Below are 55826 nucleotides of genomic sequence, written 5' to 3'. Positions count from 1 at the left end.
AACAGTTCTACTTCAATTATCTGGAGAGAATCGCTTGAATCTAGATGACTCCGTCGAAAAATGGTTACCTGGCGTCATTCAAGGAAACGGATATGATGGTAACCAGATTACGATTCGGCAGTTATTGAATCATACAAGTGGGATTGCTGACTATGTAAATTCAAAAGACTTTGATATTATGGATAAAAAAAAATCGTATACGGCTGAAGAATTTGTAAAGATGGGGGTTTCACTTCCCCCAGACTTTGCACCAGGAAAGGGTTGGTCTTATTCAAACACAGGATACGTATTACTGGGAATCCTTATTGAAAAAGTAACTGGCAACAGTTATGCCGAAGAGGTTGAAAATCGGATTATTGAACCGCTTGATTTGTCAAATACATTCCTACCTGGCAATTCAAGCGTGATTCCAGGCACCAAGCATGCCCGTGGCTATTTCCAACTAGACGGAGCAAGTGAGCTAAAAGACGTTACTTATATTAACCCAGGTAGCTCGGATGGAGATATGATTTCTACTGCTGACGACTTAAACAAATTCTTCTCTTACTTACTAGGTGGCAAATTACTGAAGGAACAGCAATTAAAACAAATGCTTACTACAGTTCCTACAAATAAAGAGGGAACCAGATATGGTCTTGGAATCTATGAAACTAAGCTTCCGAACGGTGTCTCGGTATGGGGACACAGGGGGGGCGTTCCAGGGTTTACCACTTTTGCTGGTGGCACACTTGGAGGTAAGCATACATTGGCCGTCAATTTGAACAGTTTTAAAGCTGATAGTCCTGATCCATTTAAAAGTATTTTACTTGCTGAATTTAGCAAGTAGGTAAAAAGGAAAACCAGATAAAAAGTGAGTTTTAGGAATTAGAATAAATGTATCTTAACAGTAATAGGGGGGTTAATAGTTTAAACTGGGATCCTTAGAGCATGTCAAAAAACTAATAAGTAAGTATTTCAGGAGGGTTTTATGAAAAAGAAAATGATTATTGCAATTGTTGCTTCTGCTATAACAATGACTCATTTTGTAGGAAATACTTATGCAGATTCGAAAACAGAGGTTTCTGTTACAGCTCCCTACAATACAAATCAAATAGCGAAATGGTTAGAAGCACATGCAAAGCCTTTAAAAACAACTAATCCAACTGCATCTCTTAATGATTTGAAACCACTTAAGAATATGGTAGGTTCAGCTTCAATTGTAGGTTTAGGTGAAGCTACGCATGGGGCTCATGAAATTTTAACAATGAAACACCGCATTGTTAAGTATTTAGTATCTGAAAAGGGCTTTACCAACTTAGTTTTAGAAGAGGGATGGGACAGAGCTTTGGAACTTGATCGATATGTTCTTACTGGTAAGGGAAACCCAAGCCAACATCTATCACCTACATTTAAGACGAAAGAAATGCTAGCTTTACTTGATTGGATTCGGCAATATAATGCTAATCCAAAACATAAATCTAAAGTACGTATCATCGGGATGGACATTCAATCAGTAAACGAGAATGTTTATAATAATATAACAGAATATATTAAAGCGAACAATTCAAAACTGTTGCCTAGAGTAGAAGCGAAGATAAAAGGTCTTATTCCTGTAACAAAGGATATGAATACTTTTGAAAGCCTTACGAAAGAAGAAAAAGAAAAGTATGTTTTAGATGCTAAACAAATTAGTGATTTATTAGAGGAAAATAAAAGTTATTTAAATGGGAAATCTAAAGAGTTTTCATGGATAAAACAAAATGCTCGTATTATTGAACAGTTTACTACAATGTTAGCGTCACCACCTGATAAACCATCGGATTTTTATTTGAAACATGATATTGCAATGTATGAAAATGCGAAGTGGACTGAAGAACATTTAGGAAAAACCATTGTATGGGGACATAATGGACACGTTTCGAAAACAAATATGCTTCCTTTTATATATCCTAAAGTAGCTGGGCAGCATTTAGCAAAATATTATGGAAAACGGTACGTATCTATTGGAACGTCAGTTTATGAAGGACAATATAATGTCAAGAATAGCGATGGTGAATTTGGCCCTTATGGAACATTAAAATCGGATGATTCAAACAGTTATAACTACATCTTTGGACAAGTTAAAAAAGATCAATTTTTTATTGATTTACGTAAGGCAAACGGCGTGACAAAAACTTGGTTAAACGAACAACATCCAATTTTCGCTGGAATAACTACCGAAGGGCCTGATATACCAAAAACTGTTGATATATCATTAGGTAAAGCGTTTGATATACTTGTTCAAATTCAAAAAGTGAGTCCATCTCAACTACATCAATAAATTTGTAATAATGTGGCTCAACGAAGTGTAGTATTGATGATAGTGTTAAGTGTCAATAGAGTTATTTAGAAATGTCAGTTAGGTTATTTCATTAAAGGATTATTAGATGAAATAAATGTTTTCAAATTAGAGACGATGTGGGATAGAAGCACATTATCATTAAGTTAACAAAATAAAATTCTCCCTAAGTAGATAAAATGAGGAACTAAGGAATTTATCCCACATTAACGGACAATAAGGGCTCAACCTCAAAATGTAGCGAAAACAAAGAAGTTAGGTTGGGTGGGTTGCCCCTAAAAAACTGATTGGTGAGGGCTGATTAAAGTTTACTTTATACGTGTGATGGACTAAATCAAGAAATTGATTAGGGTACGTCGTTTCTTTTAGGAATCCTTATTATAAGGATTCCTTTTTTGTACCAAAAAATTTTCAAAGAAAAAAGATAAGATCGGGAACAAAATCTTATCTTTAACATAAAGAATTAGCGTATGAACAGAGTATCACAAGCGGCGAGTCATAGTCGATAGTGAACTTCTGTCATGTTTATAAAGAACAACAAAAATTGAGTAAATAAGGCTGTATTGATAGTTATGTCATACAAACCGTGACATTTTGACACTAACGTATGTGACAGAAAAATACTTAGAATTAAAAAAGTAGTTTTTAACACATTAGCAATGAATGAGGAGGAGAAATTTTAATGACGAAAGCATCAGCTCAAAAAACTTTGCAAGATTTTTATTTCTTATTATTTACCTTTGTATCCGGATTTTTTTACTTTTGTTTCTATCTAGTCAGTATTACATTTGCATTAGTAATGACGATTATCTTTTTGGGTATTCCCTTGTTGGCGTGGGTGCTGCAAACAACTCACACGTTTGTTCAGTATGAACGCATTCAAACGAAGATTTATACAGATATATCGATAGATTTATTCGAACCAAGAAAAAAAGAGGAAGGAGATAAATGGATTAAAGCGATAGATACAATCCTCAATAATAGCAACTGGAGGGCTATTTTTTGGCTCATGCAGAAATTTTTTGTCGGAATAATGAGTCTTATATGTGTTGTTTTACTGTATGTAATACCACTAGTATGTATCGTTACCCCCTTACTTTTTCAATATTTTAATATATACTTATTGGGCATTGCAGTGAATTCATGGGAGACAGCAATTTTTGTCATGATTGTTGGTTTCATTCTCATCTGGATACATAATCTTATTGGAAACGACTTAGTTCGAATTATTGGAATGTACACGCGTTTCATGTTTAAAGCTATAAAGGAGTGATAATTTGTTTAAGACTTTAAAACTATGGTTTTGGTATGATTGGGCCTTGCTTTGTATACGCTTTATTGTTTGGCTATCATTGATATCAACGACTATCCAACAACAAGATCATTTGACAGTACCACTTTGGATCATAATCCTTTGGGAAGTCGTTTCATTTTCAGTACCTTGGATTTGTTTAATGTTCAGTTATCGCTATTATTTATTTACTGAAATAATATTATTTGGCGGAGTTTGTTTCTATTTAACTTTATTATTTCCGTTAGCGTATCTTGCTTTTTTAATGCCAACTTTTATGATTGCGGCAAATAGCGTTCATAAATCTTACCGCTGGTCGGGTCCTATCACAATTATTTTGTTCCCGTTGCTCATTGCGATATTTTCTAAAGTGACAGATTTATGGGTAATCATCCTACAACTCAGTTTAGCTTTTGCTATGGGCTCTTTCTTTCGTTTACTGGCTATTAATTACCGTCAAAGTGAAATTATTCGGAACCAGAAACATGTATTGGAACAGTACGTATCCCAAGTTGAGCGGATTACATTACTGGAGGAACGTGATAGGCTCTCAAAAGACTTACACGATACGATGGGACATTCCTATACTTCAATTATTATGGGGATGGAAACATTGCGTATGGAATTAAAGTCTAAAGAAGGAGAGCAGCAGCTAGATTCATTATTACAATTGGCCCGTAACAGTATGGAAGAAGTAAGACTGTATTTACACCAATTAGATTTATCACAAGAGTCGCTTCCCTTAGCTACCACACTACAACAATTGACAGAGGAATTTAAGAAACATGCAAAAGTAAATGTACGTACTCGAATAATAGGGGAAGAGTATATGGTCTCCAAACAATCAAAAATGACACTATATCGGAGCTTGCAGGAATCACTAACAAATGCTGTTCGCCATGGGCATTCCACAGAAATCATTGTATCACTTCATTTTGAACCACAACAGATAAGATTGGATGTAGAGGATAATGGCTGTGGGGTAGAAGAGTGGAAGGATGGCTTTGGATTAACTGCAATGAAAGAGCGTGTAAGTCAGTCACAAGGAAGAGTCATTGTTTATTCCAAAAAAGGGGAAGGGACATTAATTTCATGTGTCTTACCGAAACAAGTACAATTGGCTAACGAACAAATTCGCCTGTGTATTGTCGATGATCATTCTTTTATCCGAGAAAGTCTTCATACAATTTTGAGTGGACTGGAGGATTTACAAGTAGTGGGAATGGCTGAAGATGGAGAACAGGCTTTGGAATTGTGCGGGAGACTAAAACCAGATGTAGTATTAATGGATTTAGAGATGCCAAATCTGGATGGGATTCATGCAACTAAAATGATTAAGAAAAAATGGCCAGACATTCGTGTACTTATTCTGTCAACCTTCCAGAATACAGAAAGGGCAAAAGAAATCATACGAAATGGTGCGGATGGATATGTATTGAAATCCATAGATTCGCGTGAACTAGCTGAATCAATTCGTCTAGTCTATCGAGGAGGCACGATGATTACTCATGACTTGTTCCATAGGATGTGGGAAGAAAATGAAGAAACAGGATTATTTGAATCACGATCAGCTGGAATAGAGTATGGATTGACGAAACGAGAATTAGAGATTTTGAAACTATTATCACAAGGAAGCCGTTATAAAACAATAGCTTCGACACTTTATTTGTCAAACGGAACAGTAAGAAATTACGCCTCCAATCTCTATGAGAAGCTAGAAGTTAAAAATCGAGAAGAAGCAGTACAAAAGGCAAAAGATATAGGACTACTTTCATGACTCTCCCACTTGAACTAGTTAGCTGAAGTTAATGGGGAACTTACAGATGATGCAGAACATCACTACCCAATCCCACATTTGAAACTACAATGAAAAATAAAGATTTGGAACGCTTCTGCTTTTTTGTGAACAAAGTTGTTTAAAAAGGTTATTTGGATTCTCATATCGAAAAAGTAAAACACTATAGACGAAGACTATAAAATGTGTAGACTATAACTAAATTTGAAACAAGGTTTAAGGTAGATAAATGTTTTATTGAAACCTATCTTTATAGAGGACTGGTAAATAGTTTTCATATTCGTTAGTACATCGGTCCTAAATCTAAAAGTAAAATAGGTATTTTTGGGTCAATAACATCTTTGATTTAGATGTTATTGACCCAATTTAGAAAATATCTATTAAGTTGCCACGAGTAATTTTAGAATTGAAAGAGGGAATTTCGTAAATTCGGGGATAATAATACTCACTAAATTAAAGCTCTCTATAAAGAGAAGAATTTAGAAACTAAAGAAATCAGTGTGACGGTGCTTGATTGTAGTCAAATATAAAATATGTTGTTTTGAGTTGAAGTAAGATGTGTAATTGAAAAAGATAACAGGATAATATATTTCTAATCATTTAAAGGGAAGGGGATGTGATTGAGGTGAATAATACATATAATGAAAAGACGCATACATTGATTAAACAATTATTAAAAAAGTTTTCACCAAAAGTTCCAGGCTTTTCATATATTGCTAGTTTTGATAGCGGAGTAACTTATAAAGGTGCAGTTGGCTTAGCTTCTATAGAGAAAAATCTACCCATAACTACCAAAACCGTTTTTAATATAGCCTCAGTTTCTAAACAATTCACAGCATTTTCTATATTACTCTTAGAACAAGAGAGGAAATTGAGTTTAGATGATTCAATTGTAAAATTTGTCCCTTCTATAGGTGCATATGCTGAACCTGTAACATTGAGACATCTAATTCATCACACTGGTGGACTAGTTGATTATATGGAATTGGCTCAAGCAGAAAATATTAAATTTACTGATATATTAACTGTGGAAGAATCGCTAAAGCACCTTAAAAATCATCAAATTGCAAGATTCCCAGTTGGCACAAAATTTGAGTATAGCAATACAGGATATTTTTTATTGTCACTAGTGGTAGAGAAGGTAAGTGGCAAATCCCTATGTCAGTTTGCAAAGGAACGTATTTTTGATCCTTTACACATGAAAGACACAACAATTGTGGATTGCTACCCAACTACTATATCAGTTGCTAATGGATATTCGAGGAATGAGCAAGGAACATATAAAATCTATGAAAGCCCTTGGGAACATACAGGGGATGGGGCAGTTCATACAACAGTTGAAGACCTGGTAAAATGGGGAGAAAATTTAGCCACAGGTACCGTTGGTGGAAAAAATCTTGTTAAAAGAATGAGCGAAATAGGCCCGGAAATTTCTCCAACTGGGGATGCAATTATTGACAATGAATATTATGCTTTTGGGCTAAGGCTTGCTGAAGGTTTTAACTATCGGTACTTGGAACATTCAGGAAGTTGGGCGGGTTATCGTTCACACTTTATGCGGTTTCCAAAAGAATATTTGTCCGTTGTAATTCTAAGTAATTATGATGGATTTGACTCTAAAAAATATGCTAATAAAATAGCAGAAATTGTTTTAGAAAAGTAAAAAATAGAGAGTAGAATACAGTATTGGGATTTAGTTTATCTCACGTTGTTTTATATTGTTTTAACGGTATTTGCCTTACACTTCCTCCAAATCTAATCAAACAAATGGAAATAACCTCAGAATCAGAGTTGGATTTTTTATGTTTTTATTTCTCTTTTTACATTTATCTTTTAATGAGATGAATGCTTTTTTAGTTCATAATAAAAAATAACCAGAAAAACTGTCACAAAATCCGTTTTTCTGGTTTCTCTATAATACAGGTATCAAATAGAGAGTAAGATTTAAACTAACATGTTAACCATAGAAAATGAAGAAAGTCATGCGTCTGCTATGACCTTTGAAGATTTATTTAAGCAGTAATGTGCTTTTGCTGTGAAACAAATCATATGGATTGTTATAGATAAATCTATCGCTGAAGAGTTAGCATAAGAAGTATTTTTACAATTATATCGTAGCGATTGGGTAAGTTTCATTACCAAATGAAACTTACCCAATCGACCGCTATCAAGACAAAATGTATGCAACCATGATACTTAATTTAACTCAAATACCTTTTGTTCCAGAAGTAGTAAAAAATATGAAAGCCATCGCAGTATTTCTTTCTCCAAACTTTGCTAAAGACTTGTCCAACTTATCAGGAAATTTTTGTATTAGAGAATATGGTTCTTTAGAGGAACTAGTACCAAATGAGATGTCACTTACGTTTCCAAATCTAAAACTTTTTTCCTTAATACCTAGATTACTTTTTGGGAATATAGAAAAGCAAACAAAACAACACTTCAAAAAGTTCATTTTTTCATTTTGGGGTAATTCTAAATTCTTAAGTTGATGGATATAGATTATTACCTTAAAACATCATAATTTCAATTATCTAGAGAGAACGGTCTTTCATTAATATAATAAATGGAAGGTTATTAAATTCCCTATTTTTGGATATGTAAAATTACATAAAAAAACATGTTTAAATAAGACGCGCTTTTATATATAACTAGAGGTAGAGAAGAAAAATTATTGTTTAGGGTTAATTTAAAATTTTTAATTTAATCGATGTGTGTTGGTATTCCATTTAGAGAGAAATTAAGCAATTAGCCTTTGCTAATCGCTCTTTTATTAGAGCTATTTAACTTTCGTTAATAAGATGAATATCCGCATAAGAATTTTTATATTTAGAAAGGGATAAAAAATGAAAAAAATCGTATCAACACTATGTATAGCTGGAGTGACCTTAACTATTTTAGGAGTATGTCCTCAAAGTAGTTATGCTCATCTCGATCAAATTGATTTAAATGAGAATGATCCTATTACTGCAAGATGGTCTGCAGAAGCTCCGTATCATTCTGATAAAAGTACACATTTATGGATTGCAAAACAAGCTATTGAAATTATGAAAACAGAATCTAATATTGAAGCAAATAAGCAGGCTGTGGACTTTTTAAATTATCCACAATATAAAGATTTATTTTCTAAAGGATTATATGATGCAGATTATAATGCAGAGTTTAACGATGGTGGTACAGGAATAGGTGGCGTTTTTAAAGGCGGATGGAAATCTCATTTTTATGATCCTGATACTAAAGAAAATTATAGAGGAGAAAAAAATCCAACCGCTCTTACACAAGGTAAGAAATACTTTTATGAATCTGGAGAACATTTACGAAATAAGGACTATGAAAAAGCTTTCTATTACTTAGGAGTGGCCACGCACTACTTTACAGATGCTACTCAACCTATGCATGCAGCAAATTTTACTGCAATTGATACGAGAGCTATAAAATATCATAGCTACTTTGAAAATTATGTTACAACCATTCAAAAGCAATTTGCAGTCAATACTGGAGGGAACTATAATAATTCTCTATCCACACCTGAAGAATGGATTGATTATGCAGCTCGAGTAGCTAAACCTGAAATCCAAAATATTACTAATGATAAAACATTTAAGTATTATAATAGTGGTAAGGCACAATTGTGGCAAGAAATGGTTACCCCAGCTGTGCAGCGAAGCTTAGGAGAAGCTCAGCGCAATACAGCAGGTTTCTTAAATCTGTGGTTTAAAACTTTTACTGAAAATGTGAAAGCTCCAAGTATAGAGACTGCATTAATCTATGATATTGAAGGAAACGTCATAGAAGCAGGGAAAAACTATTATATCGTACCAAGTGAATCTCCTTATCAAGGTCTAACATTTGAATGGTATATAGCAAATCGTTACGATTATGTCACACTTGCAAATAAAGAAAACAATGGTTTATCTGGTACACCTATGGAATTTGAATTCTACAAAGAAAATGATGCAAAGCTACACCACGGGGAGAGTATATATCTTCGTATGAAGCACTCAAATTACGACCAATTGCAATATTTAAATTGGTCTAATTATTCTAGTTGGATTCACCTTGCTCAAAAATCTGATAGTTTAGCTGATTTTAAAATTAAAATTAACCTGGATAATCCTACAGAATATAATATTTTTACAGATGACTATCCATTAAATTATGAGAATATAAATGCAAAGAAAAATTGGATTGTACTAGGTGAAAAAAAACAAAAACCTAGCTCATGGAAGTTTATCCCTGTTAGATAACCTAAAAAGAAAAACACTCGTCCTTAATCAGAACGGGTGTTTTTCTTTTTAGGAATTATAACCCAGAAATTTAATGTTAAAATTTTATCGTTTTTCGACAGAAGACTCCTTCCTCAAAAATGAGAAGGTGTGAAATACCAATTTTAGGTGAACAAAAATTAGAACATAAAAATGAATTAGTTTATTTTGTAATTGCTGAAAATAAACAAGTATACAATTCATATCAAATGTAAAGCATGTTCCAATCGTATAACTTGTTTGTTTGAAAATTTATTTCATGATTTTACATTTGTAACCATCCACGTTTTTTGAGCTCTTTATACAAATTACTCACGTGGCATCCCATTTTTCTTCTATAGTTTTTACTTTTGTCAATCTCTTTCTAAATTCTTTTTTACCCAGCGTAGTAAGTTTTTTTCCTATTTCGCATTGTTCAATACAATACTGTTCTACATCCGTTTGATATTTACAATTTTTACAATATTAATCCTGCAAACGTATTATTCTTACTTTTTTCGCGACCGCTCTCATATCGTATTCACTCCGATTTGATTTATATATATCATAATTTTACGAGCGTACTCTTGCTATTTACGTTAATCTTATAATTAATTCCAGTAAAAGCTTTACCGGTGGTCTTATTCTCTGTCCTTTCTTAGCAAAATTTACTATTGACAAATATCATTCCACTTTAATTTCCTAAAGGGTAATTTTATTTAGAATTGTTAACTTGGAACTGATAAATATCCAAAAATGAATGCATTAATAATTCTGTATTCCTAGAAGAATGATAGTGGCCATCACTATCTCCAAAATAGAAGAAATTACTAGTACTATAACTAAATAAAAGGAAAATAAATCCACAAAACAGGTTTTATTTGCTTTTGTAGACAGTCTAACAATAGGGGGTGTTTCGTCTGTTACAGGTTACCCACCAATCTGTAGTAAAGCTTTACTTAAATTTTTTTTCTTGAAAATTGTATTTAAAATGTACTCTATACGTAAATTGATCCATTTTTTGCATCCGTATTCTTTGTTTCGTGTATCTTTTGACCTGTCTTTAATGCTTTATATTTTCAATGATTGCTTTTTCTTTTGATTTAATAATTTCTATCTGATATATATTACTATTAACTTCCTAATATTTTTATGCTTATCTATATAATAAAAAGAATTTTAAGAATTGAGACCAGCCAATTATATATATATTTTCTCAGCCATTGTGAATCCTTCATCCCTTGCCACGAATTTTTACAATGTTATTTTTTTTACTGTGTTTATTTCATTTTTTAGCGATAATTCTAATGAAAAAACAACAGATTGATTTACGGAATCAGTCTGTCCAAAATCAGAAAGAATTCATCCATTAAAAATAGAACAACATATGGAAAATCATATATTATAATTAATAAACTTATTTTTATTGAAAATTGAAATATTAAGTAATATTCCTATTGCTATTAAATTAACCATTAAAGAACTTCCACCAAAACTTACAAATGGAAATGGGGTACCCGTAAGAGGAAGTATTCCCGTAATACCGCCTAAATTAACAACAGATTGCAAACCAATCATACACCCTATACCAATTGCTATAAAACTTCCGAATGGATCTTCACATAGCTGTGCAATTTTTAGTGAGCGAAGAACTATAGCTAATACTCCGGCCATTATAATGAATACACCAATGAATCCTAATTCTTCAGAAACGATTGCCATTATAAAATCAGTATGTGGTTCGGGGAGATAACCTGTTTTTTGAATGCTATTTCCAAATCCACGTCGAATAATTCTTCCTGAGCCAATGGCAATAAAAGAATTTACAAGTTGATATCCATTTCCTTGTGCATCAACAAAGGGATTGATAATTGTAGTAATACGTGTCTTTTGAACATCTGACAAACTAAATTGAATCAAAAAATATAAAATAGGTAACCAAAAAATAGCACCTATTATAGTTCTTTTAATTAATAGATTTATATTTATTCCCGAGCAAAGAAATATGCTAAAAACTATACCTAATATTAAAAGTGCAGATCCTAAGTTTGGCTGTTTATAGATTAGGAAAAAAATTGTAGCTAAAAAAAATAAAAGTTTTCCGCCCCCAATCCAAATTTGTTTAGCTGATCCTTGTCGCAATGCAAAAAAACGGGCTGTTACAAGTATTGTTCCTAATTTAAGAAATTCAGCTGGCTGTATTCCAAAGATCCATGATTGAGCATTATTTACCACCTTTCCTTTCCATAAAACCATAATTAACAAAAAATCCCTCCAATCATAATACAGATTGAGACTATTCGTTTTTTCCATATTTCATATGGGAGAATAGCACAAACTATTAGCCCAATTGTTCCTAAAAATAGTTTTGTTAATTGAGAATCAACAAAATGCCTACTGTTATAACCGTAATGTTGAACAGCAACAATGGAGCTAGCGCTATACGTCATGATAATACCTAAAGTACATGTTATGAATAGAGGGAGGAGCAATAGATAATCGAGTTTTATTATTTTTTTCATTTTAAAATCCTCCTGATTTACATTAACACTTAATATTACATTTGCTAATGAATAGAATCTTGTTCTCAACAAGTATTAAATAGTACTTTTGTTTTGAGAGATTCTATCGCTTACACCCTGTTTTCTTACGCAAAAATCCCCCTTAGTTACATACTAGGGAGGATTCAAAATGGCATGACTAAATAAAGCTTTTCTCCCCCTAGTAGAGCTTTGGCACTATACAACGTAAAGTAATGGAAATTCATTACTTAGCTATCTTAAGAAGAGCCTTAATCCGACAATTCCTGTTCTACCCATTGGCGTCTTTCGACATTTTTGGGCAATAGCCTGTGTTTGTATAGGAGCCTCACCTAACAGGTTTAGCAATATAAATTTTATGTGTTTGTTCGTGTAGCCAGCATAAATACTTTTTTTTTGCTTGTCAAGTAAACGTATTGCTAACTTTATATTCTTTATTACTTTATAAATCTTTGAGAAATGATGTGAGAAATTATATTTAATTGTCTCATATAGATACATATTTGCGACTTGGAATGTATAATTTGATTAAGTAGTTTAACCATATAAATTTGATAAACAGTAAAGAAGATATTAATCATAAAATAAGATTTTTTGAAGAATGTTCTTTTGAAGTACGGTATGACTAATGATGTAACTGCTGCTATAAAGTCACGAATTAATCATAAACAATAAGTTTCTTATACGAAATTTCATATGTTTTATAACGTTTTTTTGAACTAATTGTATTTAAATTTTAAATCTTTTATGCTGAATTTCAAATTTGTAATAGAATCTAATTACATTTCTCTAAAAAAGAATTTTTTATGAATCAAATCGAAAGTTAGTTGACAAATATTAAATTCTGGTTTAAATTTTGAAGTAATTCAATAATCTTTGTTAGGTGAGGCTCCTGTATAGAGAAACGCTGCTGCCCAAAAATGTCGAGAGACGCCAATGGGTCAACAGGAACGGTCGGATTAAGGCCCTTTTTAATGTAGCTGGTTATAAAAACCTATGCTATACAGTGCTAAAACTCAACGAGGGAGTGGTATACGATTTGATAGAAAGGCACCTCTGGGATTATTGCAGAGCTGTCTTAATAATCATTTATTTGTATTGTAAAAAAACCTTTACTCCTTTTTGAGTAAGGTTTTTTTTGTTTAATGTTATTTATTTTTATCTTGTCTATATTCAAAAAGGAGGTAGTTCTTAATAAATTGATTGCAATGTAACTATTAATGCTCTAATCAAAATTTTAGACAGATAAAATAATACAAAACCACTCATGAAACTCTAGAGTCTCCCTTAGCAATATGAGGAGGAGTTAACATGAAGAAATTATTAAATGAATTACTTGTAACCCAAAATGATTTGGATGCAGATAAAGTTTTACGTCATCCGTCGTATGATGTTGCGCAAGAAATAAAACGGTTTTCAATAGAAGATCAAGTCATATTACTAGATAAGATTCCTGTATTAAAAAGCTCAAACATTCTACAACATTTGAGTACAGAAGAAAAATATAATATCTTAATTCACTTATCTGAAAACAAAGCTAAAAAGTTACTAAATTTACAACCGATTGATGAAACAGTAGATTTACTTCTAGCGGTTCATCCGGAAAAACAAGCTAAATTAATGGCGTATCTAAATAAAATTACAAAGCATAATGTGAAAAAATTAATGGCTTTCAAACCTGAAACAGCAGGAAGTCTTGTCACAAGTGATTTTGTTGCAGTTAGAGGGAATTGGTCAGTAAAAATGACATTGAAGTACATTAGGGAACATTCTAAAAATGTAGAATCAATTTCTTATATTTATGTTCTTGATAGTCATGGTTATCTTAAGGGAATCGTTTCCATTCATGAGTTATTACTAGCAGCAGATGAAGAGATATTATCCAATATCATGATTCGAGAGGTGATTTCAGTACCTGCTGAGGTTGATCAGCAAGAAGTTGTAAAAAAGCTACTGAATTATAATTTAGCAGCAATACCTGTAACAACAGCAAATAATGAAATGATTGGTATTATAACATTTGATGACGTAATGAATGTTATGGAAGCAGAGGCTACAGAAGATATCCAAAAGTTAGGTGGAAGTGAACCATTAAATCAATCTTACTTTGAATCTAGTATTTGTAGCATTTTCTTTAAACGTCTACCATGGTTATTGCTTCTTTTTGTTGCTGAGGCATATACAGGTACAGTACTAAAGTATTTTGAAGACGAAATTGAAACAGTAGTTGCCCTTGCTTTCTTTGTTCCATTATTAGTGGGTACTGGAGGGAATACAGGAACACAGGTTGTAGCAACAATTACTCGTGCAATCGGTATTGGAGAGGTGAAATTTAAAGACATTTTCCGTGTAATGAAAAAGGAATTTGCAATTGGCATGCTTCTCGGACTTGCACTTGGGGTAGCTGGGCTCATTCGTGCTTATATGTTAGGGGTTGGAACAGAAGTTGCACAAGTTGTAGCAATCACTTTATTATTTATTGTTATTTGGGCTTCGCTTGTCGCAGCTGTTTTACCTTTAATTTTGAGAAAATTTAAATTAGATCCTGCAGTCGTTTCTGGTCCATTTATTACAACATTTGTTGACGGAACAGGATTAGTAATATATTTCTTGGTTGCAAAAACGTTATTAAATCTGTAAATATACACTGAAATAAATAAGAAATGTAGAACAAGTATTTTGCCTTGCGTGCTAAGACATAGTGAGGAACTCGGGAATAAGGGAAACAAACACTTGTGTCTTTTATTTTAAAGGATTCATTGAATGTAATTAATGACGGAGGATATAACTATGAAACATCTAAGAAAAATCTTCAAACGAATTTTGCTTCTTCTTTCTATTTTCATGCTTATTGGCATAGGAATATTATTTGGTACTAACTATGGTCGAGATCTTCGTGTAACAATTGCTGGGAGTATACTAACTTCTCAGCATCCACAATATGCGAAATATACATTCCTATCCCAAAAGGAACTAGATAAATTACAAGATAGAATTAATCATCCCAAATGGTCAAATAGTGATGAGAATATTTATAAAAAAATAGCAGGAAAAAGATTAGAAGAATTAAAAAATCAGCCATTAAAAATTGACGTAGAAACGATTAAAAGTAACAAAGATAGTCGCTTTCTTTTCGAAGGAAAATTAGTCACTATTAGTAACCCTTTCAATGTTAAACTTGTTAGCCATCAAGGAACACAGGGCGATAAAAGAGGAGAAAAAATTAGCGTAATGGCAAAACGTAATCATGCACTTGTTGCTGTGAATGCAAGTGGATTTACTGATGAAACAGGAAGAGGTGGAGGAAATATTGCAACTGGAATAGCAATAGAAAATGGGAAAGCAATTGATACAAATATAGATAAAAATACCCCTACAATTATTACGGGCTTAACAAAGTTTGGACAAATGATAACAGGGAATTATTCTACCCAACAACTTTTGGATAAACAAGTCGTTTCAGCAGCAGGATTTATGCCACAGTTAATTGTAAATGGAGAAAAAATGATTACAGAAGGAGACGGTGGTAGGGGCTCTGCTCCGCGAAGTATTATGGCACAAAAAGAAGATGGCACAATAATGTTTCTAGTGGTTGACGGTAGGCAGACACATAGCATAGGAGCTACGTTAAAAGAGTGTCAAGATATTCTATATGAAAAAGGAGCAATAAATGCGATGGCTATGGATGGAGGTTCTTCTGCTACGCTATATTTAGGAGGAAAGGTTATAAATTCACCTTCTACATTATCCCATGAAGATCGTTATTTACCGAATGCTTGGATGGTAACAGCAAACCAAAAACAAGAAATAAGGGTGACAATAGATGGGGAAAAAATAGATACTAAAAAATCAGATGAATTTGATGCAAATATTGCAACTGATTTATGAATGCTTAAATAAATGAAGGTTTAATTAAAGTTTAAAAACTAACATACAAATAGTGTAATAAAATTGAAAGTTTTATCATTTAAAATTCATTAAAGAAAAGCGTATAGAGATACTCAATCATATGGAAAATCTCCAAGAATTTAAAAGAAGGATAATTAATGTATACAGCTTACACTCATATTCAATTATATGCTTTTAATCTTATAGTATTTGCTACAGCTATGTGAAATGGACAACCTGTAAAAATAATTGTTGTGATCAGATGAGTAAAGATTAATGCGCAGAATGAATTAGTAATCATACCTGAAGACATTTCATCAAACATCAAAGCAACACATTAGTCGCTTTGATGTTTGTAATGAGAAAAGCAGGGCATATTGTGTCACTCTTTTTTACACTTCATAACAAATAAGGATAAAAGAACAAAGTAAGTTATGCTTTAAACCTTTACTGATGAGAAAATGTTTGTATAGACCCACACACTTATTATTGGGTAATGTATGAAAGAAATTAAAATGGCAAGACACAGACTTATAACTACACAATTGAATTAAACGATAATATTTTGAAACAAGAGTAAAGTTAAGGTGGGGATAAATATGAATGCTAACCCAAAAACGTCCTTATTGGCAGCATGGATTAGTGTAATTAGCAATATATTTCTGACTCTCATCAAAATTATAGTCGGTTTACTTTTCAAAAGTCAGGTATTATTAGCCGACGGGATTCATAATGCTGCCGATGTTGTAGCATCCGTAGCCTCATTGGGATCAATGAAAATTTCAAATCAGCCAGCTGATGAAGATCATCCTTATGGACATGGTAAAGCAGAAGTTATATCATCAGGAATTGTAGCTGTGATTTTAATTTTAGCGGCTTTATTTATGGTTTATGAATCAATAAAGTCATTATTTGAACCAGCGACAGAACCCCATATAATTGCTTTTATAGCAGCGATTATTTCATTAATATGGAAGCGAATTTTATATGTATACACAATACGAATTGGTCGAAAAACAAGCAGCAAAGGGCTTATTGCAACTGCTTATGATCATCTTGCTGATGTTTATGCCTCAATTGCAGCTGTAATTGGAATTGGTATTGCTTTGATAAACAATATCTATTCCATTCCATATGCAGCTTATGGGGATCCTTTAGCCGGTATTATTGTTTCTTTTTTCGTATTAAAGTTAGCGATTAGTATGGGGAAAGAAGCAATATATATATTAATGGAAGGTGGTATTCCTACCGAGAAATGTAGTGAATATAAGAGAGTAATTCAGGCCCATCCTTTTGTAAAAAGAATTGATAGAATGCGCGCACGTGATCATGGTCACTATGTATTAATTGATATTAGAATTAGTGTTCCGGCACATTTAAGCATCCAGCAAGGACATGATATTTGTAGGGATATAAAAACTACTATTATAAATCAGAACCCAGAAATATATGAAGTACTAATTCATTTAAACCCATGGTATGAGGAGAAGTAGGTTTATTGAATTATAGATAGATATAAGTAAGTAGTTAAACCGTCCTTTTTAGATATTGGAGAATACATTATTTATAGAAGAAAAAACGTCCTATTAAAATATAGGACGTTTTTATCTATGATTTACTAATTTCCCAACCTTCGCGTGTTTTTCTAATTCAATTACAATTACCTTTTTAGAATCTTTTTTTTACAAAGCATCAACAAAATCTGAAAGATAAATATCATTGAGGGGGAATGAATTAATATATGAGGGTTCATTTTCATTATTTGGCTCTCAAATGAAGCAACTTTAGTATTCACTCAAAAATCCATTGTCTATGAAACAACTAGATTTTTAAACGGTTTTAATAGACATCTGCCAAAAATACAATAGACAGATATCTATTGTATTTTTGGCGGCAAGATTAAATAGCTTTTTTGTTACTTTACAGTAAAGTATACTTAATATCAGTAATTCATGTAATTAGGAGTGATTTCTATATTTAAGGAAAATGTAAAAAGGATACTTCTGTCATTAGTAACAAATCCAATACTAATAATTGTATACGGGATTTTTTGTTATGAGTTAGCCTTATACTGTAAGTACGGAAGGATGAATTATAATATTTATATTTTATTATTATGTATAGTACTTTTTATATCCATCACTACATTTACTACAATGCGGGTGATAAAAAATAGAGAATATGAAACTAACAAATTTTAAATCGAACCATAAGCTTACCGGCAAATTTATGGTTCGATTTTTTTAGTGCAAAGATAGCGTTCTAAACGGGTATCACCACATCGCTATCAACTTAAAAGAGTAAACACCAATTGTAGGAATCTAAAATTTTCATTTATCTAATTCTAACAAGAGACAGTTTTTATATACCAATTAAAGTAGAATTTTAACTATGTATTTTTTATATAATAAAATTAAATATGTAATGAATAATGCATGACATTTAAAACCACTAACTCTAGCAGAGAAAATAATAAAAGTTCAGCAATTTTGCATTGCTGAACTTTTATTATTTATTTTTTCCTATTCTGCCTAAACTATCTTTAATAGTTGTTTCCCCAAGTTGTGTATATAGCAAAGCTGTATCTTGGCTCGTATGCCCGAGTTGCTGCATTACTTGTAACGAGTCTTTTTCTTCCATATATAATTTATTTGCCAATGTGTGTCTTAATTTATGAGGAGACATCTTTTTGCCATAGGCCTTAGTATATTTTTCTACTATATCTTGGATAGCCCTAACGGAAAGTGGCTGTGCAGTATGTTTATACTTTGATAAAAATACATTTTTTAATTCTTTTCCTGGAGCATATTTGTTATCTCTGATTTCCATATACTTTTCAAGGTCATTCAATGCAATTGGGGTAATCCATACAGAATCTTCTTTGTTTCCTTTTCGGATTACATCAATTAGTCTTTCTTTTAAGTTTATATCTTCCATACGAAGATCGGCCAATTCGCTTACTCGAATACCACTACCAAGAAAGAGGGAGAGGATAGCTACATCACGATCTTTATCTCTTAGGAAATAGAACAACTGATGTTTTGTTAACGATTTCTCATGCTCGTACTTCACGTAATTCAAAAAGTCTTGATCGTCATCATTATGGAATATTTTAGATCTCATACGTTTTGCACGAGCATTTAATGTTTCTTTATCTTTATGTATTTCTATTTTAGCCATTACATTTCTATAAAAATAACATTCTCCATCTTCATTTTCTGATAGGGAGGTAAGGTACTTAAATAAAGACTTTAAGGCTGAAATTTTTCTGTTAACAGAGGAATTCTGCATGTTTTGTTGTAGTTTTAGAAACCTCATAAAGTTCTCAACATCTTTTTTCTTTAAATTTTCCAAATCAGAGAAGGATATGTCTTTAATCGGCTTAAATTCAATAATTTGTTCAGATAATAGCCAATTAAAGAAGACTCTAAAATCATATACATAATTCAGTAGGGTGGAGGGAGAGGCATCATGCAATTCTTTGTACTCCACAAATTCTTCTATGTAAAAGGGCATTTCATTTAAATTCTCGTATAATTTCCTACGATGTACGGATTTTTGACGTTGCTTGCTGTATTCCATAAAAATCACCTCATATACACTATAACAGAAAAGAAACACGAACACAAGTTCGCGTTAAATTCAATTTTTACACAAACTTATTTACATAATTAAATTATGAAATACTAAAACATGCTCAAAACTGAATGGTATAGTGTAGTTAGTCAAATGAAAATTATAGCTAACTAAGTGATAAATTTATATAAGACCATAAAAATTTGTGCAAAAACTACATATAAATGTATATAAAATAAAACAATTTATATATATAAATTCATACAAAAAATCAATATATGAAAACAGTTTAAAATTCGTTATCTAACATGAATTGGTTAATTTAATCATAATTATGAGGAGTTAATTAGATCAACATAAGAAAAAATCCTATATAGTAAAAGGTAATTTACTATGAATATTTTCAATGAATAGTTCAGTATTTAATGATTCCTATATAAAATATGAATTATATAGACACATACCAATATACTGAGATTTATGCAATTGAGCTCGAAATCCCTAAATACTGTATTAGATTTTTATTTATACATCCTATTGTTCGTAAAATTGGTATTTCGTGCGAAGTTTGAATGTTTTTTTATACCCACTTTCCTTTTTTATTCATGCAAACAGAATATATTGTTCTCTTTTCATCAGCAAGTAAATTTATAGTGGCAGATACGTTTACGTTTGCCTATTGGCGTGGATTGTGCAGTTACTAGCAAAGGCACAACCATCATAAAAACTCCATTTAAAATCTGGATAGCTTTCCGGATATCACCGAGACTAACTTATAAAATGAGTACAATAGTTGTATATAAAATAGCCTTTGTTATAGATTACTACGGCATAGGCTATTTTATCTTGTTAATATATTTAATACGGAAGTTGACTGGCGCACTCTCCCGATTTAAACTTTGATTTTTTAACTGTCGTCCTCTCATATAGATAAATCTTTTTGAGGATTACTCCAATTATTATTATAAATTTATTGTACTGTTTGATATTTTCCTAATTTGGAACGTTGACGTGTTTTACATACTTAATAAATAGCTAAAAGCAAGTCCGCTGGAGGAAGCTTGCTTTTTGATAAAGCTTTGACAACTCAAAAATCATTTGTCTATATTAATCACTAATAGAAAATTATGAGAATTATTGCGAATACTTAATATTTAATTTAAAACCATAAAACCTTACATATTTCTTTTAACAATTACTATAATCAATCGTAAGTATTAAAACAATGCTAACTCTTATGGTACTTAATCAAAATTTCCCCTTAATTAACGAAGGTTGTATTTTTGACTTTCCAGTCTTCAAGTTTAATGCTAACCCAAAATCCATAGATACCTAGTGTAATAACTGTCAGAATTAGCCATTTAATCCAGTTACCAAACAAACCAACCGCTGAACCGTTAAATTCCATTCTATGCCCATCAACCACCGTATGGTTAATTTTCCAGCCGTAAACCATACATAACGCCCACGGATAGCAAATACCAAACGTGCACACTGTAATAAGTGTTCCCAAGATACTCCAACCAATGAAGCTCAAAAGGCCACCATCAAAGAAAGACTGACGTCCCCATTTTGATTCTGGTCCATAGTTGCTTCTTGCATTAACGTTTATGTTAATATTTTCTGCCATAACACACACTCCTTTACTAGTTTATCGTGATTAGCGCACGTATTTTATTTAATATAACCTTGCATATTTTACCACAAAAATTTAACTTTCTTAAACTTTTTAAACGTTTAGTTATTTCATTCATACCAATAAGCTCAAAAACTTCAATCAATGCTGCTATGTTCTAAGAAAACAGCTAAAATACTAGCTTTAATTCTGTTCCTCTCATTGCCAGATATATTAAGTAATTCATCTATTTCTTCCCACTTAAATTTCATTTCACTATACAGAACGTATGTTTCATGAAAATATATAAAAACGAGTTTGCATTCAATTCCTTTTATTATTAAAACTTCATTTGTTAAATGTAACTATGTATCTCCTATTATCCTCCTTTAAAATAAAAAGCACCCGAATGGATGCCAAGATTAAACATTTCTGATTTCCTTCCTCCCTTTAATATTCTAGCGCTTTGATATGCGTATTGATTAAACCAAAAACAGGGATATAATTGCGGATGCTCGTTACATCCGGTGTGTTATAATCAACCCATAAATCATGAAATCGTTATGCTTACCTAGTGCTGCCTGTAAAATAATCATAATCAAATGTGTTTCATGATTATTTGCTTCTCCAATTGAGTCATCTTCTTTGATACCTGCAACATTAAAATAGCGAAGTACTACATAATTCATGTCACTTGCCTGACTCACCAACAAGTGAAAATGCCGCAAAATGCATTACACCTTCAATTTTCTTTTCTTGAGAGAAGACTTCATACATGAATTTCTTATGACGTCTATCCCCCCCTCGTATAAACGTGCTTTTTCATGTAACGATTCGATATGACCAGTCAATAGATTATCGATTACAGCTACTTCATAGCCATCGATGATTAATTGCATGACGACATGTGAGCCAATATATCCTGCACCACTTAAAATAAATACTGGCATCTAGTCATCACCTATCGATTTATACTTTGTAATTCCTTGATAAAACGATCAAACCCTGCTCTACCCTCTTTATTCACCTTATAAACACCCGCATCTTCTAAGACGCGTTCAAATTTCTTTGCAACTTTAATTTGAAGAAATCTTTTAATGTTCTCTTCTGTATATCCCCCCTGGACTTTTAATTCATCTGCCCATTTTTGATGGATTTTTGGAACATTTCCCCCCTTATCTAACAAATACAGCTCTACTTCATAAAGCTCCATAATCAAACGTGGGGGGAGAATTGCTAGGCCCATGACTTCAATAAGTCCTATATTTTCCTTTTTAATATGTTGTACATCTGGATGTGGATGAAAAATTCCATCAGGGTATACTTCACTCACATTATTATCACGAAGTACAAGATCAATTTCGTACTTTTCTTTACGTCGCCGCACAATTGGTGTAATTGTATGATGTTTTGTACCATCTTTTGATTGCGCACGAATTTGTAAGGATTCATCTGAATAGTTCTTCCAAATTTCATGTATATAGGTACTGGCATTAATGAGTTCTTCTTTATTTAGAGAAGAAAGACGAATCACACTCATTGGCCAGTTGACGATACCACAAGAAGTATTTGGATAGGCAGGCAATTCAAATGTTTTAAGAACGTTAGCCTTTGCCATTGGAAAGTTATGGCGTCCGGCTTGATAATGATCATGGCTTAAGATAGACCCTCCTACAATAGGTAAATCCGCATTTGAACCAATGAAGTAGTGTGGCATTGTTTCTACAAAACTAAACAAACGAGAAAATGCCTCACGAGAAATTTTCATTGGACGATGCTTTTTGGATAATACGATGGAGTGTTCATTAAAGTATGCATATGGTGAATATTGAAACCCCCACCCTTCCCCATCTAGCTCAATATTAATAATTCGGTGATTGCTTCTACCTGGATGGTTCAAGCGACCGAAATACCCTTCATTTTCAATACAAAGTAAACATTTTGGATAATTACCCTTCGGTGTATTTCTAGCTGCCATGATCTCTTTGGGATCTTTCTCTGGCTTGGATAAATTAATAGTAATCTCCAGTTCGCCATATTTTGATTCTGCTACATATTGAATATTTTTTTCAATCGCACGTGTCTTTATATAATCATTTCGTTTACTAAGTTCAAAGAAATAATCCGTTGCTTGTTTAGGACTTTTACGATATGCCCTCTGAAAATTTGCATTAACCTTAGATGGAAGTGGCGTAATCACATCCATTAAAAGCGCTTCAAGCATTTCACAATTAACTGGATTTTTAGAGATTTTTAGATTTTCCATTGCTTTATCTATCAGTGTATTTAACAGCACATGTGGGTCCATTTCGACTACGCTAGTAATCTCCCCCATGTCCGATTCGCCAATCAAACGTAATAGTTGATTGTGCGTATAAATTCGGTCAGTTTCCTCAATGGCTCCATTATTAATTGCAAGAGTAGTAAAATCATAAATTGCTTGGCTTGTTTCCATCTTTTTCACCCCATTCATCATCCGATTGCTGTAGTTCCACTACCAATGTGTGCTACATAAAAGACAGGCGCATATCCTACAAATTTAAGATATTCATCATAAACGTTGTTTTTAAAAGCATGGACTTTACTTTCTTTTACTAATGCGATGGCGCATCCACCAAATCCAGCCCCAGTCATACGTGCCCCAAGTACACCCTCTTGTTTTTGTGCAGTGGCGACTAATGTATCTAATTCCAACCCAGTAACTTCATAATCATCTCTTAAAGATGCATGAGAAGCATTCAATAGCTTTCCGAATTCTTCTAAATCATTTGCAGTAAGAGCTTCTTTTGCTTTTTTTTGCGCTCATTTTCATAAACTGCATGCTTGGCGCGTTTAATTAAGGTTTCATCCCCAATAAGATTTTGATTTTCATCAAATTCTGCTTTGCTTAGTTCTCCAAGTGTCTTAATTTCTAACTTTGTTTGGAGACATGCGAGTGCTTCTTCACATTCAGCACGGCGTTCATTATATTTTGAATCTGCTAATTCTCGGCGCTTATTTGTATTCATAATTACAATAGCATAATCATTCAAAACCACTGGTACCATTTCATACTCTAACGTATTGGTATCTAGGAGAATTGCTTTGTCTTCTTCACCAAATCCAATGGCAAACTGATCCATGATACCAGAGTTCACACCAATAAATTCATTCTCAACTTTTTTACCCATTTTTACTAATTCGAGTCGCGTTACATCTAAGTTGAACAGGTCTTCTAATACTACGCCCACAAGTAATTCAAGTGAAGCACTACTTGAAAGTCCTGCGCCATTTGGAATCGTCCCTTCAACTAATAATTCAAAACCAGAGTCTATTTTATGGCCAGCTTCTTTCAACGTTAAAATTACCCCTTTTACATAATTTGCCCAATTATCATTTCTATCGTAATTTAGTTCATTTACGGTAAAACCAATCACTCCAAGCTTCTCAAAGTTCGTTGAATAAACTAATACTCTATCATCCTCACGACGCCTAGCCACTCCATAAGTTCCATATGTAATAGAAGCTGGGAATACATACCCACCATTGTAGTCTGTATGTTCACCGATTAAGTTGATACGTCCTGGAGAAAAATATTGAGTTGTTTCTTGATCTCCAAATATCTCAGAAAATTTTAAAGCCAGCTCACGTTTCTTTTCCATAAATATAAACCTCCCTTTTGCATCCGTTTTAAATAAGTTTCGATAGCGGTATCTAATCCTTCTATACATGTTTCATATTTTAAGGGACTATCAAAAATATGCTCTCAAATAATATGAAATTCTGTCGCTGTTTGATAAGTTGAATCCGCCCTAAGAACCATATCCCCAAAATCAGAAAACTGTTCAGCACCTGGACAAACCTGTGTTTCAAAAGTAATTCCTCCATGGTTTGCAAGTTGCTTACCATGCATGAGCGGTGTATTCCCACCAAAATTTGCTGTAAAGATGACGACGCTGGGTTCTTCTGTGGCTACTTCAATAGAAACCACTTCATCTGGGCTAGTGAGTTTCACTGAACTATGTGATAGTTCAGGTTGATTCAAGAAGAAAGGATGATCAATTCCACCCACTAATTCTTTTTGAACAAAATTACTACTGAAGGTTTCTTTGAGTTTAACTGGCTTTCTAAAATCAAATGCAGTCCCTTCTACGGGTAACTTCACACCAATTGGAACACCTTCCGAATCTAGTGGTGCAAACCTATCACTATCCACCCATAATGTGTGTTCATTTACGGGTTGCGCTACATCACCAGTTAAGTTGAAGTATACGTGGTTTGTTGGATTGAATAAGGTATCTTTGTCACTTGTCGCTCTAGTTTCCACTTTCCAAACATTGGTGTTAGTCAATGTATAACGTATCTCAATATCAAGGTTCCCCGGAAAGCCATTTTCACCATGTGGGCTCACCATATGAAATATCACTGAGGTCTCATCATTATTCTCGACAACACAATATTGCCACTTTTTACTTTCAAATCCTGGAGTACCGCCATGTAAAGTGTTCCCGTTTTTCTCATCAACTTGTACTTTATAGATTTCCCCGTCAATTTGAAAAGTTCCATTTCGAATTCGTCCAGCTACACGTCCGATTGAGGCACCAATATATAAATCCTTTTCAAGGTATTCCTTTGCTGTATCAAAACCAAGTATAAGCTCACGTAAGCCATTCGATGTCGGTACCTTCAAACTCGTAATACGAGCTCCTAGGTCTGAAACTGTCAATTGCAGGCCGTTCAGATTGGTAATAGTGATACTCGTATAACCAGCACCGAAATCTTTTGTTGTAATGTTCATTTTAGATATCACCTACTCCTTTATTTAGAGTGAGAATGAGCAAGTGCAGCTCTAGAATTGAAATCATCCGCTGCTTTCTTATCATGATTTAGCCTTGCTTCTAATTCTTTGACAATTTGTACATGCTTTTTCTCTGTCAATGTAATCTTCCATGCGAAAATAATAGCGGAAAAAATCATGAGTACTGCTGGAAGATAAAACGCATAAAGATGGAATGTTGAAACACCATTAGCAGTAATATCTGCTGCTGTAGCATTGCCAGTCATCCCAGAAGCAACAGCTACAAACCCAACGATTCCGTTTGATAAAGCTCCCGCAATTTTATCGAGTAATGGACGAATTGATAATGTCACAGCTTCATTTCGGGTACCATTTTTCCATTGTCCATATTCAACTGAGTCAGTAATAGTCATTAAAGCTGAAAGGAAAATTAGTTGCTGAGGAAAATAGAAGAGCACCAATCCCACAATGACTATCGGTAAACTTGTTCCAGCTAAAGCGAAACATACGTATGCCAGAATCATCATTACAATACCGCCAATATATACAAAACGTCTTGAAATTAACTTCGTGAGTGTTGGGAAAAGCGGAACAGCAATTACACCTAGTACAGCTGCAATTAATCCCACAATCCAGAACTCACCTGAATTTCCTAAAATATATTTGAAGTAGAAGAATAACACAGCAGTAGTTGCAACATTTGCAATGGCATATGCAATATATGATAGTGCTAACCACATCAACTGATCATTTTTCCCAATAGCTTTAAAAATGTCTTTAAAGGTTGCTTTTTCTTGTTGCTGACGAATTACACTTTCATTTTCTTTTGTGCCAAACGCTGCAATAATGGCTGTCCCTCCAGAAATAACAGCTGCAATTAAGCCGAACCAAAACCAACCAGAGGCGCCTTGAGAATGTTCTCCAGTTATCAAGAAAGTAAAGAAGGTGACGATCGGTACAACTGCGAGCGTAGTCCCATTCGCACCAAGTGATGAACCAAGTCGTGCAAACGTTGCTAACTTTTCTCTTTCCTTGGTTTCAGTGCTTAGCGCTGGAATCATCGACCAAAAAGCAATATCCTTAAATGAATAAAAACTATCGAGTAAGATATAAACAATTGCAAACAAAATGATGAATAACGTAGTATTATGAATTGCAAGACCAAAGAAATTGGTAAATATGCATACAAGAAGAATAGAACTAACTAAGCCACCAACAACTAACCAAGGCTTAAACTTTCCGAATCTCGTTTTTGTATTGTCAATTATTCCTCCAATAATCGGATCGAAAATAATTTCTACCAATCGGATTACTACGATTAAACTTGTAACAATCCCAATCATTCTTCCAGCCGTTGCTTTATCAGCCCCAGTGAACATCGTACTTGTAACAAAGACCATAAAATATGTACTCAAAGTTACATAAAATATGTCATGACCAAATGCACCTAAGGCATAGGAAACACGTTGTTTTGATTTTCTATCCATTTTCATTCCCCTTTTGTGAAATTCTCCACTTAATTTTAATAAATGAGAGAAAGCGTTTTCAGTGTTGTGCATAAAAAAAGACAAATTACATTAATCTTCCTATGATTTTCTTTTTCATGTATAGTTTAACAAGAAAGCGTTTTCTATTTTATATCATTTTGTGACTTTGATTTAACCTTTTGTTGCATTTCTTTCTTCAAAAGGCATATTGGTTATAGTAATCTCGAAGAAGGGAGAAGCACATGGAACAAGCTGTATTTATAAAAAAAGAACACCATCACTTCTCGAGCGAACTTTATTTTGATTTTTGTGGTTTTTCAAAAACACTACCTTTTCATGCATTTGGTCCTGCTGTACGTAACAGCTACATTATTCATGTCGTGTTGGATGGAAAAGGAAAGTACTATGTAAAAGATAAAAAATATTCATTAAAGAAAGGTGATCTTTTTCTTATTCCTTCAGGAGAGTCTACCTTTTATCGTTCAGACGCAGAGGAACCATGGTTGTATGCATGGCTTTCATTTGGTGGGAAGGTTGCAGAAGAAATTATTAATTTTTCAAATTTAAAAGGTGATAACTACGCTGTTACCTCAACTAATATTCAACAATATTTGGAGATTATCTTGGAGTGTATGAATTGCTCCTACAGTACATATGAAGATGAATTAAAGTTGAATGAGCTAACCTACCGTTTTTTAAGGTTATTCCTTACAGATGGTGGTTCAATCTCAGCAGGAGTAAAACAAAATTTTTCACGACTCGCAATTGAAGCAATGATATATATTGGAGAGCACTATATAGAGGAGATTACCGTAAGTGATGTAGCCAATCACCTTGCGGTCAATCGGAGCCATCTTTCTCGAGTATTTCAAAATCATTTTGGGATGAGCATGAAGGACTGGATTATAAGAGTACGTATTAATCACGCAGCGTATTTACTTTCAATGACTAATGAATCGGTAGAAAATATATCTTATCAGGTGGGTTTTCATAGTTTAGCAGCCTTTAGCCGCATATTTAAAAAGGTGACTAAGGAAACACCTACGCACTACCGAAAACGTATGTCGAAAGATGATTTTCAATCCATTTCTTTATCAAGTTTGAAGTTATTACTTGAGAAACAAGAAATCATTTCACGGGCCACCTAGGAAAAATGAAAATAAATTTTTAAAAATCCCAAACCAGCTATGTATTCTACGAACTGATACTCATTAAATATTCAAGGTATATTTATATTTTTATTTATTTTTTGCTATCATTTAATCTTGCACCAGAAACATTAGTTGCGAACATAAATAAGAGTCAAGGCTATCAAAATAGCTCTTGACTCTTATTTATGTTTTATATGGAAGCCATTACACAATTTACACATCAAAATGTATTTTATAACCTTTACTGTTCAAAATACACTTGAGAACTTTTCCCACTTTTATCCGAACTATCCATTTCTATTATCCAAGAGTTTGCATCTTCCTTAACAGTTATCTCATCGTCCTTTTCTGCTACCTTGTATCCTATTTTTTTAGGTATTGTAAAGATTACTTTAGCTTGCTCTTTCATTGGATCAGCCATCACTACTTTTAGGCCACTATCTTCATATTTTATTCCAATTGCCCCCCTAGTTCTAGCCTCTACTTCATTCACCTTCCCTATCTCATAAAAATTCCCCATCCATATATCATCAGCAGCATCATAAATCACTTGCTGCGTTGGTGTATTAGAAAGTATCGATACATCCATTTCTTTTGCGTAAGTAGATGTCTCTTCTTGATTCTTGCCAGGAAGAATTACATACACATACTCTCCACCTGATGGTGATTTTCCATGAGGTATTGATAGTGTTGCGAACATGTTACTTACTTGATTGCTTGATCCCCCTTTATTTACATCAGACCACTTTCCACTTCGCTCTTTCTTTTCAGCATATATATTTTCAGATTGAGGGAACACATAACCAATATCAGACTGATTGTTTTTTCCTTTAATGTGGGCCCAAGAAGCTCCCTTAAATAGGGTACCTTGATCAAGAACTACTTCTGTACCCTCCACTTCCAGAAGATTTGAACCATCTTTTTCTAATCTTCGATTCTCAACTATTGTCTCTGTATCAGCATTCTCTTTTGAATTGATCCCTGCAGCCATTGCTACAATTTTATCTTTAAGAAAGAACCAAGATTTTTTTGCTTCTAATGAGCTTCCAGTAACATTCTGCATGGTGTAGTACATGCTAGCTGAACCAATCTGTCCATCCGAAACACCACCTGACCACGACTTAGGGTTATTATAATTTTTCCAATCAATTAAATTGCCTAATTTATGGTCTGTTGTTATGCCTGGAAGTCTTGTCATATCTATAGTTGCCCAATAGTCATTATCGTATTGGCCAATATCATTGTTATACAAATATAACATCCCTGTTCCCATGTAAAATCCCTTCATATTTTCCCCATTCCCATATTCAAAAGAACTGATTTGTTTACCAAATAAACTCAATCCAGCTGCAAAGTCTTTCTTTTGATGGGTCATCTGATTCATCGCGCTTAACATATTATTTGCATCTCTCACACCAAAATCCGGTTTAATTGAACTATCACTCATTAAACGTTGAAATGTTTGTGTTTTATGAATGGATAACCCATTATAATAACTTTCCTGACTGTTATGTTGAAATATAGCTTCTTTTACATAACGGGCATATTTTCCTCGATATGATAAGTCTTGATTTTGTGAACTAATTACAAGTATTTCATATAGAATATTTCTCCCTACAATACTAGAGGTAGAATTTTGTCTAGACATGCCTCGGCCACGCGTCATGTCAAATATTTCACCTTGTTTCATAACTGGTAAGTAGGTAGTTTCAATATACGTATAAAGGTTTTTAATTCCTTGTACATTCGTCAGTCTGTCTGTTCCACTAAACAATTCATGAATATCAGCACTTCTCGCAAGTAACACTTCACCATACCCACCAGTATACGGATTATATGTGTGTTGTATAAATGATCCATCTTTATAAAATCCATCACCATTTTGAACTATTTTATACACATCATTTGTCGCATCTATTCCTAATTGAATTTTATCACTATTATTGTTCAGAACACCTCTCACCATGACTATGAAACTTTTATCTAGTAAATTAGCTCCAGTTTCTTTAATTCCATTTAACCTTTTTGTTGGATCCGGTACAAAACGATCAACTGCCATTATATACTTGCTTAGCTCCACTTCAGTTAAATCATCACACATTAATATCAAAATATTATTGAATGACTGTGGTGTTCCAATCTCCCAATCCCACCAATTTCCATATATATTTTTAATTTCTTCATTATACATTTGATCATTGAAGTATTCTATTGCGTACATAATGTCTTTTTGTAATGTACTTTGTTGATAGTATATCGAATTAGGTGTCTGATAAAGTACCGCCATTTTCTCAATATTTTTCACTGTTTCTGTGATTTGTGCAGAATTCTGCTTCCAGTCTTGCAGATTCTTAAATAAATAAGAATTCTCGTTATCTTTGTTTAGATTGCTTAACACATTATCTTGTAAATCCTTTTCTTTATCCAAAACAATGTTTTTTAAAATTTCATCTTCATTAGTAAAAGGTTCACCAACAAGTACCCTTTTCCAATTTGATATCATTTTAGCACTTTCTTCTGTTTCTGCGACTGCATTTAAACTGAAGGACCCCATAACAAAACTTAAAACAAATATACATAATATTATCCTTTTCATGAAACCGTTCTCCTTTATCACTTTAATAATGAATCATCCATTCATTCCGTGCTTAAAGATTTCATTTCAAATAATAACCCTGCAAAAAGTTTGTATATTATGGAAACTAACCCTGTGAATAAGCAAAAACGTAATAATCTACATTAATTTTTTAAACGAATTTACCGAAAGAATTCTCCTTCCCTAAGCGTGTGAAGGCCGATAGCCCAGCGGTAGGTGGGAGATGCATTTCGGTTTGGTATAAACAAAAACTTTTGATACACTAGCTATATAAAGTTCTTTGATAACCTGATATAGAAGGTTGCAGGAAGAAAATAGAGTGCGAAAACCAAGCCATTCCGTTCCTGCGTAAAATATCAACCGTATAAAGAGAACTTCCAATCGTTGGAAATCTTGGGGTGGAAGGCCCCGAAGTAACGCTCAGGGAGATAAAAGGTTACTTTCGTCGTGGAACTGAGCAGCTCTCACTTCAAGCCTTGCTAAGTGGCGAGTAGTTCACATCTAAATAAATTGGATTTTCTCTTAAATAAAGCACTTCCTCATAATTCCCTTCCGTTTCAAAGACAATCAACTTATTTTCTCCCTTTATTAATAAAGGAGCCGGGATATATAAATAACCCGTTGGACCTACATCCCAATACTTTCCTAAATTAAACCCATTTAAAACAACAAATCCTTTTCCCAACTTACTACAGTCTAAAAATGTATCTTTTAATTCTTGTACATTAAATGAGTATTCATAAAAACTAGGTGTATTAGGTGCCCATTGACCGTTGAAATCAATCTCATCAAGATTATCAAATTCTAGTGCATAATGTTCCCAGTTTGATTGTAAATGTATATCAATCATTACACCTGAGGAGATACCTTTTCGTTGCGTTGGAGACAACAACCGTGCCCCATAATTAACACGTCCCATATTTTCTACTAAAATATCCAACGTATTTTCTTCCTTAGTTAAATCTAACGATACCTCTCTACCAATCTCATCCCTATATTGGGTGTCTACTAATTGTTCATTAAGGAACAATTGAACACGATCTCTAGCATCTATTACCTTACATTTTTCTATATTTTTTGGTCCTTTTAAAAATGTTCGATATAAAATATAACCATACTGCTGATCTATATCTTCCATTGTTAATGTATAAGAATTGTCTCTCTTCTTCGCTATTTTCTCTAACGTTGAAAACAGTGATACCTTACGATTTAATTTAATATCCCCATAATTTGCACGTGGTAAAATACGCGGTTCAAATTGGTCTCTATCTGGACAAACTTCTTTAATAGCTCTCTGAACAGCATAATATTTTGGCGTTGGCTCTCCCCATTCTGTCAGTAATGCATCATAATCATATGAAGTAATTTGTGGTAAATCCACATTTTCCCTCGATGAACAACCGTTCATAAATCCAAAATTAGTACCACCTTGAAACATGTAGAAATTAATACTAGACCTTTCCAATAGTTCTTTGACTTCTTCTGCTAATTCACTGCCATCACGTCGAATAATTTCCATACCCCATCGATTAAACCAGCCATCCCAGAATTCCATGCACATTAATGGCCATTCTTTTTTATTTTCTCTAATGAAACTTTCAAGCTCATTTAAATTTTCATTAGAGCGTGAGCCGAAATTACCCGTTACCAAAACATCATCATCAATCAGGCTCCCTGATTCTAAAGCCTCTTTCCATGCACCATCTGAAGTGAAAAGTGGCACCGTTACGCCTAAATCTCTCATTATTTTTTTTATACTTCTTACATACTCTTTGTCATTTCCAAATGAACCATATTCATTTTCTACCTGCATCATAATAATAGGTCCACCATTCTCTACTTGTAATGGGGTTACCATTGGTAGGAGAACTTTATAAAAGTTTTCCACTTTATTTAGAAACAAGTTTGTATTACTTCGAACTCTTATATCTTTATATTTTAGTAACCATGCAGGTAATCCACCGAACTCCCATTCTGCACAAATATAAGGAGTAGGACGTAAAATAACCATTAATCCATATTTTTGAGCCAATTGTATATATTTCACAAGATCTGCTATACCTTCAAAATTAAATACCCCTTCTTTTGGTTCATGCATATTCCATGGAACATACGTCTCTACTGTATTACATCCTAGTGCCTTCAAGTTATAAAGACTATGATCCCAGTATTCTGGAACAATCCTGAAATAGTGAAGAGCACCTGATATAATCTTTATAGGCTCACCATTTAGCATAAAATCTTTCCCAATTTCAAATGATTTCATAGTTTATCCTCCATTATTTCAAATCATGATACCTTAATAACTTTATTAACATTTATATACTTACCAATATGTTGCCCACGTTGGGTTAAACATACGATACAACGCCTCTAAGTAAAAATAATCACCCCATAAATTAGGTTCATCAATTCCTTTCCCTTCTGCATATGCATAAACACCATGTAGTAAGATTCCTTCATTATCCTCATCATTTTTTATCGTGCACTGTTCCCTAAGTACTTGAACCATTCCACGAGCAATGGATGCAGATCCCTCATACATATTACTTGCTTGTGCTTCAAGTAAACCACATGCAGCAATTGCCATTGCAGAACTATCTAACGGGTGATTATCTTCATCTGTAAAAGTAAGATCCCAATATGGAACCAAATCATTCGATAACTTACTTATAAAATAATTGGTAATGTCCTCATATTGTTTTTGGTCAACATGATTAAGCATATAATTAAACCCCATGGGTAAACCTAAAATGGACCATGCTTGCCCACGTGCCCAACAGGAAGAATTAGTATATCCTTGGTGGGTAGCCCCATATGAAGCCTCTCCTGTAACGGGGTCAAAATAAAATGTATGATACGTGGATGCATCTTCCCTTATAATAGTTTTCGTTACTTGTTGAAAATGTTGTTCTGCTATATGTTTATAACATTGATTACCTGTCAATTTCGTTGCCATAAACAATAAAGGTAGGTTTAATAATGAGTCAATAATCAAACGGTACTCATCAGGATCATTAAGATTTCCCCAAGCCTGAATAAAATTCCCTTTGTCATGAAAACGACTTATTAGCTTGTCGGCAGCTTGAATAATAATTGGGATAAAAGATTCATCTGATGTCACCTTATAACCAGCAACAACTGATAAACTATATAAAAATCCTAGGTCATGATGGTCTACAACAAAATTCTTATCTAGTCTATCTTTAAAACTTTCAATGTTTTTTAATGCTATTGATTTAAAAATATCTTTTTTCGAATATTCATAGGCAATCCATAGCATTCCTGTCCAAAATCCATTCGTCCAATCATCATTTCCTTTTATTCTATATTTTCCATTTGTTGCACAGGCGGATGGATAGCTTGTCCCAAAGCGTTCTATGTTCTTTTCTAGCTTTTCACATATCCAATCTAATTCTGCTTTTATACTATTTTGATCTAATGCCTTCCCTTTTTCTTTAAGTAACTCTATATTTTTCGATAGTATAGACATGCTAATCTCCTCCCCAATAATTCACTCTCTACATCTAAGCTCTCTTATCCTTTTAACCTCACTATGTGAAAACATCACTCATTTTTCATAAAACGAGTGATGTTTTTAGTTTTTATTTATCCTTACCTATTATTCAATTTAAAAATTCCTCAATACTGGCATCAGATTCTTCTGGGACCATCTGTGCAGTAACTTTTACACCTTGGCTCAATAACTGTTGCACAGCAACTTTTTCATTCTCCGTCATACTAATTGATTTTTTAATTTGAGTTGTTCCTGGACGATTAGACATATTACCAATGTTTACCTCTTTTAATGCTAATCCACCATTCATTAATTGCGCTAAAATTTCAGGAGTCTTCACAATTAATAGCACTCTTTGCCCTTTATAATTCCCATTTTTCACATTATTAAGGCCTTTTTCAAAGGTTAAAATGGACGTATTAACACCAGCTGGTGCTGCCATTCTTAAAATTGATTTCTCATCATCATTAACAGCAACTTTATCATCAATAATCATAATACGATTTACTCTTAAACCTGTTGCCCATCTTGTTGCAACTTGTCCATGAATAAGTCTATCATCAACTCTAATATGTACGATTCCTTCCATCACTAAACACTCCCCTTAAACGAAAATTTTTAAATTATAAGCAATAATTCCTATAAAAATTAATAAAAAGATAACACGAGTAGAATTCATTTTCTTTCTACCTAATAACCAATAAGTTAAAAAGACTACAAGAGCTGGTGCTAAACCAGGCATAATTTGATTAGCAAGATCTTGTAACTTTAAAGTAACTTCACCTTTGGTAAACTCATAACCAAAAGTTGCCTTAACTACTGAAGGAATCAATGCTCCTACAACGGTGATCCCTAGAATATTTGCTGATTGAGTTATTTTTTTTAAACGATTCCCTAACTCACCAACAAGTTTTGCACCTTCTTTATAGCCTGTCCATACGAAGAATCTCATAAATCCCAATCTGACACATCCAAATAATATCCATAAAATCAGAGCAATTGGGTTTCCCTCCAGTGCTAAATAAGACGCAATGGAGCCAACAATAGTGGTCGGAATTACAAAGAATAAGGTATCGCCAATTCCTGCTAGCGGTCCCATTAATCCAGTTTTAAGCGACGCTACTGTATCAATAGATTCAATCCCCTTTTCTTTTTCTAAGGCTACATCTAGACCTAGAATAACGGGTGCTGTAGAATTATTCGTATTAAAAAACTGCAATTGATTTATTGCTGCTCTCTTTTTTTCTTCTTCCTCACTATAAATGCTTTCTAACAATGGATAAATGCTATAGTAATAGCCTAAGCCTTGCATTTTTTCATAGTTCCATCCTGTTTGACCGAAGAAATACCAACGCCAAAATACCTTGTTTACATCTTTATCTACTATATTTTTACTCATCTCCCATTCCCCCATCATTAGTCGCATAATCGCTATCTTTCATAAAGGTTTGGAAATAAATTATTGCCATGGCTAACCCGATTAAAGCAACGCCTAATACAGGTACTTTTAAATAAGCTGCTAAGAAGAAACCAATAATCAAAAAGGCGATATTTTGTTTTATAGGTAAATATTTTAATAGAATTGCAATACCTAATGCAGGAAGCAATCCCCCAGCTACTTGCAAACCACCCATAAGCCACTTTGGAATATTGTCTACAATTGCTTGGACAAATTTCGCACCAAACACTAAAGCTAGAAACACAGGTATCATTCTTGATAAGGAAGTTGGGACGATTCCCCATAGATTCATATAGGAAGCCTTTTTAAATTTCCCTTCCGCTACTAATTTTTCAGCTTTATGCTGGAAAAAAGTATTTGTAAATCGAGCCAGAACATCTAATTGCACCATTAGTAGTCCAATCGGAATTGCCAGCGTCGCTCCAAATTTAGCATCTTGCCCACTCATAACTGTAAATGCTGTTCCCAATAACGCACCTGTCATATAATCTGGTATAGATGCTCCTCCAAAGTTACCAACACCTAAAACCAATAAGTTTAAAGTTCCCCCTACAATTAACCCAGTTTGAATATCACCTAGAATTAGCCCCGCGAAAAATCCTGCCATTGTTGGCTTTACAAAACCAAACGTTGTATTGTTTCCATCATAAATGGCGAATCCAGAATATAGCGTTATTAAAACAATTTGCCACCATTCAACGCTTACCATTGGCTATTCTCCTCTCTATTCATCTAAAGCATTCACAATATCAGTCTCTGTTTCTGGTATATCAATTCCATTTTTTGCACCTTCTATTAATACTTTTGACAGCTCCGCTAATGATTTCTCCTGATTACAATATATTGCTTCTATTACAATTGGTAAGTTTACACCACTGATTATACTAATACGCTGATTCAACTTTAATTTTGATGTCCAAAATACAGCTTGATTAAAGGGTGTTCCCCCTTTAAGATCGGCAAAAATAAGCAACTTATTTGACTCATTTTCACTCCATCTCCCCAAGAATTCTTGTAGTTGATTACTAAAATAAGTAATCCCATTCTCTTCAGTTAATTCAAGAGCGTATAAGTTTTTTTGCTCCCCTAAAATCATTTGTGTCGCTTTCTTCAACCCACTTGCAACACCAGCGTGTGAAAGAATCAGTATATCCATAAATAACTTCCCTTCTAATCAACTAGTATTTTTTCAACTTCAACACTCGTAATAAAATAATTCTAGCCCTTATACTCATCAATATATTTAATTTACCGGCTCTACCGAACAAAATGTATGCCCTTTCATAAAGGTTCACAACTTATGTTCAGATGTTTCTAACAACCAAAGTGTTCTTGAATCGACAAATAAATATTTGCTATAAGGCTTAAACTAATTAACGCACTAACCATCCACCATCAACAGCTAGAATGTGTCCTGTTACATAATCTGACGCTTTACTTGATAAAAATACGGCCGTACCCATTAGATCGAAAGGTACTCCCCATCTTTCAGCTGGGATACGATCTAAAATTTCTTTATTCCGTTGTTCATCCGCACGAATTGGGGCAGTATTAGCTGTTGCTATATAGCCAGGAGCAATCGCATTTACTTGGATATTATATTTACTTAATTCGTTAGCAAATGCTTTCGTTAATCCCGCCACCCCATGTTTGCTGGCAGTATAAGCCGGTACAAATTTTCCTCCTTGGAAAGACAACATAGAAGCAATATTAATGATTTTCCCACTCTTTTGTTCTGCCATAACACGAGCTACAGCTTGACTTAGTAAATAAACAGTATTCAAGTTAATGCTCATTACGGCATTCCAATCTTCCTTCTTGTATTCAAGCAATGGTGCACGACGAATTGTACCTGCATTATTAATTAAAATATCAATTTTCCCAAAATTGTCTAAACAACCTTGCACCACTTTTTCTGCTGCATCATCTTGTGTTAAATCTACTTGAATGAATTCGACTCGTTGTCCACATTCCTCAATTAATTGACGAGTTTCACCCCAATTTTCACCAGATGCTGCAATATACAGATCTGCCCCAGCTTTCGCTAATGCTACTGCATATCCTTGACCTAATCCTGTATTTCCCCCAGTAACAATAGCTACCTTCCCTTTTAAACTAAAGAAATCCATTGAAAATTCATTTAAGTTCATGTTCTAGTCCTCCTTTAATTGTATCAATCCTACTATTTCAACTGATCCATCTCGACCATGTCCATATCACTATACGTAATGTTTTCTCCACACATTGCCCAAATAAATGTATAGTCACTTGTACCAACACCAGAGTGAATTGACCAACTTGGTGAAATTGTCGCCTGTTCATTTTTCATTACCAAATGTTTAGTTTCATCAGGTTTACCCATAAAATGGAACACTCTTGTATCCGGTTTCATATCAAAATATAAGTAGGTTTCCATACGACGCTCATGGGTATGGCAAGGCATTGTATTCCAACTGCTTCCTGGTTCTAAAATGGTATACCCCATCTGTAATTGACAACTTTCACAAACATTTGGATGAATATATTGATAGATTTTACGCTTATTTAATGTTGCAGAGTCCCCTGTTTCCATAGGTTTAATTTCATCAATGCTTATACGTACATTTCGATATTTATGATGTGCAGGTACTGAAACACAATAGAATTTCGCAGGATTAGACTGATCATCTGACTTAAAGACCACTTCCCTTGTTTCTTTTCCGATATAGTACCCATCTTGTTTTTTCATACTTTCTTCTTTACCGTCAATTATGATAGATCCTGGTCCACCAATATTTATAACACCTAATTCACGACGTTCTAAAAAATAAGAAACTCCCAATTCAGTAGACAACTCAATACTCAAAGGTTGTTCAGTTGGCGTTACTCCCCCGAAAATCATTCGATCATTATGTGTATACGTAAGAATAACTTCTCCCGGTGCAAAGTTTCGCTCTACTAAAAATTCCTGTCTTAGTTGATCTGTAGAATAATGACGAATATCCATTGGACTATGTGTATAACGTGTTTCCATAATATACATTCTCCTATCATTTTTTAGTATTTTATCTAATAATATTTCCTGACTCATTTCTCATAAAATCTTCTACTTCCAAGATAGAAAACTGATTACAATCACCATGAATCGTATGCTTTAAACTAGATGCTGCGGTAGCAAATGAAACTGTATAATCCGGATCCTTTTCTTCCAATAATCCGTGTAAAATTCCAGCAACAAAAGCATCTCCTCCACCAACACGATCCACAATAGGATTAATGTGGTACACCTTCGAGGTATACAGACAATGATTTTTCCATAATGTTCCCTGAAGATCATTCGAACTAGCAGAATGAACATCCCTTAATGTAGAGTAAAAGACTTCAATATTAGGATATTTTTTATGCATTTGCTCATAATAATATTCTAAATCTGATTGTTTCGTCTTATTTTCAGGAATCCCGATTAAATAGAGAGCGTCCATTTTTCCTGCAGAACAGTAATCTACATAAGGTAAAATTTTATTCATTGTTTTCGATGCGCGTTCATAGTTCCATAAATTAGATCGATAATTAATATCAAAACTCACCTTAATTTGACGCTTTTTGGCCTCTTTGATTAATCCTAGAATGAGTTCAATCATTGAATCTGATAAAGCAAGGCTAATTCCCGAAACATGAAATAATGATGCATTTTTGAATAAATGATCTATATTCCACTCCACATTTTTCATCTGTGCAAAACTAGAATATGTTCGGTCATACAAAACAAATGAAGCCCTTTTACCTATACCCCTTTCCAAATAGTACGTTCCTAAACGTAAACCACCTTTCAGTAAGTTACTGGTATCCACCCCATAATTTTGTAAATGTTGTTGAACAGCTTTACCTAATAAATTTGAAGGTACCTTACTAGCAAAAGAAACTTGGTGGTTAAAATTCGCTAAATTAATTGCTACATTAGCTTCACTACCACCATAATGCGCTTTAAAAGAATTAGCTTCATTTATTCTAGTTCCTTCATTAGTAGATAAACGAAGCATAATCTCACCTAGCGTTAAAATTCGCCCCATAATTAGGCACCCTTTCTGATTTCTGCTAACTTATCCACATACTCTCTTGCAAGTTCTGAGACTTTAGCATAATCCCCATTTTGAGCAGGAGCCATTAAATCTCCTCCCACACCTATTGCTACACATCCACGTTCAAACCATTGATGCATATTCTCAATATTTATCCCTCCAGTAGGCATAATATTAACTTGTGGCAGGGGACCTTTCACTGCATTTATAAAGCTTGGATTGTACGAACTTCCTGGAAATAATTTTATAATGTCAACTCCCGCTTTTAATGCTGTACTTATTTCCGTAATTGTCATACATCCAGGTAAGTATGGAACTTGATAAAGATTACAAATCTCTGCTGTTTCTTTATCAAACGCTGGACTGACAATATACTCTGCTCCTGCCAAAATGGCCATACGAGCCGTTATCGCATCAAGAACAGTCCCTGCACCAATCACCAACTCTTCACACTCACTATGTAGTTCCTTTATTTTACGAACGACCTCTTCAGCTTGTGGTACTGAAAAGGTTACTTCAATACCAGTAATCCCTCCATTAATGACTGCCTCAGTAACTTTAAGAGCCTCATCTTTTGTATGCGCTCTCAAAACAGCAATCACACCACTCTTTTTCAATTTATTTAATACAGTAACCCTTTTCATAATGTGCCTCCATTTTTAAGAGCTCACGCTCCTAATTTCTTATTTGGAAATTAGTTTTCCTGAAAAGAAATTTACAAATAAATTATATGAATTATTTAAAAAGATTACAAGATTTTTTTTTATATTTAATGAAAATTTTTTGAACATTATTAAATGTTTTTCTAATATAGAAATCCATTATTCAGCCGTAGTTCTTACTAAATTCACAAGTCAACTCCAAATTTTTTTGCTGCTAAAAATAAAAAAGAGCTCTAACAGTGAAAAATCACCATTAAAGCTCCTAAACATGAAATCCTATATGAACACATGCAATTGTTCAAGTTCTTTGAGAATATTTTGTTTTGTTTCTAATATAAACTGAATCATTTTTTTCTTCAGGTCTTCTGTAACACGATACTTAGGCATACTTACACTAAATGCACCATATGTTTGCCCTTTTAAAGTTAATGAGACTCCTATACAATATACTTCCTCTTCATATTCAGCATCATCAATTGCAAAACCAATTTGCTTTATCTCTTTTAAAGCTTCCTTTAAAACATGAGGATCAATTATAGTATTTTCATTAACCGGATTTAATTCTACCCTTGTTAAATAGCTTTCTAAATCTTGTTGAGAGAACTCTGCAAGCACAGCTTTCCCCATTGCCGAACAATACAGAGGAATACTCATGCCAATTCGTGAACTCATACGAATTATCGGTCTCTCTGGCTCTAATTTATTAATATAAAAAATTTTATCTTCTTCTAATATTCCTAAATGAACAGTTTCATCTAAATTACTTTGCAATTTTTGCAAATATGGAAATGTGATTTTGGTAATATCTAAATTCGCAAGATACTGATTTGCATAGTAAATTAAAGAGGTTCCCAAACCAAATCTTTTAGTTTCAGGATATTTTTTTGCATAACCTATTATAACTAACGTTTCTAATATCTTTAATGTTGTTGAACTTGTCATTCCTGTTTCCTGAGCTATCACATTTAAAGGTTGTGGTTTTTTGCTTTCAGATAAAAAATCTAAGATTTTTGCAGCTTTTATTAAAACTGTACCATATGGTTGTTTTTCTTTTGTCATACCGACTCATCCTTTAACAATCATAATAAACGATTTTATTTTCGAAATAAAAAGTACCATCTAAAAAATTGTACTATAAAACAATTATACAAGAAAGCGAGGTTCAGTCCACATTAATCAATTAAAGGGGCGAAAATTAAATTCTAGTATGTATTCTGTTTCTTTCAATTACATTCATCTATTCAGACGTTTTTCCAATAAAGTAAGAGCCCTCCCATTAAGGACGACTCTTATATTTGTTATAAATGCATTCAATTTTATGAATTTCATGTCCTGGATTTTGAATCTATAACTGTGCAAAATATTTATTTAATATAGATTGAAGTTCGCATTGTATTAAATGGAGCATTAATAGATGTTTTTTGGTATTCAAATGTTCCTTGCTGATGCCCAGAAGCATCCCACTTATAATACCAGCCAACAATTGGTTTTCCACCAATTATAGTAGAGCCAATACTTTTTACATTAGAACCATTCATTTTCGCAAATGGATTTTGGCCATATCCCATTTCCTTCGTAGTAATATATAAATATTTTCCCCCGTGGTCACGTGTTGTGCTAAAACTGTTTGGATTAATCGTTTCTACTCCGCCCTGCTCAGACTCTACTTGTACGACATTTAGTGAAGTAAGAGGTGCTGCAGGTCCAGCAGAAGCTTCTGTTGCCATTCCTAATCCGACAAACGCAGTGATTGCTAACGATGAAATACCAAGTGCTGCTTTTTTAAACATAAAAACATCCCCTTCCATCTATTGTTTTCTCTTTCATTGCCAATATAATCCTATTACTTCTATAAGTATATAGTTTGAAACTATAGAAATATTAGTGGGAATATTCTATCTTATGTTTCTGCAGTTATATGATCTATTCAGATACACTTCTAACCTATGAACCTAGTTGGTTTTTGTTTTGATTCATCCGTCCATGCCTTAGTATGACTATTATCACTAGGGGCATACTACAAGATGAAGAAAGAAACGCGAGAAAAAGAAATTTCATGGATGTATTGGATCAGAAAAGGATTAATGATGCAAAATTGCATTTTTTCATTTAGATGCATTGATGTGAAATTAAATAGAACTGCTCAACATTTTTCGTTAAAGATAGTCTGTCAACCTCTAACTACCTAGTGAGCTCAAGTAAACGCATCTTAAGTCATTTTAAGAGGTATAAAAAACACCTTATTTGTTATAAGGTGTTTTTTATATTTGGGATACCGTCACATGCCTATCAACATAAGAATTCAGAATTAACCCAAAATGAGAAAATGAGCTTTTTTGTTGCAATTTAGCACAAAATTTCGTTTTGGGGGTGCTATAAAATTTTAGCTTGATGCAATGTGACGCTACCCCAAAATACAAAAATCTCTTTCAAAAAAAGAAAGGCGCCTATGCACCTTTCTTTTTTAATTCACTTGTACTCTCTTCAGCATCCAAAATTCCTTCTGAATCACTTTAACGCATCATTGTACGGACCTAATTGCTTTTTAGAAAAGTAATGAATTGTCTCCTTACTTTTCAGTAACATATTTCCTTTTATAATTAAAAAATAGGTAGCTACTAGAAAATAGATTAGCCCTAATATCCAATCCAAATTTGTAGCTAAATTGTGTAAAAGAACATATCTCATATATGCATAACCAATTGGTACATGTAGTAATACAACCGCACCTAATCCTGGGTTGTATATTGTTTTAGCTTTTATATTCGCCAAAATACCATGCCATATGAATTGAAAAAATCCCATTAAAATAGGTGCCAACCCAAGCCATATAATATAATGAAAAAAATTGTGAAATTTTATAGCATTATGTAAGACAATTGATATCAAATATACTACATTCACTATGAAATTAGTTTATTTATAGGATTTCTATTGATAAACAAGGTACTAAATTGACTCTTAAGAAGTCATTACCATTGTATTTGTCGAAAAATTGAAAAAATATGTGTAGATAGATATCATCTTAAATACATATATAATTAATTTTAATTCTCTGACATAATTCCACATAATTCTTAAACCAGTTTTTTGTGCATTATTAAATAGAATATTACACAATGTCAGTCTTTAAAAGATTATATATCAAAACTTTAAGAGAGGAAGATAAACTATGAAGATGAAAAGAAAAATCATGATGACAACAGCACTTGCAGCTACGTTAGCTACAGGTGCACTACCTTCTACATCAGTGTTTGCTGCAGAAAAAGAGGCTCCTATCCAACAAAAAGAGGCACAAATGAGTATTCAACCATTAGCACAAAATAATTTAGAAACAGCTGTTAATGCTGCCTTAAATGGTCCAGAAGTCAAAAAAATAAAAGTATTTGAGCATGAATTCAATGTAAAAGAAATAGAAGTAGTAAATCTAGGTGGAGGAAAAAAATATGTTAAAGGACAAATTTCTCATCATTTAAGTTTCCGTCCAGATGATCAATTTTATTATGAGTTTACTGTGCAAGATGGAAAAGTAGTAGATAAGCCTGTATTTAATATTGATAGAGGTGGTTGGACACCATTTGCTGCTCCACTTTTATCAATTCTTGCTGCGTATAATGGAATTCCAGTTAATCCAAATGATTTAAATGCACTTGGTCAGCAGCTTGGGAAAGTTATAGACGGAAGCTGGGAACATGCAGCTCAATCTATCGCAACTGTAGTTAGTCTAAGTTTTAATGAGTAGAATCTTTTAATTTTTATTAGCATTGTAGGGACCACTTTTCCTGAATAGCCTTGTTTTAAGAAATTCCTGAAACAGCTATAAATAGATTTTTACCGCTCACTCACATTATCTTAATTTGTTAACCACCTTTTCATTCATAATATGTCACAAAATAGAAGTCTTTTTAAGGCTTCTGTTTTGTTTGTATACAATACAGCAAAAAGCTTATTTTTTACCTATCTTTGCTTCAATTCTTTAAGAATCTATTTGGCTATTAGATACAATTCATTACAATAAACTAATAATATTTCAAGTTAGCTCACTACCCTTTTTTCAATTACAAAAATTCATTGCATTAGGAATAATAAACAATAAATATAGTAAAGAACCATCTTATTATAGCTATTGTTTAAAAATCAGGAGAGATATAATGATTAAAATGAAAAATTTCTTTAAAGTTAGCATCCTCACTTGTTTTACACTGGCTAGTTTAAGTACACCATCTACTATTTTAGCTGATAGTCATCCAGGTTATTCCTATGAACCTAATCTAGGTTACCAAAATCCATCATGGATGTCAGAAGTAGCAGATTCAACAAAATTAAGTGAAATATCTATTCCAGGAACTCATGGCACAATGGCTTTACATGGAGCAAGTTTTCTTGATGAAAATTTGACAAGAAATCAAACTATGAGTCTACCCCAACAATTAAATTCTGGAATTCGATATGTAGATATGCGTGTTAAACGTGTAAAAGATTCTTTTGCAATATACCATGGTATTGTCAATCAAAAAGCAGTTTTTGAAGATGTATTAAAAGAAGCAATTCAATTTTTGAGAGATTATCCTACAGAAACAATTTTAATGCGCTTAAAGGAAGAAACTACTCCCGAAAGTGGATCCCTATCATTTGAGGAGATATTTTTAAAATATAAAAACGTTAATGCTTCATATTTTTGGGATCCTAATTCTGTACCAACTATAGACAGAAACAACCCTACTTTAGGAGATATCCGGGGTAAAATTGTAATCTTACAAAACTTTACATCCTCTCAATTGTACGGTATTGATTACGATGGTTTGAATATACAAGATAAATTTGAAATTGGAAGCGGACCAGACGAAATATATGAAAAATGGGATGCGATAAAAAACCATTTACAAAGTGCAAATACTAACTATAATAATGGAAAAATATATCTTAATCATTTTAGTGGTACGGGTGGTGCAGCCGCATTTTTAAATAATGTATATCCTTGGTTTGTTGCAAGCGGAAAAGAGAATAGAAATACTGATAGTAGTCCTAAGTTAATTCAAACAAATTTCACTAATTCGTGGAGTGATTTTCCCCGCGATAGAAATGGGCAAGTATATTATGGTGGGATGAATACACTTGGGACAGAACTCTTACAGCAAGGTAGAATTAGACATTCTGGTATTATCGCAGCTGATTTTCCTGGGCCAGGTTTAATTGATAGTATCATTAAATTAAATGGTGTACATTCGAATGAAAAAGAGATATTAATTTCGCAAATTCCATCCGAATCTAGCCCTTTATCTGGACAAAAAAATCGTTCTAGTCAAAACTTTAAAATTGATAATTTACCTGTAGGTACTAAAGAATTAAAATGGGTTATTGAGCCTTCAGAGAAAGATCATCCTTCTACTATCTCTTTCAATGTAATGATTGATGTTTCCTTAGGTACCGATTCTATTCGTTGGAAAAATATTTCACATGAATCTAGGACTGAGGCTTACACAAATACTAAATATTATATCGCAAGTCCAATTGGTGCCACTAGCAAATTCACTGTGAAAATATACGCTATTACAAATTAGAAAATAAAAGAATCCCATTGGAGTTCCTTTTCGAAGGAATACCGCTGGGATTCTTTTCTGATTTCATTTCGTCAACATTAGAATGGTAATTAAATTTGTTAGCATATCATTTAAACCATTAACGGATTTCTATTTGGAACGACCCTTTACTTTCAAAGAAAAACCTAAAAATGTTAACTACATTTTCCCACTTTTCATTTATTCAAAACTGGCTTCCAAAGCGATAGGGCAAAAATCCAATTTGTGTCACCATTGCCTTGATAATCTTGAACTGCTTCATACACTTTTCCCTCATGTACTACTCTATCACCTTTTGTATATGCTTTTCTTGCATCCCATTTTTCATATGTGGAATCCTCTGACTTTGTTACTACATTTAATACATCACTTCTACTAGATTCATTTCCAGCTAAATCAACCGCCGTCACTACATATTTATACGATGTATTAGCCTTTAATTCTTTATCCATAAAGGATGTATTAGCCGTTGTCCCAATTTTATTCATAACTCCAAAGCTTTCTCTATATACAATATAATGGTCTACACCTACATTATCTTCAGACGGACTCCACATCAAATCAACAGTGGTCGCTGTTGTACTCATACTATGTAATGCTTTCGGTTGGGTCGGAGCTTCTATATCTGGGATTTCATTTGTTGTCTTAACCTTTAGTTCTTCACTTTCTTTTGATATGTTTCCAGCAGAGTCTAACGCCTTTATTGTATAGGTATATTCCGTATTTGCTTTTAGTTTTTTATCTATAAATGTTGTACCTGGTACCGTATCAATTACTTCCCCATTGCGTAACACTTGATATTCCTTTACACCTATATTATCCGTAGAAGCCTTCCATGTTAGTGCAACACTATTGGCAGTAACTTTAGACGCATTTAATTCAGTTGGTTGACTTGGAGCTACTGTATCGGGAGTTTCATTATTTACTAGATTTACATCAATTACATTATAAAACGCATTTGACGTATCTGCTACATCCCATACAGCTAAAATAACATGATAACCATTGCGATCAGTTGGTACATTAATTGTATGTGTTAAATTATTTGATGCGGCAGAACCATCATGTTTCACAGTTCCAATTGGTTCTAATTCAGCACGTGTTAATGGTTTATTAGGATCCCATCCCTTTTTTGTAATGTAATAATGCCATTTACTTGTAGGATGTGCAGCTGTATATTTCCATGTAAAGGTATTTGCTCCACCTTTAATCGTGTTTTTGAACCAGCGATTTGATGTTTGTTGGTCAAGAATTCCTCCAAACAGTCCTCCTGCCGAAGCGATTTTTCCATCAATCGGTCCCCCATCTGGGAATCCTTTAGGTGCTTCTAGGCTTTGAGGTTCGTACATTATATTTCCACAATTTAAATTCAACGCTCCATAATTCTGACTACATAAAGCAGCACGACTGCTTGGCTTTTCAACAAATCCATGTGCATAAGCACTTTGAGGAATCATAGTAATAGCCGTCACCCCTGCGGCTAAAACACAAGCACCAATTCCTTTTTTACTTTTTCTTAATCTTTCAAATTTAGATGTAAATTTCAAATTCATTCTTGTCCCCCCAATATATTATTGCTATCGCTAATATAATAGCAATATAGAGATAAACGAACAAATTACTAATAAATATACTAATATCTCTCATACATTGGTACGTTTATTATTATTTTTAATCTCATATAAAAATAAAATAAATACAATAAGTCTATTTTGTAACATTATGTATTAATAGATCAATGAAAACCCCTCTTATTTTCACAAAAAATTCAAATGTTAATTTAAAGAATTATATTTAACCTTATGTAAAAAAATACAGTTTTAAAGTAAAAAAGTCTGGAAGGAACTGATAATATCAGTTTCTTCCAGACTTCACATTCCCATTATATAACTTGCAAATAAGTCATTTCTAAAGCTAAATTCACGCATATTTTCTAAATCTTAAAAAATACAATAAATAACCTACTTATATTCACATGGTGAATGCACACAAATCCTTTAATCTTAGACATTTACTCCTATAACCACATAACTACTGTAATTTATATATTGATTTACTTCAGAATGTTCAAACTCATATAATAAAATTACCAGGCAAAATGAACTACTCACCACTTAGCAAAACATAAAGTGGGGGCTTCTCAGTTACACGACGAAATTAACCTTTCGTTTCCCTGATTGTTTTGTCCAACTTAACTTTATAGTCCTTTTTAATAGTCATCTCCTACCCTATTAATCCTTATTTTAAACAAATCATCAAGAGATTGATTATGTAAGATAAGAAAAAGAGAATTATAAATCCAATTTTAACCATAAATTTCTACCAATTTATTATATTATTTTTACCTAATAAGGTACAGAAACAAAGGGAAAAACTTCAGTATATTTGAGGTTTTCACTAACGTTATTAGGGTGAAACGTTTAAAGGGTACATTACTGAATTTTTATTACATGTTCCTGTACCTAGTATTTAAATTAACTTATGTCAAAATATTTTACAATACAAGTATGAAACGTTACATATTTCTATATTTAATGATACATTTCATCAACTTATCTCCCCTAATCTTTATGCTAAATATAGGAATTAAAGCTCATTGAGATATAATTTTAGAATTCTCATAATAGCAAATGAATAGATTAGGCACATAACTGTCACAAATTAATGACTTATCCATTTTCTCAACCATGAAAACTTTATTACCACTTCAATATTTACACTTAAACTAAAACACATCTATACTCACAATTAATTAATAATCTTTCAAATGAGTCAATTGTTTTATATTTTTTATTTTTTTATTGTACATTTATACATTTGATGTTAGGATTATGCCTATTAAAATTGAATCCCAACGATTCTTCTTTATAATTCCTATATTTTTATTATCAAATAAAAATATAGATTCTAAAACACGATCAAAATCAAAACAAAAATGTCGTTATTTCACAATGATGTCATGAAATACCTTTAGAATGGAAAGACATATGCAACAACGTGTTAAGGGGTTACAGGGGGAACAAAAATGAGAGACTTTTTTGATGATAAGTATAAAAATATTGAATTAAAAAGGAGGTTAATCAATTTAATAAGTGAAATTAGCGAATTCAAAGGAAAATTAGCTGCTTATCAGGAACAAAACCCTGACATATTTAATAATTTAGAAAGAACTATACCACTACATTACATAAAAAATTTCACAACTATTTATGAAGATGTAAAAGTTCCTCATAAAAGATTAAAAGAGCTTATTTTAGATGATATAGTACCTCAAAATATCTCGGAAGATGCTATTTTTTGTTATTATCAAACACTTTCTTTTGTACATAAAAACTCCTGTACTTTATTAATTAATCCAGCAACTATACAGGAATTACATTTTCAACTAATACATTACCTTACCTCTGACAGTGCCAATTGGCGTGAAAAACCTTTTATTATTCCAGGTATTCCCGAGCATGGAATGCACTTGAATAGTTACCGCATTCTTCCACATGAACTTATCCCACAGTTTATGGAGCAATTATGTGATCAATACAACTCATTAAATACTAGTAAGGGGCTACATTCGCTTTTATTAATAGCTCGTTTTATATTAAATTTTTATTGCATAGTCCCTTTCAATCAAGGTAATGGCAGGCTAGCATTTATGTTAATGCAGTTGTTGCTAATTAAGAGTGGACATACATTTGTAAAATATGTATGTTTGGATAAGTATATTAAGAAAAATGAATCTGAATATTACAATTCGATTTATAAATCTTCGGTAAATTGGTACTGCGAGGAACATAATAGTAGCTTTTGGTTAAAAACGTTTTTAACTATTATATTAGAGGCTTACAAAGATCTGCATAACACCGTTCTAGATTCTATATGTAAACATACTAAAGTTGAGAGAATTCAGGATTTTATATTTAAACAAAAACAACCCTTTACTAAGGAAAGTATTCGTAACAGATATCCAGACATTGCAGAGAGTACAATTAGTAAGGCTTTAAATTCCTTGCAATTATTTGGCCATATTAAGCTAGTTACAAAAGGAAGAAACGCAAAGTGGACTAAAGTTTGACCATATTTTTAAAACTCTTACAGCTCAAAAATTCAATTATAACGTTAGCAATCGTTCCCATGATTTTGGGCTTAAATTCATTGAATTACATTCTAATTTTAAGCTATTATTACTACTTTAATTAATTCTAATTCCTAAACAACATTTTATAGGAAAAGGTACGTTTCCCTCCACCTTTTCCTATAAAAATATTAGATATTAACACATAAAAACTGTCGAAAAAAGTCGTAATTTAATATTTTTTCTTTATTTTCTGGTTGTAAACGTTTCATTTTCATGTTACCATCTTAATCAAACAATAGATGGTAATAAAACTGAAAGTATTTCTTTCCCTTAGAAACATATAAACGTACGGTAATATCAAGAAAATAAGGCCAAAGAAATATTTGATACCTACCATAATAACCAATAAGAATTTTGCGCACCGATATTTCTGTTAATTCAGAAAAAACATTTTGTCCCTAAACAAAATTTTTTAGCGTGCAAAGTTCAATTACACTAGAACACCCAAATAATTGTAATTTCATTTTTTATCGAGCATTAAGATATGAAAAAAATTCTTCCTAGAAAATTCAGCTGATTGACTTAATGAGATCTAAATCACTGCCTCAAATGCCATCTATTGTTGATAACATATTTACCAACTATAAAAAAGAGCCCATCAAGGGTTCTTTTTTATTATAATCATTCAAATTTCAATTCTAACTCGATACTTAGATTTCCACACAAATCACCTCTACTTTTTTGCTCTCAATTATTAATTTCTATTCCCAATTTGTTTGAATTTGTGAATAAAATTCCATCTTATAAAAATAATAAATACAACTAATCGTTATATATTAAAGAGGTGTCAATTTTGTCCTTAAATGAAGAGACCTTAGAAACTAAAACAGATAAAAATATTGAAAAGATCCAAACAAGTAACTTAAAAGAACTTAAAAATACATTAGATAATATCTTTGATATTAGTGCAGATTTAATTGAACACCCTTTGCAATTAAAAACAAATACGAATATTCTACTATATTACTTTGAAGGCCTTACTGATGGTGTTGCTTTAAAAGGCAATGTTGTTACACCATTATTACAAGAAGTAAATCAAGACAGTCAAATATTTAATTCTAATATTATCGCTACTCATACCAAAATAGTATATACATGGAATGAAATTAAAGAAGGATTACTTGAAGGTCAATGTGTACTATTTATGGAAGGAGAAAATCGTTCACTTCTAATAAATACAAAAGGCTGGGCAGAGAGAGCAATTCAAGAACCAATTTCAGAAGTTACTATTAAAGGATCGCATGATGGATTTATTGAGAATGCCACAAAAAATATAGGCTTAATTCGTCGATATCTTCCTTCTGCAGAGTTAAAAATCAAAAAGCTGACGATTGGAGAACGAGCAACTTCTTTTGTTTATTTAATTTATTTAGGTGACGTTGCGAATGCAGATGTAGTTCAAGAAATAGAAAACAGAATCTGTAGAATTAAAACGGATGCGGTATTAAGCATTGGTGAACTATCTAATTTTACAAAGGATCAAAATTGGTCTCCTTTTCCACAGGCTTATTTAAGCGAACGTCCAGATGCTATTTCAAATCATATACTTGATGGAAAAGTAGCAGTGTTAATGGATAGATCCCCTGGCGCAATGATTGTTCCAATGAATTTAATTGGATTCTTTCAAACTCCAGATGATTATAATATTCATTGGCTCGTTGCATCATTTTTTCGCTTATTACGATTTGCAGGATTTATAATAGCTATTTTTTTACCGGCATTTTATATTGCTGTAGTCTCTTTTCACTTTGAAATCATTCCTATAGATTTATACACTTCTATTGCAACGTCAAGAGTCAAAGTCCCTTTCTCTCCTTTATTGGAAGCTTTTATAATGGAAATCACACTAGAAATGCTACGTGAAGCTGGTATTCGCTTACCACAACCAATTGGACAAACCATTGGAATTGTTGGAGGGATTGTAATTGGACAGGCGGCTGTTCAAGCTGGGCTTGTTAGTAACGTTATGGTTATTATCGTATCTATTACAGCCATTGCCTCATTTATTGTTTCTAATTATGATTTATCGAGTTCTATACGCCTTATTCGTTTTCCAATGATGTTATTGGCTTACTTTTATGGGATTGTAGGTATTGTTAGTGGATTAATGCTCTTATTTGCTCATTTTGTTTCACTAACTTCTTATGGTTCACCATACGGATTGCCAATAGCACCATTTCGTCTCCAAGAGTTAAAAGATTCTTTTGTAAGATTTCCTATTTCTATGCTTACCAGCCGCTCGAGTATAGGTCAGCCGAAACAAAGAAAGAAAAAAGAAGGTGGTTCACATGGGGAATCTTAAGTTTCAAAAATTAACTTTATTCGAATTCATTATTTTCATTCATTCACTGCAACTTGCATCTGGTATGTTAATTATGCCAAGCCCACTTGCTACCACGGCAGGGACAGATGGCTGGATTTCGATTATTCTTGGATGGATAGCTACTTCTATAATTGGCGTGTTTATTATATTAATGTTACAAAAAAATCCTAACAAAAACTTCTCACAAATCTTAAAAACATACTTTGGTAAATGGATAGGGACAATTCTTTTTCTTTTATATGCCTTTTATCTATTTTTTGCTGGCTTCAATACTTTATTAAAGGCAACTAATATTGTAAAAGTGTGGATATTCCCTTCCACTCCTGCTTATCAAATCACCATATTATTACTATTACCTTTTATTATTTTAGCTCTGAGTGGGTTAAGGGCTCTTACTAGTTATTCTATGCTTGTTTTCTTCTTCACTACTTGGATGCCACTATTTCTTCTTTTTTCACTAAAGAGTAACTACAACCCTTTACACCTACTACCTATTTTTAAAGAGGGATTATACCCTATTTTAAAGGCAACAAAAGAAACTATTACTCCTTATGCTGGCTTAGAAATTGCATATTATATATATCCGTTCTTGCAAAAAAAACAAAAGGCCATAAAAGGACTACTAATAGCTAATACTGGAACTATGATTTTCTATCTATATGTGACTATTCTTTCTTATATATACTTTAGTCCCGAGGGGATAAAAGACGTAATTTGGCCCGTATTTCATTTGTTAAAAGGGGTTCGTTTTTCTTTCGTGGAACGTTTAGAAATTATTTATATCGCTTACTATTTAATTGTATTCTCCACTACTTTATATCCGTATTTATTTTTCAGTTTTAAATCTATGACCATATCACTTCAAAAAAACGCCCGAAATTGGGCGCTACTTGCTTTTGTGTTATTTATAGTTGGCCTATTTATTTTCGTAAATCCCGATGTAGATCAATATTTGTTTATTTATTCTCTTATGGATATCTTAAATGTCATTTTCTTTATTCTATTACCGATCTTATTTTTCGTTTACAGTATTCTTTTTACTTGGGTTACTAGGAGGAAACAACTTTGATTCGAAAATGGATATGGATTGTAATTTGTTGTGTATATATAATTGGTTGTAGTCAGAGAATTCCTCTTGAAAAGGTTTCATTAATCCTGTTAATTGGCCTGGATAGAACTTCTAATGGAGACATAAAAGTTGGAACAAGTATACCACTCTTTCATCATAAACAGCCAAAAAGTACTATAGAACATTGGACACAAGCATCAACTGTATATACTGGATTCAGTAAGATAGATACGAAGTTAACGGGCTTTATGACAGCTTCCAAAGCTGAAATCATTTTAATTGGGAAAAAATTAGCGCAAGAAGCAAATTGGTTGCAGGAGCTTGATTCTTCTTACCGTGATCCTTACGCTACCATTAATGCTAAAATAGTACTTGTAGATGGATCTGCAGAAGAAATTTTTAAAATTCACAAGCCTAGTAAACCATCACTTTCATCTTATATAAATGGTGTAATCGAATCCTCCATTCAAAATAACCAATCCGTCTCTTCTACAATTCAACAATTAATGAGAGAACAAAACGAAGAAGGAATGACGCAAACTGTTCCATTTATTAAAAAAACAAAGAATGAAATCGACACGGTAGGAATTGCATTTTTAAATCGCCAAGGGAAATACTTAACTCATATTCCTAAAAAAGATGTTAAATTTTTCAATCTTATAAATAAGCCAAAAAGTAACGGCCGAATGATACTACACCTTGCGCTTCCGCCTAAAAAATCAAACAAAAAAACAAACACTTCTATCTTCATACAGAATGCGACAAGGAAGGTAGATGTTACTTTTCAAAACGGAAAGTTTATATTTAATCTCGATATCAATGCCAATGTAGCTTTAATAGAAAAAACCAATCCGAATTTAAAGAAGGGGCACTATGATAATAAAAAAAATATAAATAATTTAAAAAGTGCTATTGAAAAAGAAATTAATAATAATTTAAAAAGTATATTAAATGAGATACAGCAGAATAAAATTGATCCAATTGGATTATCCCTATACGCTAGAGCCTTTCAATATAAAGAGTGGAAAAAAGTAAAAGGAGATTGGTTACAATCGTTAGCAGAGGCTAAAATAAATGTAAAAACACACGTCAAAATAAAAGATACTGGGACCATTAGAAATTAGTCTTAGATTTAATAGCATTTCTCAAAGGAATCACATATTGTTCTAGTGATTCCTTTGAGAGAATAATGCCTTGCTTTAACGAAAATACAATATATGCAATTATTCATTTATTTGTTCTAGTTATGAAAAAATCTATTCCTGTCAAAAAAGCTTGGTTCAAAGAAAAACTTCCTATCTTCTTTTATTTATCCTATCCGAAAAGGAACAAGATGAACTTTTGATACTTATACAGAGCTTTAGCAATTTTATAACTATCCCCTTCCGTAGCTACTCTACTAAAGCTCTTGCTTATATATCGAGTCCCTGGTTTACTTTTTCCAATGGTGATAAATTCATGAACTGCTTATTATATATATAAATAGCCTTTAGAATCATCTTTTCAGAACGATTAAAGGAGACTTTCTCTTTTATGCACCTTATCCTACCGGTCTTTAGTTTTGCTTCCTTTATTCTCTTCTTATTTACATACGCAAAGTTTATACATATCGTGGTGATATATACTATAGTACTTATTGAACTACCCCCACTTTCACTTCGTTTAGAAGAGGGGGATTCCTAAGTAAAGAGTTCTATCGAACTCTAATTGATTAGGCTAACCCCGCAGCCCCTGCGGTTAGAAGTCTTAT

At 32.9% G+C, this 55826-nt stretch carries 36 protein-coding genes, 8 pseudogenes and 2 riboswitches; of the genes and pseudogenes, 20 read left to right on the top strand and 24 right to left on the bottom strand.

What is annotated here, in order from left to right; translation table 11 throughout:
* The 8 genes and pseudogenes from GFJ36_RS16495 to GFJ36_RS16465 form a co-directional block, all read left to right on the top strand.
* On the top strand, positions 1-826 hold an 826-nt coding region (locus tag GFJ36_RS16495; protein WP_242016003.1), incomplete at its 5' end, for a serine hydrolase domain-containing protein.
* Positions 827-967: 141 nt separating this feature from the next.
* The gene (locus GFJ36_RS16490) at positions 968-2299 is read left to right on the top strand and encodes an erythromycin esterase family protein (RefSeq protein WP_157349684.1); all 1332 of its coding nucleotides are present in this window, start codon (positions 968-970) and stop codon (positions 2297-2299) included.
* Positions 2300-2999: 700 nt separating this feature from the next.
* A complete protein-coding gene (locus GFJ36_RS16485; RefSeq protein WP_097814372.1) occupies positions 3000-3590 on the top strand; it encodes a sensor domain-containing protein in 591 nt (196 codons plus the stop codon).
* Positions 3591-3594: 4 nt separating this feature from the next.
* Entirely contained in the window at positions 3595-5385 is a 1791-nt protein-coding gene (locus tag GFJ36_RS16480; protein ID WP_097890942.1) for a helix-turn-helix transcriptional regulator, read from the top strand.
* Between the two features lie 643 nt (positions 5386-6028).
* On the top strand, positions 6029-7066 hold the full coding sequence (locus tag GFJ36_RS16475) for a serine hydrolase domain-containing protein (protein WP_097890944.1): 1038 nt from the start codon (positions 6029-6031) through the stop codon (positions 7064-7066).
* A 291-nt stretch (positions 7067-7357) separates the two neighbouring features.
* Positions 7358-7492 (top strand): annotated as a pseudogene (locus tag GFJ36_RS16470) (RNA polymerase sigma factor SigX); the annotation flags it as partial.
* Between the two features lie 67 nt (positions 7493-7559).
* A pseudogene (locus GFJ36_RS30125) lies at positions 7560-7811 on the top strand (DUF1963 domain-containing protein); the annotation flags it as partial.
* Positions 7812-8249: 438 nt separating this feature from the next.
* Positions 8250-9650: a zinc dependent phospholipase C family protein gene (locus tag GFJ36_RS16465; RefSeq protein ID WP_157349683.1), complete on the top strand. Its 1401-nt coding sequence runs from the start codon at positions 8250-8252 to the stop codon at positions 9648-9650.
* Between the two features lie 283 nt (positions 9651-9933).
* Here GFJ36_RS16465 and GFJ36_RS30120 read toward each other — a convergent pair.
* Positions 9934-10181, bottom strand: a pseudogene (locus GFJ36_RS30120) (zinc-finger domain-containing protein).
* A gap of 319 nt (positions 10182-10500) precedes the next feature.
* On the opposite strand from GFJ36_RS30120, the pseudogene GFJ36_RS29690 reads away from it, so the two are divergent.
* Positions 10501-10725 (top strand): annotated as a pseudogene (locus tag GFJ36_RS29690) (ISNCY family transposase); the annotation flags it as partial.
* Between the two features lie 317 nt (positions 10726-11042).
* Here GFJ36_RS29690 and GFJ36_RS16455 read toward each other — a convergent pair.
* Positions 11043-12169 (bottom strand): annotated as a pseudogene (locus GFJ36_RS16455) (FtsW/RodA/SpoVE family cell cycle protein).
* A gap of 188 nt (positions 12170-12357) precedes the next feature.
* Positions 12358-12534, bottom strand: a riboswitch (M-box (ykoK) riboswitch).
* Between the two features lie 521 nt (positions 12535-13055).
* A riboswitch (M-box (ykoK) riboswitch) is annotated at positions 13056-13223 on the top strand.
* A gap of 275 nt (positions 13224-13498) precedes the next feature.
* Here GFJ36_RS16455 and mgtE point away from each other — a divergent pair.
* The 4 genes and pseudogenes from mgtE to GFJ36_RS29685 all read left to right on the top strand — a co-directional run.
* A complete protein-coding gene (gene mgtE, locus GFJ36_RS16445) occupies positions 13499-14827 on the top strand; it encodes a magnesium transporter (RefSeq protein WP_097890950.1) in 1329 nt (442 codons plus the stop codon).
* Positions 14828-14977: 150 nt separating this feature from the next.
* A complete protein-coding gene (locus GFJ36_RS16440; RefSeq protein ID WP_157349682.1) occupies positions 14978-16075 on the top strand; it encodes a phosphodiester glycosidase family protein in 1098 nt (365 codons plus the stop codon).
* A 599-nt stretch (positions 16076-16674) separates the two neighbouring features.
* The gene (locus tag GFJ36_RS16435; RefSeq protein ID WP_097890954.1) at positions 16675-17568 is read left to right on the top strand and encodes a cation diffusion facilitator family transporter; all 894 of its coding nucleotides are present in this window, start codon (positions 16675-16677) and stop codon (positions 17566-17568) included.
* A gap of 471 nt (positions 17569-18039) precedes the next feature.
* Positions 18040-18270: pseudogene (locus tag GFJ36_RS29685) on the top strand (WD40/YVTN/BNR-like repeat-containing protein); the annotation flags it as partial.
* A 313-nt stretch (positions 18271-18583) separates the two neighbouring features.
* Here the strand turns inward: GFJ36_RS29685 and xerS are convergent.
* The 7 genes and pseudogenes from xerS to GFJ36_RS16400 form a co-directional block, all read right to left on the bottom strand.
* Positions 18584-19657, bottom strand: coding sequence for a tyrosine recombinase XerS (gene xerS / locus GFJ36_RS16430; protein ID WP_097890956.1), 1074 nt, complete (start codon positions 19655-19657; stop codon positions 18584-18586).
* A gap of 1255 nt (positions 19658-20912) precedes the next feature.
* Positions 20913-21281, bottom strand: coding sequence for a DUF898 family protein (locus GFJ36_RS16425; RefSeq protein ID WP_097890958.1), 369 nt, complete (start codon positions 21279-21281; stop codon positions 20913-20915).
* Positions 21282-21669: 388 nt separating this feature from the next.
* Positions 21670-22216: pseudogene (locus GFJ36_RS16420) on the bottom strand (NAD-dependent epimerase/dehydratase family protein); the annotation flags it as partial.
* A gap of 11 nt (positions 22217-22227) precedes the next feature.
* Complete coding sequence (galT, locus tag GFJ36_RS16415; protein WP_097890960.1) at positions 22228-23742, bottom strand: UDP-glucose--hexose-1-phosphate uridylyltransferase; 1515 nt, start codon at positions 23740-23742, stop codon at positions 22228-22230.
* Positions 23739-24907 (bottom strand): annotated as a pseudogene (locus tag GFJ36_RS16410) (galactokinase). The gene galT and the pseudogene GFJ36_RS16410 overlap by 4 nt, the downstream one beginning before the upstream one ends.
* A gap of 104 nt (positions 24908-25011) precedes the next feature.
* Positions 25012-26043, bottom strand: a complete 1032-nt coding sequence (locus GFJ36_RS16405) for a galactose-1-epimerase (RefSeq protein WP_097890964.1) — start codon at positions 26041-26043, stop codon at positions 25012-25014.
* A 20-nt stretch (positions 26044-26063) separates the two neighbouring features.
* Complete coding sequence (locus GFJ36_RS16400) at positions 26064-27530, bottom strand: glycoside-pentoside-hexuronide (GPH):cation symporter (protein WP_097890966.1); 1467 nt, start codon at positions 27528-27530, stop codon at positions 26064-26066.
* 242 nt (positions 27531-27772) lie between these two features.
* Between GFJ36_RS16400 and GFJ36_RS16395 the strand changes: the two genes are divergently transcribed.
* Positions 27773-28678, top strand: coding sequence for an AraC family transcriptional regulator (locus tag GFJ36_RS16395; RefSeq protein WP_098230440.1), 906 nt, complete (start codon positions 27773-27775; stop codon positions 28676-28678).
* A 244-nt stretch (positions 28679-28922) separates the two neighbouring features.
* Here the strand turns inward: GFJ36_RS16395 and GFJ36_RS16390 are convergent, their stop codons facing one another.
* The 14 genes from GFJ36_RS16390 to GFJ36_RS16325 all read right to left on the bottom strand — a co-directional run bounded on the left by GFJ36_RS16390 (position 28923) and on the right by GFJ36_RS16325 (position 43880).
* Entirely contained in the window at positions 28923-31277 is a 2355-nt protein-coding gene (locus GFJ36_RS16390; protein WP_242016001.1) for a polysaccharide lyase 8 family protein, read from the bottom strand.
* A 469-nt stretch (positions 31278-31746) separates the two neighbouring features.
* Complete coding sequence (locus GFJ36_RS16385) at positions 31747-33543, bottom strand: glycoside hydrolase family 35 protein (RefSeq protein ID WP_097890970.1); 1797 nt, start codon at positions 33541-33543, stop codon at positions 31747-31749.
* A gap of 60 nt (positions 33544-33603) precedes the next feature.
* Positions 33604-34770 carry a glycoside hydrolase family 88 protein gene (locus GFJ36_RS16380; RefSeq protein WP_097890972.1) on the bottom strand — a complete coding sequence of 389 codons (1167 nt, stop codon included), beginning with the start codon at positions 34768-34770 and terminating at the stop codon, positions 33604-33606.
* 133 nt (positions 34771-34903) lie between these two features.
* Positions 34904-35383 (bottom strand): PTS sugar transporter subunit IIB, encoded by a 480-nt coding sequence (locus tag GFJ36_RS16375; RefSeq protein ID WP_097890974.1) that lies wholly within the window; start codon positions 35381-35383, stop codon positions 34904-34906.
* 15 nt (positions 35384-35398) lie between these two features.
* On the bottom strand, positions 35399-36193 hold the full coding sequence (locus GFJ36_RS16370; protein WP_088028748.1) for a PTS system mannose/fructose/sorbose family transporter subunit IID: 795 nt from the start codon (positions 36191-36193) through the stop codon (positions 35399-35401).
* Positions 36186-36962: a PTS mannose/fructose/sorbose/N-acetylgalactosamine transporter subunit IIC gene (locus GFJ36_RS16365; protein ID WP_097890976.1), complete on the bottom strand. Its 777-nt coding sequence runs from the start codon at positions 36960-36962 to the stop codon at positions 36186-36188. The genes GFJ36_RS16370 and GFJ36_RS16365 overlap by 8 nt, the downstream gene beginning before the upstream one ends.
* 15 nt (positions 36963-36977) lie before the next feature.
* Positions 36978-37409, bottom strand: a complete 432-nt coding sequence (locus tag GFJ36_RS16360; protein ID WP_097890978.1) for a PTS sugar transporter subunit IIA — start codon at positions 37407-37409, stop codon at positions 36978-36980.
* Positions 37410-37626: 217 nt separating this feature from the next.
* Positions 37627-38403 carry a 2-dehydro-3-deoxy-D-gluconate 5-dehydrogenase KduD gene (gene kduD / locus GFJ36_RS16355; RefSeq protein WP_097890980.1) on the bottom strand — a complete coding sequence of 259 codons (777 nt, stop codon included), beginning with the start codon at positions 38401-38403 and terminating at the stop codon, positions 37627-37629.
* A 32-nt stretch (positions 38404-38435) separates the two neighbouring features.
* A complete protein-coding gene (gene kduI / locus GFJ36_RS16350) occupies positions 38436-39266 on the bottom strand; it encodes a 5-dehydro-4-deoxy-D-glucuronate isomerase (protein WP_176546177.1) in 831 nt (276 codons plus the stop codon).
* Between the two features lie 31 nt (positions 39267-39297).
* Positions 39298-40302, bottom strand: coding sequence for a sugar kinase (locus tag GFJ36_RS16345; protein WP_097890982.1), 1005 nt, complete (start codon positions 40300-40302; stop codon positions 39298-39300).
* Positions 40303-40304: 2 nt separating this feature from the next.
* Positions 40305-40955, bottom strand: a complete 651-nt coding sequence (locus GFJ36_RS16340; protein ID WP_097890984.1) for a bifunctional 4-hydroxy-2-oxoglutarate aldolase/2-dehydro-3-deoxy-phosphogluconate aldolase — start codon at positions 40953-40955, stop codon at positions 40305-40307.
* A 294-nt stretch (positions 40956-41249) separates the two neighbouring features.
* Entirely contained in the window at positions 41250-42032 is a 783-nt protein-coding gene (locus tag GFJ36_RS16335) for an IclR family transcriptional regulator (RefSeq protein ID WP_098961768.1), read from the bottom strand.
* A gap of 305 nt (positions 42033-42337) precedes the next feature.
* On the bottom strand, positions 42338-42763 hold the full coding sequence (locus GFJ36_RS16330; RefSeq protein WP_097890992.1) for a DUF4879 domain-containing protein: 426 nt from the start codon (positions 42761-42763) through the stop codon (positions 42338-42340).
* A gap of 718 nt (positions 42764-43481) precedes the next feature.
* Positions 43482-43880, bottom strand: coding sequence for an HXXEE domain-containing protein (locus GFJ36_RS16325; RefSeq protein ID WP_481747068.1), 399 nt, complete (start codon positions 43878-43880; stop codon positions 43482-43484).
* Between the two features lie 265 nt (positions 43881-44145).
* Between GFJ36_RS16325 and GFJ36_RS16320 the strand changes: the two genes are divergently transcribed.
* Together GFJ36_RS16320 and GFJ36_RS16315 are read left to right on the top strand one after the other, a co-directional pair.
* A complete protein-coding gene (locus tag GFJ36_RS16320; protein WP_073515827.1) occupies positions 44146-44715 on the top strand; it encodes a methyltransferase in 570 nt (189 codons plus the stop codon).
* Between the two features lie 409 nt (positions 44716-45124).
* Complete coding sequence (locus GFJ36_RS16315; protein WP_097891979.1) at positions 45125-46534, top strand: phosphatidylinositol-specific phospholipase C; 1410 nt, start codon at positions 45125-45127, stop codon at positions 46532-46534.
* 194 nt (positions 46535-46728) lie between these two features.
* Here the strand turns inward: GFJ36_RS16315 and GFJ36_RS16310 are convergent, their stop codons facing one another.
* Positions 46729-48105 carry a lytic polysaccharide monooxygenase gene (locus tag GFJ36_RS16310; RefSeq protein WP_097891982.1) on the bottom strand — a complete coding sequence of 459 codons (1377 nt, stop codon included), beginning with the start codon at positions 48103-48105 and terminating at the stop codon, positions 46729-46731.
* Positions 48106-49577: 1472 nt separating this feature from the next.
* Between GFJ36_RS16310 and GFJ36_RS16305 the strand changes: the two genes are divergently transcribed.
* From GFJ36_RS16305 to GFJ36_RS16290, 4 genes are all read left to right on the top strand, one after another.
* Entirely contained in the window at positions 49578-50621 is a 1044-nt protein-coding gene (locus GFJ36_RS16305; RefSeq protein ID WP_097891985.1) for a Fic family protein, read from the top strand.
* An 856-nt stretch (positions 50622-51477) separates the two neighbouring features.
* The gene (locus GFJ36_RS16300; RefSeq protein ID WP_097891989.1) at positions 51478-52986 is read left to right on the top strand and encodes a spore germination protein; all 1509 of its coding nucleotides are present in this window, start codon (positions 51478-51480) and stop codon (positions 52984-52986) included.
* Positions 52973-54076 carry a GerAB/ArcD/ProY family transporter gene (locus tag GFJ36_RS16295; protein WP_097891992.1) on the top strand — a complete coding sequence of 368 codons (1104 nt, stop codon included), beginning with the start codon at positions 52973-52975 and terminating at the stop codon, positions 54074-54076. Before GFJ36_RS16300 ends, GFJ36_RS16295 begins: the two co-directional genes overlap by 14 nt.
* Positions 54073-55200: a Ger(x)C family spore germination protein gene (locus tag GFJ36_RS16290; RefSeq protein ID WP_097891996.1), complete on the top strand. Its 1128-nt coding sequence runs from the start codon at positions 54073-54075 to the stop codon at positions 55198-55200. Before GFJ36_RS16295 ends, GFJ36_RS16290 begins: the two co-directional genes overlap by 4 nt.
* Positions 55201-55826: the final 626 nt, after the last annotated feature.

It is taken from the genome of Bacillus sp. EE-W1, assembly GCF_009760835.1.
Taxonomy (GTDB): Bacteria; Bacillota; Bacilli; order Bacillales; family Bacillaceae_G; genus Bacillus_A; species Bacillus_A wiedmannii.
Note: the sequence above shows the minus strand (reverse complement) of the source record. Positions and strands in the feature narration are given on the sequence as shown.

Bases quoted from the DNA above. Each gene is read 5' to 3' on its own strand.
- GFJ36_RS16490 (WP_157349684.1), top strand. From the start codon at position 968: ATGAAAAAGAAAATGATTATTGCAATTGTTGCTTCTGCTATAACAATG.
- GFJ36_RS16485 (WP_097814372.1), top strand. From the start codon at position 3,000: ATGACGAAAGCATCAGCTCAAAAAACTTTGCAAGATTTTTATTTCTTA.
- GFJ36_RS16465 (WP_157349683.1), top strand. From the start codon at position 8,250: ATGAAAAAAATCGTATCAACACTATGTATAGCTGGAGTGACCTTAACT.
- mgtE (WP_097890950.1), top strand. From the start codon at position 13,499: ATGAAGAAATTATTAAATGAATTACTTGTAACCCAAAATGATTTGGAT.
- GFJ36_RS16440 (WP_157349682.1), top strand. From the start codon at position 14,978: ATGAAACATCTAAGAAAAATCTTCAAACGAATTTTGCTTCTTCTTTCT.
- GFJ36_RS16435 (WP_097890954.1), top strand. From the start codon at position 16,675: ATGAATGCTAACCCAAAAACGTCCTTATTGGCAGCATGGATTAGTGTA.
- xerS (WP_097890956.1), bottom strand. From the start codon at position 19,657: ATGGAATACAGCAAGCAACGTCAAAAATCCGTACATCGTAGGAAATTA.
- GFJ36_RS16425 (WP_097890958.1), bottom strand. From the start codon at position 21,281: ATGGCAGAAAATATTAACATAAACGTTAATGCAAGAAGCAACTATGGA.
- galT (WP_097890960.1), bottom strand. From the start codon at position 23,742: ATGATGAATGGGGTGAAAAAGATGGAAACAAGCCAAGCAATTTATGAT.
- GFJ36_RS16405 (WP_097890964.1), bottom strand. From the start codon at position 26,043: ATGAACATTACAACAAAAGATTTCGGTGCTGGTTATACGAGTATCACT.
- GFJ36_RS16400 (WP_097890966.1), bottom strand. From the start codon at position 27,530: ATGGATAGAAAATCAAAACAACGTGTTTCCTATGCCTTAGGTGCATTT.
- GFJ36_RS16395 (WP_098230440.1), top strand. From the start codon at position 27,773: ATGGAACAAGCTGTATTTATAAAAAAAGAACACCATCACTTCTCGAGC.
- GFJ36_RS16390 (WP_242016001.1), bottom strand. From the start codon at position 31,277: ATGAAAAGGATAATATTATGTATATTTGTTTTAAGTTTTGTTATGGGG.
- GFJ36_RS16385 (WP_097890970.1), bottom strand. From the start codon at position 33,543: ATGAAATCATTTGAAATTGGGAAAGATTTTATGCTAAATGGTGAGCCT.
- GFJ36_RS16380 (WP_097890972.1), bottom strand. From the start codon at position 34,770: ATGTCTATACTATCGAAAAATATAGAGTTACTTAAAGAAAAAGGGAAG.
- GFJ36_RS16375 (WP_097890974.1), bottom strand. From the start codon at position 35,383: ATGGAAGGAATCGTACATATTAGAGTTGATGATAGACTTATTCATGGA.
- GFJ36_RS16370 (WP_088028748.1), bottom strand. From the start codon at position 36,193: ATGAGTAAAAATATAGTAGATAAAGATGTAAACAAGGTATTTTGGCGT.
- GFJ36_RS16365 (WP_097890976.1), bottom strand. From the start codon at position 36,962: ATGGTAAGCGTTGAATGGTGGCAAATTGTTTTAATAACGCTATATTCT.
- GFJ36_RS16360 (WP_097890978.1), bottom strand. From the start codon at position 37,409: ATGGATATACTGATTCTTTCACACGCTGGTGTTGCAAGTGGGTTGAAG.
- kduD (WP_097890980.1), bottom strand. From the start codon at position 38,403: ATGAACTTAAATGAATTTTCAATGGATTTCTTTAGTTTAAAAGGGAAG.
- kduI (WP_176546177.1), bottom strand. From the start codon at position 39,266: ATGGAAACACGTTATACACATAGTCCAATGGATATTCGTCATTATTCT.
- GFJ36_RS16345 (WP_097890982.1), bottom strand. From the start codon at position 40,302: ATGGGGCGAATTTTAACGCTAGGTGAGATTATGCTTCGTTTATCTACT.
- GFJ36_RS16340 (WP_097890984.1), bottom strand. From the start codon at position 40,955: ATGAAAAGGGTTACTGTATTAAATAAATTGAAAAAGAGTGGTGTGATT.
- GFJ36_RS16335 (WP_098961768.1), bottom strand. From the start codon at position 42,032: ATGACAAAAGAAAAACAACCATATGGTACAGTTTTAATAAAAGCTGCA.
- GFJ36_RS16330 (WP_097890992.1), bottom strand. From the start codon at position 42,763: ATGTTTAAAAAAGCAGCACTTGGTATTTCATCGTTAGCAATCACTGCG.
- GFJ36_RS16320 (WP_073515827.1), top strand. From the start codon at position 44,146: ATGAAGATGAAAAGAAAAATCATGATGACAACAGCACTTGCAGCTACG.
- GFJ36_RS16315 (WP_097891979.1), top strand. From the start codon at position 45,125: ATGATTAAAATGAAAAATTTCTTTAAAGTTAGCATCCTCACTTGTTTT.
- GFJ36_RS16310 (WP_097891982.1), bottom strand. From the start codon at position 48,105: ATGAATTTGAAATTTACATCTAAATTTGAAAGATTAAGAAAAAGTAAA.
- GFJ36_RS16305 (WP_097891985.1), top strand. From the start codon at position 49,578: ATGAGAGACTTTTTTGATGATAAGTATAAAAATATTGAATTAAAAAGG.
- GFJ36_RS16295 (WP_097891992.1), top strand. From the start codon at position 52,973: ATGGGGAATCTTAAGTTTCAAAAATTAACTTTATTCGAATTCATTATT.